Origin of the sequence: Streptomyces sp. NPDC055955, assembly GCF_042270245.1 — a bacterium.
In the GTDB taxonomy this organism is placed as follows: domain Bacteria; phylum Actinomycetota; class Actinomycetes; order Streptomycetales; family Streptomycetaceae; genus Streptomyces.
The window spans coordinates 340,076-397,746 of sequence record NZ_JBHJYS010000004.1 but is presented as its reverse complement, the minus strand read 5'-3'; the positions used below and the strand labels follow the sequence as shown (position 1 = coordinate 397,746).

The 57,671-nt window shown below is 70.8% G+C and carries 41 protein-coding genes (1 of these 41 cut by a window edge); 15 read left to right on the top strand and 26 right to left on the bottom strand.

The annotated features are described in order from the left end of the window. The 3 genes from uca to ACFC96_RS10385 form a co-directional block, all read left to right on the top strand. Nucleotides 1–2,722, top strand: partial view of an urea carboxylase gene (gene uca, locus ACFC96_RS10395; RefSeq protein WP_376611405.1) — the 3' portion only. Its footprint begins 866 nt before the window's first position; the window shows 2,722 of its 3,588 coding nt (coding positions 867–3,588); the start codon falls outside the window, past its left edge; the stop codon is at nt 2,720–2,722. After that, nucleotides 2,719–4,407 (top strand): allophanate hydrolase, encoded by a 1,689-nt coding sequence (gene atzF / locus ACFC96_RS10390; RefSeq protein WP_376611403.1) that lies wholly within the window; start codon nt 2,719–2,721, stop codon nt 4,405–4,407. Before uca ends, atzF begins: the two co-directional genes overlap by 4 nt. Before the next feature lie 379 nt (nt 4,408–4,786). After that, nucleotides 4,787–8,887, top strand: coding sequence for a S8 family serine peptidase (locus ACFC96_RS10385; protein ID WP_376611402.1), 4,101 nt, complete (start codon nt 4,787–4,789; stop codon nt 8,885–8,887). 18 nt (nt 8,888–8,905) lie between these two features. On the opposite strand, the gene ACFC96_RS10380 is transcribed toward ACFC96_RS10385, so the two are convergent. Continuing rightward, entirely contained in the window at nt 8,906–9,763 is an 858-nt protein-coding gene (locus ACFC96_RS10380) for a helix-turn-helix transcriptional regulator (protein WP_376225917.1), read from the bottom strand. A gap of 208 nt (nt 9,764–9,971) precedes the next feature. Between ACFC96_RS10380 and ACFC96_RS10375 the strand changes: the two genes are divergently transcribed. After that, complete coding sequence (locus tag ACFC96_RS10375; RefSeq protein ID WP_376611400.1) at nt 9,972–10,382, top strand: hypothetical protein; 411 nt, start codon at nt 9,972–9,974, stop codon at nt 10,380–10,382. Nucleotides 10,383–10,533: 151 nt separating this feature from the next. Here ACFC96_RS10375 and ACFC96_RS10370 read toward each other — a convergent pair whose 3' ends face one another. The 9 genes from ACFC96_RS10370 to ACFC96_RS10330 form a co-directional block, all read right to left on the bottom strand. Beyond that, nucleotides 10,534–11,307 carry an SDR family oxidoreductase gene (locus tag ACFC96_RS10370; protein ID WP_376611398.1) on the bottom strand — a complete coding sequence of 258 codons (774 nt, stop codon included), beginning with the start codon at nt 11,305–11,307 and terminating at the stop codon, nt 10,534–10,536. After that, on the bottom strand, nt 11,307–12,200 hold the full coding sequence (locus ACFC96_RS10365; protein ID WP_376611396.1) for a dihydrodipicolinate synthase family protein: 894 nt from the start codon (nt 12,198–12,200) through the stop codon (nt 11,307–11,309). Before ACFC96_RS10365 ends, ACFC96_RS10370 begins: the two co-directional genes overlap by 1 nt. A gap of 20 nt (nt 12,201–12,220) precedes the next feature. Next, nucleotides 12,221–13,006, bottom strand: a complete 786-nt coding sequence (locus ACFC96_RS10360) for an enoyl-CoA hydratase-related protein (RefSeq protein ID WP_376611394.1) — start codon at nt 13,004–13,006, stop codon at nt 12,221–12,223. Further along, nucleotides 13,003–14,193, bottom strand: coding sequence for a CoA transferase (locus tag ACFC96_RS10355; RefSeq protein WP_340460682.1), 1,191 nt, complete (start codon nt 14,191–14,193; stop codon nt 13,003–13,005). Before ACFC96_RS10355 ends, ACFC96_RS10360 begins: the two co-directional genes overlap by 4 nt. Further along, nucleotides 14,190–15,563 carry an FAD-dependent oxidoreductase gene (locus ACFC96_RS10350; RefSeq protein ID WP_376611392.1) on the bottom strand — a complete coding sequence of 458 codons (1,374 nt, stop codon included), beginning with the start codon at nt 15,561–15,563 and terminating at the stop codon, nt 14,190–14,192. Before ACFC96_RS10350 ends, ACFC96_RS10355 begins: the two co-directional genes overlap by 4 nt. Before the next feature lie 11 nt (nt 15,564–15,574). Further along, entirely contained in the window at nt 15,575–16,879 is a 1,305-nt protein-coding gene (locus ACFC96_RS10345; RefSeq protein ID WP_376611390.1) for an MFS transporter, read from the bottom strand. A gap of 169 nt (nt 16,880–17,048) precedes the next feature. After that, nucleotides 17,049–17,687, bottom strand: coding sequence for a helix-turn-helix domain-containing protein (locus ACFC96_RS10340; RefSeq protein ID WP_376227409.1), 639 nt, complete (start codon nt 17,685–17,687; stop codon nt 17,049–17,051). 717 nt (nt 17,688–18,404) lie between these two features. Then, the gene (locus ACFC96_RS10335; protein ID WP_376611388.1) at nt 18,405–20,039 is read right to left on the bottom strand and encodes a thiamine pyrophosphate-binding protein; all 1,635 of its coding nucleotides are present in this window, start codon (nt 20,037–20,039) and stop codon (nt 18,405–18,407) included. Then, nucleotides 20,036–20,821 (bottom strand): cyclase family protein, encoded by a 786-nt coding sequence (locus ACFC96_RS10330; protein WP_376611386.1) that lies wholly within the window; start codon nt 20,819–20,821, stop codon nt 20,036–20,038. Before ACFC96_RS10330 ends, ACFC96_RS10335 begins: the two co-directional genes overlap by 4 nt. 327 nt (nt 20,822–21,148) lie before the next feature. On the opposite strand from ACFC96_RS10330, the gene ACFC96_RS10325 reads away from it, so the two are divergent. Beyond that, on the top strand, nt 21,149–22,336 hold the full coding sequence (locus ACFC96_RS10325) for a hypothetical protein (RefSeq protein WP_376611385.1): 1,188 nt from the start codon (nt 21,149–21,151) through the stop codon (nt 22,334–22,336). A 92-nt stretch (nt 22,337–22,428) separates the two neighbouring features. Here ACFC96_RS10325 and rph read toward each other — a convergent pair whose 3' ends face one another. From rph to ACFC96_RS10255, 14 genes are all read right to left on the bottom strand, one after another. Continuing rightward, nucleotides 22,429–25,023, bottom strand: a complete 2,595-nt coding sequence (gene rph / locus ACFC96_RS10320) for a rifamycin-inactivating phosphotransferase (RefSeq protein WP_376611383.1) — start codon at nt 25,021–25,023, stop codon at nt 22,429–22,431. 447 nt (nt 25,024–25,470) lie between these two features. Beyond that, nucleotides 25,471–26,106: a LysE family transporter gene (locus ACFC96_RS10315; protein ID WP_376611381.1), complete on the bottom strand. Its 636-nt coding sequence runs from the start codon at nt 26,104–26,106 to the stop codon at nt 25,471–25,473. Nucleotides 26,107–26,437: 331 nt separating this feature from the next. After that, nucleotides 26,438–27,037, bottom strand: coding sequence for an ATP/GTP-binding protein (locus ACFC96_RS10310; protein ID WP_376611380.1), 600 nt, complete (start codon nt 27,035–27,037; stop codon nt 26,438–26,440). Then, the gene (locus tag ACFC96_RS10305; RefSeq protein WP_340459240.1) at nt 27,018–27,458 is read right to left on the bottom strand and encodes a DUF742 domain-containing protein; all 441 of its coding nucleotides are present in this window, start codon (nt 27,456–27,458) and stop codon (nt 27,018–27,020) included. The genes ACFC96_RS10310 and ACFC96_RS10305 overlap by 20 nt, the downstream gene beginning before the upstream one ends. Then, a complete protein-coding gene (locus ACFC96_RS10300; RefSeq protein WP_376261320.1) occupies nt 27,455–27,928 on the bottom strand; it encodes a roadblock/LC7 domain-containing protein in 474 nt (157 codons plus the stop codon). Before ACFC96_RS10300 ends, ACFC96_RS10305 begins: the two co-directional genes overlap by 4 nt. Next, nucleotides 27,925–30,363 carry a nitrate- and nitrite sensing domain-containing protein gene (locus tag ACFC96_RS10295; RefSeq protein WP_376611378.1) on the bottom strand — a complete coding sequence of 813 codons (2,439 nt, stop codon included), beginning with the start codon at nt 30,361–30,363 and terminating at the stop codon, nt 27,925–27,927. The genes ACFC96_RS10300 and ACFC96_RS10295 overlap by 4 nt, the downstream gene beginning before the upstream one ends. A gap of 134 nt (nt 30,364–30,497) precedes the next feature. Beyond that, nucleotides 30,498–31,280, bottom strand: a complete 783-nt coding sequence (locus ACFC96_RS10290; RefSeq protein ID WP_376611376.1) for an MHYT domain-containing protein — start codon at nt 31,278–31,280, stop codon at nt 30,498–30,500. Nucleotides 31,281–31,713: 433 nt separating this feature from the next. Further along, nucleotides 31,714–33,219, bottom strand: coding sequence for a PHB depolymerase family esterase (locus ACFC96_RS10285; protein ID WP_376611374.1), 1,506 nt, complete (start codon nt 33,217–33,219; stop codon nt 31,714–31,716). A 546-nt stretch (nt 33,220–33,765) separates the two neighbouring features. Further along, nucleotides 33,766–34,593: an ABC transporter ATP-binding protein gene (locus ACFC96_RS10280; protein WP_376611372.1), complete on the bottom strand. Its 828-nt coding sequence runs from the start codon at nt 34,591–34,593 to the stop codon at nt 33,766–33,768. Beyond that, a complete protein-coding gene (locus ACFC96_RS10275) occupies nt 34,590–35,579 on the bottom strand; it encodes an ABC transporter ATP-binding protein (protein ID WP_376611370.1) in 990 nt (329 codons plus the stop codon). The genes ACFC96_RS10280 and ACFC96_RS10275 overlap by 4 nt, the downstream gene beginning before the upstream one ends. A gap of 2 nt (nt 35,580–35,581) precedes the next feature. After that, a complete protein-coding gene (locus ACFC96_RS10270) occupies nt 35,582–36,433 on the bottom strand; it encodes an ABC transporter permease (RefSeq protein WP_376261332.1) in 852 nt (283 codons plus the stop codon). Next, nucleotides 36,430–37,377, bottom strand: coding sequence for an ABC transporter permease (locus ACFC96_RS10265; protein ID WP_376611368.1), 948 nt, complete (start codon nt 37,375–37,377; stop codon nt 36,430–36,432). The genes ACFC96_RS10270 and ACFC96_RS10265 overlap by 4 nt, the downstream gene beginning before the upstream one ends. Nucleotides 37,378–37,383: 6 nt before the next feature. Continuing rightward, a complete protein-coding gene (locus ACFC96_RS10260) occupies nt 37,384–39,042 on the bottom strand; it encodes an ABC transporter substrate-binding protein (RefSeq protein ID WP_376611366.1) in 1,659 nt (552 codons plus the stop codon). A gap of 13 nt (nt 39,043–39,055) precedes the next feature. Then, nucleotides 39,056–40,240 carry a C45 family autoproteolytic acyltransferase/hydolase gene (locus ACFC96_RS10255; protein ID WP_376611364.1) on the bottom strand — a complete coding sequence of 395 codons (1,185 nt, stop codon included), beginning with the start codon at nt 40,238–40,240 and terminating at the stop codon, nt 39,056–39,058. Between the two features lie 137 nt (nt 40,241–40,377). Here ACFC96_RS10255 and ACFC96_RS10250 point away from each other — a divergent pair, with 137 nt between their 5' ends. Next, nucleotides 40,378–41,268: a MurR/RpiR family transcriptional regulator gene (locus tag ACFC96_RS10250; protein WP_376611362.1), complete on the top strand. Its 891-nt coding sequence runs from the start codon at nt 40,378–40,380 to the stop codon at nt 41,266–41,268. Nucleotides 41,269–41,864: 596 nt separating this feature from the next. On the opposite strand, the gene ACFC96_RS10245 is transcribed toward ACFC96_RS10250, so the two are convergent. Together ACFC96_RS10245 and ACFC96_RS10240 are read right to left on the bottom strand one after the other, a co-directional pair. Continuing rightward, complete coding sequence (locus ACFC96_RS10245) at nt 41,865–42,968, bottom strand: Gfo/Idh/MocA family protein (protein WP_376611360.1); 1,104 nt, start codon at nt 42,966–42,968, stop codon at nt 41,865–41,867. Nucleotides 42,969–43,024: 56 nt separating this feature from the next. After that, nucleotides 43,025–45,562 (bottom strand): beta-galactosidase, encoded by a 2,538-nt coding sequence (locus ACFC96_RS10240; RefSeq protein ID WP_376611358.1) that lies wholly within the window; start codon nt 45,560–45,562, stop codon nt 43,025–43,027. A gap of 160 nt (nt 45,563–45,722) precedes the next feature. On the opposite strand from ACFC96_RS10240, the gene ACFC96_RS10235 reads away from it, so the two are divergent. From ACFC96_RS10235 to ACFC96_RS10195, 9 genes are all read left to right on the top strand, one after another. Continuing rightward, nucleotides 45,723–46,736, top strand: a complete 1,014-nt coding sequence (locus tag ACFC96_RS10235) for a LacI family DNA-binding transcriptional regulator (RefSeq protein WP_376611356.1) — start codon at nt 45,723–45,725, stop codon at nt 46,734–46,736. A gap of 57 nt (nt 46,737–46,793) precedes the next feature. After that, nucleotides 46,794–48,467 carry an ABC transporter substrate-binding protein gene (locus tag ACFC96_RS10230; protein WP_376261344.1) on the top strand — a complete coding sequence of 558 codons (1,674 nt, stop codon included), beginning with the start codon at nt 46,794–46,796 and terminating at the stop codon, nt 48,465–48,467. Nucleotides 48,468–48,472: 5 nt separating this feature from the next. Then, entirely contained in the window at nt 48,473–49,468 is a 996-nt protein-coding gene (locus ACFC96_RS10225; RefSeq protein ID WP_340458911.1) for an ABC transporter permease, read from the top strand. Then, nucleotides 49,468–50,406 (top strand): ABC transporter permease, encoded by a 939-nt coding sequence (locus tag ACFC96_RS10220; protein WP_376261346.1) that lies wholly within the window; start codon nt 49,468–49,470, stop codon nt 50,404–50,406. Before ACFC96_RS10225 ends, ACFC96_RS10220 begins: the two co-directional genes overlap by 1 nt. A 1-nt stretch (nt 50,407) precedes the next feature. Next, nucleotides 50,408–52,264 carry an ABC transporter ATP-binding protein gene (locus ACFC96_RS10215; protein WP_376611354.1) on the top strand — a complete coding sequence of 619 codons (1,857 nt, stop codon included), beginning with the start codon at nt 50,408–50,410 and terminating at the stop codon, nt 52,262–52,264. Between the two features lie 66 nt (nt 52,265–52,330). Beyond that, nucleotides 52,331–53,104, top strand: a complete 774-nt coding sequence (locus ACFC96_RS10210) for a phytanoyl-CoA dioxygenase family protein (protein WP_376611353.1) — start codon at nt 52,331–52,333, stop codon at nt 53,102–53,104. A gap of 37 nt (nt 53,105–53,141) precedes the next feature. Continuing rightward, nucleotides 53,142–54,014: a hypothetical protein gene (locus tag ACFC96_RS10205; protein WP_376224351.1), complete on the top strand. Its 873-nt coding sequence runs from the start codon at nt 53,142–53,144 to the stop codon at nt 54,012–54,014. Continuing rightward, the gene (locus ACFC96_RS10200) at nt 54,011–54,949 is read left to right on the top strand and encodes an ROK family protein (protein WP_376611351.1); all 939 of its coding nucleotides are present in this window, start codon (nt 54,011–54,013) and stop codon (nt 54,947–54,949) included. Before ACFC96_RS10205 ends, ACFC96_RS10200 begins: the two co-directional genes overlap by 4 nt. An 83-nt stretch (nt 54,950–55,032) precedes the next feature. Further along, complete coding sequence (locus ACFC96_RS10195; protein WP_376611349.1) at nt 55,033–57,207, top strand: glycoside hydrolase family 3 N-terminal domain-containing protein; 2,175 nt, start codon at nt 55,033–55,035, stop codon at nt 57,205–57,207. Nucleotides 57,208–57,671: the final 464 nt, after the last annotated feature.

The window sequence follows — 57,671 nt, the reverse complement described above, 5'->3', positions numbered from 1 at the left end:
GGTCAACACCCGACTCCAGGTCGAACATCCGGTCACCGAGGAGATCTACGGCGTCGACCTCGTGGAGTGGATGCTGCGCCTCGCGCAGGGAGACACCACCGTCGTCACCGCGCCTTTGACACCGAAGGGCCACGCCGTCGAGGCACGCGTCTACGCCGAGGACCCCTCCCGCGGCCACCGGCCGAGCGCGGGCCTGCTGACCCGCGTCGCCTTCCCCGAGGGCGTCCGCGTCGACACCTGGGTGGAGACCGGCACGGAGGTCACCACCTCCTACGACCCGCTCCTCGCCAAAGTGGTCGCCCACGGCAGCGACCGCGCCGAGGCACTCGACAGGCTGGACACAGCCCTCGCCGCGACCCGCCTCGACGGCATCGAGACCAACCTCGGCCTGGTGCGCGCCGCGCTCCAGGACGCCGGCCTGCGCCGAGCGGCCCACTCCACCGCTTCGCTCGCCACGATCAGCGACCCGACGCCGCGCGTCGAGATCGTCGCTCCCGGCACCTTGACCACCGTGCAGGACTGGCCCGGACGCACCGGCCACTGGCAGGTCGGCGTGCCCCCGTGCGGGCCGATGGACGACCTCTCCTTCCGGCTCGGCAACATCGCGCTCGGCAACACCGAGGGCGCGCCGGGCCTCGAGTGCACCCTGCAGGGGCCCTCGCTCCGTTTCACCCACCCGACGACGGTGTGCGTCACGGGCGCACCCGCATCGGTGACCATCGACGGCATCGCCGTAGCGCAGTGGGAACCGGTCACCGTCGAAGCCGGGCAGACCCTGGCCGTCGGGTCACCCGACGAGCACGGCCTGCGCACCTACGTGCTGTTCGCGGGCGGCCTGGACGTACCGGAGTTCCTCGGCAGCGCGGCCACCTTCACCCTCGGCCGGTTCGGCGGACACGGCGGCCGCGCCCTCCGCGCGGGCGACGTCCTGCACGGCGGCGCGCAGCGCACGGAAACCTCCGTCGTACCCCTGGACCGGCGCCCGGCCTTCGGCGGCGTCTGGCACATCGGCGCCGTCGAAGGCCCGCACGCCGCACCCGAGTTCTTCACCGACGACGACATCCGCGACTTCTACACCGCGGGCTGGAAGGTGCACTTCAACTCGGCGCGCACCGGTGTGCGCCTCGTCGGCCCCAGGCCTCGGTGGGCACGCGCGGACGGCGGCGAGGCGGGCCTGCACCCGTCCAACATCCACGACACGCCCTACTCCGTCGGCGCCGTCGACTACACCGGCGACATGCCCGTCCTGCTCGGCCCCGACGGGCCCTCCCTGGGCGGCTTCGTCTGCCCGGCGACGATCGTGACCGGACAGCGCTGGAAGCTCGGCCAGCTCCGTCCGGGCGACACGGTCCGCTTCGTCCCGGTGACCTCCGAGGCCGCCGCCGGGCTGCGGCGGAACCCGGTCGCGGCACCGCGCGCCGATCGGGAGGCCGTCGTCGACGGCGGCATCCTCTCCCGCCTGCCACGGACCGAGACCCGCCCCTCGGTCACCTACCGGCGCAGCGGCGACGACAACCTCCTCATCGAGTACGGACCGATGCAGCTCGACCTGGCCCTGCGCATGCGGATCCACGCACTCGCGCAGGCGCTGGCCGGGCAGGGGCTCGACGGCGTCGAGGACCTGACTCCGGGCATCCGCTCTCTGCAGGTCCGGACAGATCCCGACGTCCTGCCTCAGGAGAGGCTTCTCGAGATCGCCCGGCGCGTGGAGGAGGAACTCCCCGCCTCCGACGAGCTGGTGGTTCCCAGCCGGATCGTCCACCTGCCGCTGTCCTGGGACGACCCGGCGACCCGCGAGGCCATCGCGCGCTACATGGCGGGCGTGCGCGACGACGCCCCGTGGTGTCCCTGGAACATCGAGTTCATCCGCCGCGTCAACGGCCTGGAGACCGTGGAGGACGTGTACCGCACCGTCTTCGATGCCGAGTACCTGGTGATGGGGCTGGGGGACGTGTACCTGGGCGCGCCGGTCGCCACCCCGCTGGACCCGCGGCACCGGCTGGTCACGACCAAGTACAACCCGGCCCGCACCTGGACCGCGGAGAACTCGGTCGGCATCGGCGGCGCGTACCTGTGCGTCTACGGCATGGAGGGCCCCGGCGGCTACCAGTTCGTCGGTCGCACCACACAGGTCTGGTCGGGCTGGCAGCAGCGCGGCGCCTTCGAGCCGGGCAGACCGTGGCTGCTGCGCTTCTTCGACCGGATCAGGTGGTACCCGGTCGGAGCGGAGGAACTCCTGGAACTGCGCGCGGACATCACGTCCGGCCGCTTCGTGCCGAGGATCGAGGAGGGCTCCTTCTCACTCGCCGAGTACCAGCGGTTCCTCGCCGAGAACGCGGAGTCGATCGCGGGGTTCCGGGCCGGGCAGAACGCGGCGTTCCGCGCGGAGCGCCACGCCTGGGAAGCCGCCGGCGAGTTCACCCGCGAGCAGGCGTCCACCGAGGCCGCCCCGCAGGCCACCGTGGTGGAGGTCCCCGAGGGCGGCCACCTGGTCCAAGCGGAGTTCACGGCCTCCGTCTGGCAGGTCGACGTCGAGGTCGGCGACCATGTTTCGGCCGGACAGCCGCTCCTCGCTCTGGAGGCGATGAAGATGGAGTCCCGGGTCCAGGCGCCCGCCGACGGTATCGTCACAAAGATCCTGACCAGGCCCGGCAGCCAGGTCGAGGCGGGCACCGTCCTCGTCGTCCTCGCTCCCGTCGAAACCGTGGAGGCAGCCGCGTGATCACCGCAGTGGAACGGGTGCGGGCCGCCTACACACGCATCGCGCAGGTGGACCGGCCCGAGGTGTGGATCGGCCTGCGGCCGCAGGCCGACGCGGAGTCGGACGCCGCCGCGGTCGACGCGCAGGTCGCCGCCGGTGACCGGCTGCCGCTGGCCGGGACGGTGCTCGCGGTCAAGGGCAACATCGACGTGGCCGGACTGCCGACCACCGCCGGCTGCCCCGCCTACGCCTACGAGCCGCAGACCGACGCGCCGGCCGTGGCCCGTCTGAAGGATGCGGGCGCCGTGGTCCTCGGCACCACGAACCTCGACCAGTTCGCGACCGGCCTCGTCGGCACCCGCAGCCCGTACGGCGCGGTCCGTAACGCCCTGTCCCCGCGGCACGCATCCGGCGGTTCCTCCTCCGGCTCGGCGGTCGCTGTCGCGCTCGGCATCGCCGACATCGCGCTCGGCACGGACACCGCGGGCTCGGGCCGGATCCCGGCGGCCTTCAACGGCATCGTCGGTCTCAAGCCGACCTACGGGCTGATCCCGACCGAGGGTGTCGTTCCGGCCTGTGCCTCGCTCGACTGCGTCACGGTCTTCGCCAGGACGCTCCCGGAAGCCGAGCGGGCGCTGTCCCTCATGGCAGCGCCGTCCGGGCGGGCACCGTCGGCTCCGGCCCCGCGCCTCCCCGGCCCGTGGCGGATCGCGGTCCCGGAACCCGGACAACTGGGCCGGCTGGACACCGGCTGGACCGAGGCATTCGAAGCGGCGGCACAGCGGCTCACCGACGCGGGCGTCGAGCTCGTGTCCGTCGACCTCACACCGTTCACGCAGGCGGCGGCGATGCTGTACGAAGGTGCCTTCGTCGCCGAGCGTTACACCGCCGTCGGTGCCTTCATCGACGCGCACAAGGACTCCCCGGGCCTCGACCCGACCGTGGCCGGAATCATCTCCCGGGCCAAGGACATCCCCGCCCACCGGCTCTACGCCGACCAGCAGAGGCTTGCGTCTCTCCGCGCCCGGGCCCTTGCCACCCTGGGCGACGCGGACGCACTGCTCCTGCCGACCGCGCCGGGCCACCCGACCATCACCGAGGTCGCGGCCGACCCGCTGGGCGTGAATGCCCGGCTCGGCCGGTTCACCAACTCCACCAACCTCTTCGACCAGGCGGCGGTCGCCGTGCCCGCGGGCGAAGTGAACGGGCTGCCGTTCGGTGTCATGCTGATCGGCCCGGCCTTCACGGACGAGCGGCTCGTGCGCATCGCCGGACTGCTCACCCATCCACCCCAGCGGCTCGCGGTCATCGGCGCGCACCTGTCCGGCCAGCCTCTCAACGGTCAACTCCTTGCCGTGGGCGGGCGACTGGTGCGTACCACCACGACCGCGCAGGCCTATCGGCTGTACGCGCTGAACACCGTGCCGCCGAAGCCGGGACTGGTCCGGGCCGGCGAGAACGCAGGCGGAGGCGAGACCGGAGGAGGAGGAAGCGCGATCGAGGCCGAGGTGTGGCAACTGCCCGCCGAGGGACTGGGCATGTTCCTCGCCGCGCTGCCCCGCCCGATGGCGCTCGGCAGCGTGGAACTCGCGGACGGAAGCTTCGTGACCGGCTTCCTCTGCGAGCCCCAGGCCGTCGAGGGCGCCCGTGAGATCACCTCGTACGGCAGCTGGCGCGCGTACCTGGCGGCTCTCCCCCGCCCCTGAGATCGGCGCTGACCAGGTATCCGCCGATCTGATCGGGGGGGTGAGGTCGGCGGGTCCACAGACCTCACCGGTGTGCGGCGCAAGGGTCTGGTTCCGCCCTCATGGCGGAGGCGGGGCGTCCGCTGCCGGGAGCCGTGCCTCACGACGTCACGAAATATCGGGTGCCCTCATGGGTGCGGCCGCGCCGGGTGTCGACACGTCGCGGCGCGCCCGCCCGCGCCGACGGCTCAACGGCGGCTGTCGTGTTGTCGCCACGTCGTGATCTCGCCACCGGGTTCCCTTTCTCGTTGCTTCGCCGTTCGCCCATGCTCGTGCGGTGTTCACAGCTCGCCGGGAAGCCGCGGCGGCTGCCCTCACGGCCCGGAGTGGAGCAAGGAAGATGGCACAAGTCCCCCGTCCCAGACGCGTTTTCGCGGCGTCCGTGGTCACCGCGCTCGCCACCCTGGTCGCCCCGGCTCCGTCCGCGTCCGCCGCTCCCTCTCCGGCCGGCAGCGCAGTGGCCCGAAGCGTGCTCTCCTCCCTCGACAGCCAGGAACTCCAGGCACTGCACCGGATGGCCACCCTGGATGTGGGTGGCCTGCACGTCACCGACAAGGCCGCGCTGCGCTCCCCCAAGCCCGTCGACGTGATCGTGCAGTTGAGCACACCGCCGGCGCGCACCGCGCGGCTGCTCGCGGCGGCCCGGGGCGGCAGTCTCAGCGACGCGGACGCGAAGGACGCGGTGACCAGGACTCAGGCCAAGTTCCGCAGCACACTGACGGACATGTTCCCCGGCGCCAAGGACAAGGACACGGCCGGGGCCACCGACACCGCCCGTCTGCATCGCAGTTACACGCACAGCTTCGACGGCGTCAGCCTCACCGTGCCCGGCAACCGTGTCGCCGACCTGCTCAAGCACGACGGGGTCACGGCGGTCTGGCCGGACACCGAGGTCGAAGCGTTCGCCGACCACACGGCCGGAACCGCCGTGTCCGGCAGTGCCCAGCAGGGTTCCGCCGACGACGCGGACGCCGTGGCCCGCCTGCACGACGAGGGCATCACCGGCAAGGGCGTCAAGATAGGCGTCATCGACACGGGCATCGACTACCACCACCCGGACCTCAAGGGCGTCTACGCGGGCGGGTACGACTTCGTCGACCACGACGACGATCCGATGGAGACCACCTACGCCGACTGGAAAGCGTCCGGGCAAGCCGAGACCGACCAGGGATCGGCCTACTACACCGAGCACGGCACCCACGTCGCGGGCATCATCGCCGGGCGGGGCGACACCGACAAGGAGCGAGCCGCACACGGCGTCGCCCCTGACGCCGAGGTGTACGCCTATCGGGCGCTCGGCCCCTACGGCCGTGGTACCACCCGCGACATACTCGCCGCGATGGACAAGGCCGCCGACGACGGCATGGACGTCGTCAACATGTCGCTCGGTGCCACCATCAACGACCCTCTCAGCCCGCAGTCCCTCGCCGCGGACAACCTCGTCCTGGCCGGCGTCACCACGGTCATAGCCGCCGGCAACAGCGGCCCCGGCACTGGCACACTCGGCACCCCCGGCGCCGCCGCCCTGCCGCTCACCGTAGGCGCGCACGACGCACCGCTCACGCTGCCGTCGTACACGCTCTCCGTCGGGAGCACGAAGGCCGAGGGCCGTCTGCTCGCCCGGCCCTACGGTGACGCCCTCGACGAACTCGCCACCGGCGACCACGCCGTGACCGACGTCGGCACGGGCACCGCCGCCGGATACACAGGAAAGGACGTCACCGGCCAGGCCGTCCTGATCAAGCGCGGCGGGATCACCCTCGATGAGAAGGTGAAGCGGGCACGGAGCAAGGGGGCCGCCGCAGTCCTCCTCACCAATGACAACGCCGACGAGGGGCACATTCCCGTGTACCTCGGCGAGAGCCCGACCTATGTGCCGACGTTCTCACTGACCGCCGCCGACGGTGCCGCACTCGCCGTCGCGAACGGCCGCGTCGCCTTCACCCCCGCCGGCACCTTCCGCCTCGGCGACGGCTCCCTGGCCGACTTCAGCTCGCGCGGCCCGGTCTACGGCACCGCCACCATCAAGCCGGAAGTCACCGCACCCGGTGTCAGCGTCCTGTCGTCCGTGCCGGCCGACGTCGTCGACCCGACCGGCAGCGACTACACCTACGCGTACGCACGCCTGAGTGGCACCTCCATGGCGACGCCCTACGTCGCCGGCACCGCCGCGCTGATGCTCCAGCACGACCCGAAGCTCACGCCCGACGGCGTCAAGACGGCGATGATGAACACCGCCGACGCGCTGCCAGGTGACGTCAGCGTCTTCGAGGAGGGCGCCGGCGCCGTCGATCCGTACGCCGCCGTGCACACCCTGACCACGGTCGACGTGCCGTCGACGACACCGTACGTCTCCCTCGACGGAACCGAGAACGAACTCCATGAACACACCGGAGCGCTGGACCTCGGCGTCCAGCCGCTCGGTCGCAAGACGCTGGCGGCCCGCACACTGCGCGTCGCCAACGACACCGGCAAGCCGGTCACCTACGAGGTGAAGACCGCCTTCACCCGCGGCTCGGGTTCCTCCGGTGACGCGGCCGCCGCGCACATCACGCTGAGCACCGGCGACAAGGTCTCCGTCGGCGCACACGGCAAGCGGTCGCTGCGCGCCGCGCTGTCCGTCCCGTCCTCCGCCCCCGCCGGATACTACGAGGGGCACCTCACGCTGACTCCCGCGTCCGGAACGTCAGTTGCCGCCTTGCGTGTCCCGTTCGGTCTGCGCGTCGCAAAGTCCGGGTTCGACACCATCGACATGACCAAGTCCGTTCTGTCCACGGGGCGCGCGACGGCCGAGGGCGCCGTCGGCGGCGGAGCGGCGACCTTCAATCTGAAGATGGCCGGGCAGCTGCGCAGCATCGACATCTTCCTCGCCGATGCGCACGGCAAGGACATCGGCTACGTCGGCGGCCTCAACACCACCGGTCTCACCGAAGGCGTGCTCTACGGCCCGGCGACCGTCGGCGCCTGGTACTTCCCGTTCACCGGGGAGAAGGGCACACCGATCGACCCGCGCGGCCGGTGGATGAGCGACGGGCACTACAAGCTGCGCATCATCGGCACCGACGCCCAGGGCGGCGCCGACACCGAACTGCGCGACATCTACGTCGACAACCACGGCCCCGACTACACCGACGCCTACGGCAAGTGGGACCCGTCGCACCCCACGATCGTCGAACGCGACCCGGACGCCGCCTCTCTGCCCCTGAAGGGCACCCTGCGGGACGGTCAGACCGATGCCATCCGCGCCGCGGGGATCGACATCGGGCAGGACGACAACGTCCTCTACTACGGGCTCTACAGCCTCAACGCCCCTACCGGGCACACGCAACCCGACGCCACCGGCACGGTGGACGGCGCCGTCCCGATGAGCGCCGTCCCGACGACCGCCGCGGTGAAGCTGTGGCCCACGGATGCCGCCGGAAACATCGGTGACATCCGCCTGATCAACGTGGTCAAGAAAGGCACCCCCTACTGGCAGGGCGACGCCGACACCGCGTCCGCGCGGGCCGGGGACCGGGTCACGTACACGCTGACCGCGCACGAGCTCAAGCACTGGAAGTCGTTCAGCACGCAGATCCGCTACAACAACGGCAACGTGAAGATCGTGGACGTCCGGCCGAGCGCCGAACTCGCCTCCCACGCCCCGTCCGCGATCCGGCGCACGGATGTGGCCGCGGGTACGTCGTCGTACAGCACCTTCGCCTTCGATGTCGGCGACACCGACGGTCTGAGCGGCGACTCGATGCCGCTGCTCAAGGTCACCTACGAGGTCACCGGCGACACCTACACGACCAGCGCGGGCCTGAACACCGGCACGACCTTCGCGACCGACACCGCCGACGCCAGGACCGTGCTGAACATCCAGTTCTTCGGCGCGGTGCAGATGCTGAACGGCACCTCCACCTTCAGCGCCCGGCCCGCCGCCCAGGCGCTGCTCACCGAGACCTCCTCCTACGACGCGAAGCGTGACTACGGGGCGGACGGTTTCAAGGCCACGCTCACCGCGCCCGACGGGACCTCCCGGAACCTGACGGCCGACCAGGCCGCGCGGATGTCCGCGTCGGGGCTGGAGCCCACCGCCAAGCCCTACCGCTTCCAGATCAAGGTTCCGGGACACTTCGCCTGGACCGAGGACGTCGACATGGCGCTGCACGGCGACTGGGGCGTCGCGGGCACCTTCGCCTCGTCGCAGGCGACGCTCGTCGCCGGTGATGTGAACGGCGACGACGTCATCGACGTCCGGGACGCGGCCGCCGTCCTCACGGCACGCGGCACCACCGACCGCGCCGCCGACATCGACCACGACGGCACGGTCGACGCCGCGGACATGAACTGGGTGGTACAGAACTACCTGATGCAGAACTCCATGGCCGACCACTACACGGATCCGGTCAAGCGGCTGCAGGGCAAGACGTTGGAGGACTATGTGAAACGGATGTGAGGCGCGCCGGCCGCCGTGTCACACCCAGTTGTTGCGCATCGCGTACCAGCCGAGCTGCATGCGCGAGGACACGGCGGCCGTATCCATCAGCGCGCGCAGGCGCCGTTGCACGGTGCGCGGCGACATCCCGAGCTGGTGGGCCGTCGCCGCGTCGGTCAGCCCGGACAGCATCAACTGCAGGATGCGCCGGTCCGTCGAACTGAGGTCGCCGTCCTCGCGCAGATACGGGCGCGAGCGGCGCCACACCGCCTCGAACAGTTCCGTGGCCAGCAACACCAGCGGCGGCCGCAACTCCATGGACCGGCCCTGCTCCAGCTGCACCAGTGCCCGTTCGCCGTCCGCGACGACCAGCTTGACGAGGGGCTGATCGACGACGCGGACCTGGTGGCCGCGCTCCAGCCGGAGATCGAGGGCACGCAGGGCGGCCGGCTCGTACAGGAAGGCGCGGTCCACGACGACGCGATAGGCGGCGTGCGGATTCCCGTCCTTGCGCATCGGCTCGTCCGGCGGGCTGCCCTCTGCTGCCTGAGCCGGGGCATCCAGAGTGTCCGGAGTGTCCGGCAGCGTCGTCGGAACGGGCGCGACCGTGTTGGCCCCCGACTGGAACACCAACAGCGAGGTACGCGCCCCGTACTCCAATTCGTGGATGCGACGGGCCTGTTCCGCCCGCTCCTCCAGGACCGTGACGTAGAGATCACCGTCCTGGCCCGGTGGCCAATCACCGAGCAGCCTGGACAGCGAGGCGTCGACTCTTCGCAAGTCCCCCTGCAGTGCGGCGAGGTGGGACTGGAGGCCGGCGGGGTCGGCGGGGTGGGCCGACGGCGGAACGGCGGGGGCGGCGGTCTGCCGGAGGGACATTCCAAGATCGGACGACATGCCTCCAGTGTCACCGCGGAAGCGCCGGACGCACCATCCCCCTGGGCAAGCAGCGGTCCTCGACTCCGAAGCTGTCGGGATGACGCCATGGCGCCCTCTCGCCGGCCTCATCGGGCCCACAACGCGCGGGAATTGGCGAGTCTGCTGCTCACCGGCGACCTCGACCACCGGTCACTCCTGCTACTCATGGCAGCGTCCGGCCTCGGCCATGGACCGTGTCGGCCTCGCGTACACCGGCGAGTGGACGTTCCCGTCGAGCGCCGCCACCCAGGGCGCGCAGCGTCTCCTGGTCCCGGTCCTCGACGTCCCGTCCGACCTGCGCAACGCGCGCCCGGCGGGTGAGGCGACGACGATCGGTCTGCGCGCCGTCGTGGACGGCACGAACGGCGCCGTCAGGCTGGACGACGTGCGCCTGGAGTACGCGTACGGCGCCGCGACCACGACCGACGCGATCACCGACTGGCACACGGCGTCAGTGACGCGTTCCCACGATGCGTGGCGGGCGACGCTGCCCACCACCGCCCCGTCGGGCACGTTCGTGCACCTGCGCGTCACCATGGCCGACAACCCCGGGGCGAAGGCGAGCCAGACCATGGTCCGGGCGTACGAGGTCCTCTGAGGTACCGGACGTCCGGTCGGCCCGGTTCCGCCTCCGCGGGGCCGGGCCGTCTCCGTCCGTGGCCGAGCTGACGTAACTGGCCGAGCGCAGAGGGAACTTGAAGAAGAAGGGCCGGAAACGGCTGAGTACGGTCCAGGCCCCGCCTATCGGTTCACAGGCTGCGGACCAGGCCGCCGTCACAGCGCAGTGCGGTCCCGGTGATGTACGAGGCAGGGGCGCCGCACAGGAACGCGGCGGACGCTCCGAATTCGGCAGGGGTGCCGTACCGGCGTGCGGGGATCGTGGCCTTGGAGGCGGCCTCGACCTCGGTGACGGGGCGTTGCTCCCGTTCGGCACGTGCGGCGTCCAGCGCCGCCACCCGGTCGGTGGCGATCCGTCCCGGCAGCAGCAGGTTGACGGTGACTCCGTCCGCGGCCACCTCGGTGGCGAGGGTCTTCAGGTACGCGGCGAGGGCGGCGCGTCCGGCGTTGGAGAGGGCGAGCCCGGGCAGTGGCGCGGCGATCCCGCTGGAGCCGATCGCCAGGATGCGGCCCCAGCCTCGGCGCCGCATCGCGGGCAAGGTCAGTGCCACCAGCCGCTGTTGCGCCAGGAGCAGCGAGTCCACGGCCGTGGCGAGGTCGCCGGTGTCCAGCTCTGCGGCGGTGCCCGGCCGGGGGCCGGGTCCGTTGAGGACCAGGATGTCCGGGTCGCCGTAGGCTTCTCGGGCCGCCTCGACCAGCGCCTGCAGTCCGCCCGGGGCGGACAGGTCGGCCTGGACTGCGACCGCCTCGGGCAACCGGGCGGCGATCTCCTCGGCGAGCTCACCACGTCGTCCGGCCACCACGACCGAGGCGCCTTCGGCGGCCAGCGCTTCGGCGACCGCCCGGCCCAGGCCGCCGGTGGAGGCGGCGACCAGTGCCACACGGCCGCGGATTCCGAGATCCATCAGTGCACCTCCTTGGGCAGCGCGGCGAGGTGCCGCTCCAGCTGCGGGACCAGGGCCTCGGGCAGCCGAGGGGCCGGCGGCCGCACCCCCGACTCCGTGATCAGGCCGCGCCGCCGGATGGCCTCCTTGCGCAGCGCGAGGCCGATCCCGGCCTGGGCCTCGAAGTTGACCAGCGGCAGATACGGCAGGTAGGCCTCCCGGGCCGTGTCGTGTCCGCCGCTGCGCCAGGCCTCGACGCAGGCGATCAGGCCCTCGGGGCAGGAGAAGCCGGTCATCGCCCCGGCGGCACCGGCCGCCAGTTCGTCGAGGAGGCCGAGGCCGCCCAGGCCGCCGAAGACCGGCACGTCGAGTTCGGCGGTGAGGCCGGCGACGGACGCCGGGGTGGGCGGCGCCTCGGCCTTCACCGCCACCGCCGAGGGGACCGCGTGGACGGCGCGGACCAGGTCTGCGGTGCGGATGGCGACCCGGCTGGTCTCCGGGTAGTCCTGGACCACGATCCCGGCGCCGGTGGCGTCGTGGACCGCGTTGAGGTGGGCCGCGACCACCTTCGGATCGGGGGAGTTGACCTGCACCATCAGTCCGGCGAGGCGGTCTCCGACCACCTCGTGGACCAGTCGGGCCTCCTCCAGCACCGGTGCGGTGGCGAGTCCGGTGACACCGACCACCAGCGGTAGGCCGACCGCGTCGACCACCGTCTCCAGCACCGTGCGGCGCTCCCCGGCGGAGAGCCGGGCGGCCTCGCCGAAGACTCCGAGCACGGTCAGACCGGTGGTGCCGATCTGCTCGTAGTGCTCCACCAGCCGGGTCAGGCTCGGCTCGTCCACCTCGAGGGCGGCGCCGTGGAAGGGTGTGGCGACCACACCCCACACACCGGGTGCGAGTTTCTCGGGCATCAGTGCGCTCCCCGCTCCCGTCATCGTCCCGGCCAGACCGGTGGCCGCTTCTGCTGGAAGGCGAGCACGCCCTCCTTGCCGTCCTCGCTGTCGAGCGCCGCCATCAGCGCCGGGGTACGCAGCTTGTGGGCGTCCTGCGCCGAGAGCCCGCTCCCCCGCTGGACCATCTGCTTGATGGCACGCAGCGAAGTGGGGGCGCAGGCGAGGATGTCGGCCACCCAGCGGTCGACGGCCGCGTCCAACTCCTGTGCCGGGACCACCTCGTTGACCAGGCCCATCCGCTGCATCTCTGCGGCGGAGGCGCGACGGCCGGTGAGCAGCAGCCCCATCGCCTGGGTGTGCGGCAGCCGGCGGACCAGCTGGAAGACCCCGCCGTCCAGCGGGATCCGGCCGACCCTCGGCTCGGTGAGGCCGAACCGGGCGTGGTCGGCGGCGATGACGATGTCGCAGCCGAGGACCATCTCCATGCCGCCGCCCAGGGCATAGCCGTTGACGCGGGCGATCACCGGGACGTCGAGGGTGGTGCGCAGGCCGAGACCGCCGAAGCCGTTGGGGTCGAGGCCGGCCCAGTACTCCAGACCGGTCTTGTCCACCGCGTCGGCGGACATGTCGGCGCCCACGCAGAACGACCGCTCCCCGGCACCGGTGACGACGACCACCCGGACCTCGGGGTCGGCCTCGATCTCGGCCCAGATCTCGCCCAGGCGGGTGTTGGTCTTGATGTCCACCGCGTTGAGGACGGCGGGACGGTCGATGGTGACCCGGGCGATGTGCCCGTCTCGGATGTAGCGGACCTCGTCGGTCATCGCAGCACCTTCTTCTGGCGGAGCAGTTCGATCTGCTCGGCGGTGTAGCCGAGTTCGCCGAGCACCTCGGCGCCGTGCTCACCGAGCCGGGGCGGGACGCGGCGGACTGTGGCGGGGGCGGCGGAGAGGTGGAGCGGGGCGTTGAGGGCGCGGATACGGCCGGCGACCGGGTGGTCCATCTCGACGATCATGTTGTTGACCGCGGTCTGCTCGTCGTCGAGGGTCTCTTCGAGGCTGCGCACGGGGGCGCAGAGGATGTCCTCGTCCTCGAGCCGCTTGACCCAGTGGCCGGTGGTGTTGCCGGCCACGGCCTCGGCGAAGATGCGCTGCAGCTCGGGGCGGTGGGCGAACTGCAGGTCGAGGGTGGCGAACTCGGGGCGTTCGCCCAGGTCCTCGTCGAGTTCGAGGGCGCGGCTGATGTGGTGCAGCGGGTTGGCCTTGAATCCACCCACCATGATCAGTGCGCCGTCCGTGGTGGGGAACACCCCCGTCAGCGGCATCGCGGCCCAGTTGATCTCGGAGCCCCGGTTGAGCTGCTGGCAGGCCTCCTGCATCTGCATGTGGAGCATCGAGTCGTACATCGACACCTCCACCTTCTGCCCCTCGCCGGTGCGGTCGCGGTGCAGCAGGGCCAGCAGGATGCCCTGGAGCAGATGCATCCCTGTGGTGTAGTCGCAGAGCGTGGTCGGGTACAGGGTGACCGGGTCGTCCTCGGACACCCGGCGCCACATCACTCCGCTGTACGCCTGGGCGATCGCGTCCTGCCCGCCTTTGTGGGCGTACGGGCCCTCGGTGCCGAAGCCGGTGCCGGAGGCCCAGATGATCGCGGGATTGACCGCACGCAATGCCTCGTAGCCCAGGCCGAGGCGTTCCATCACGCCCGCCCGGAAATTGCTCACCACGACGTCGGCGGAGCGCACCAGCTCCTGCACGGCCCGGCGGCCCTCCTCGGTGCGGGTGTCGATGGCGATGCTGCGCTTGTTGCGGTTGATCGACAGGAAGATGGGGTTGTCCAGGCCGGCCTCGTCGGGGATCGAGGTCCGTGAGATGTCGCCGGTGCCGGGGCGCTCCACCTTGATGACGTCGGCGCCGTAGTCGCCGAGCATCTGGGTGCAGGACGGGCCCATGAAGACCTGGGTGAAGTCGATGACGGTGATGCCGCTCAGCGGCTGTGCGGCGGCGGTCATGCCACGGCCTCCTCGGTCTGGTCGACCGTCGTGTTCTCGTCGAGGGTCGCGTTCTGCGCGGGTACGTCACCGGGGTCGGCGCCCTGATCGCGCATCCGGCGCTGGATGACGGCCGGGTCCACGTCCCGGACCAGGACGCCCTGCTCCACCGCGGTGGCTGCGGCGATGCCGGCCGCCTGGCCCATGGCCATGCAGGGCGGTATCTCCCGGGACATCCGCTGTGCCTCGGGCGTGGCCGAGTAGTGCCGTCCGGCGACCAGCAGCTGGTCGACGTCGCGCGGCAGCAGGGCGCGGTAGGGGGTGTAGTAGTCGCGGCCGCGGGAGACGCTGTCCGTGAAGTGGCGGCGGGAGGTGACATCGTCCTTGGTGACGACGTACTCGCCCTGCAGAAGCCGGGTCTGACGCACACCCATCTGCTCGGCGACGTCGAGCAGATAGGCGTTCTCGAAGCCGGGGAGGTCGGTCTTGATGGAGTCGAGGACCGCGCCGATCCGGGCCCGGGCCTCGAACTCGGCCTCGGTGAGCGAGACCGGGTCGGTGCCGTCGAAGCCGGTCAGGTGCGGCGCGTTGCACCACACCACACCGGGTACGGGCGTCTTGAGCCACCACAGCTCCCAGGCACCGCCGAGCAGCCGCTTGATCTTGCGGTTGATGGCGCGGGCCTCGCGCGGGTTCTCCTGCTCGAAGCGCTCGGCCGTCGCGGTGTCCACTCCGCCGAGCCGGAAGACGAGGGTGACGAGGTAGTTGTCCTGGGCGTAGGAGGCGCCCACCCGGGAGGCCACGTCGATGTCGCCGGTGGTGTCGATGACCACGTCGCCCATGACCGCCTGCGGGCCGGACTTGGTCTCGCAGACGACGCCCTTGACCGCGCCGTCCTGGACCACCGGCCGGGAGAACCAGCTGTGCAGGCGCAGATTGACGCCGCTCTCGCGGACCAGGTCGTTGGAGACCCGCTTCCAGCCATCGGGGTCGAAGGCGACGGCGTAGCAGATCGGCTTGGGGTTGGTGTGGGAGTGGAAGTTGAAGGCGCCCCAGCGCCCCCACTTGGCCCACATCTCGGGTGAGGAGTAGCGCTCTTCGGGCGGCGGGTAGACGGCGAGGCCGAGCTTGGCCATCCGCTCGACGTACTCGTCGACGATGCCGGTGACGGTGATCTCGTTGCCGTTGATCATGTCGTCGAGGACCAGCACCATGCCGCCGGAGGCCAGGCCCCCGAGGGCCGAGTAGCGCTCCAGCAGGGTCACGTCGGCCCCGGTGCGGGCGGCGGCCACGGCCGCGCTGACGCCAGCCGGTCCGCCGCCGACCACGATCACGTCGGACCGCTGGACCACGGGTGCCTCGACAGCGTCGAGAGAGACGGTCTGGGGCATCTGACTTCCTTTCAGTTTCCGACGCGGACGGAGCCGCGGCGCCGGACGAGCGAGTAGAGAAGGACGCTGAGCAGGCACAGGACCGCGCCGTAGACGGGGAACGCCCAGCCGGCGCCGAGGTCTTGGAGCCACAGCAGGAGGTAGGGGGCGGTGCCGCCGAAGCCGGCCACGCCGATCGCGTAGCCGAGGCCGACGCCGGTGACCCGGCAGCTGGTCGGCATCAAGGTGGCGGCGACGGTGTTGTAGAGGCCCATGGTGAAGGCCAGCACCGGAGAGCCGACGAGCATCACCACGGTGAACATCGCCATGCCGGGCCGCTGGTAGGCGAGCACGATGAAGATGACCGGCACCACGGCGAGCCGCGATGCGATGAAGGTGCGGGAGATCCGCTTGTTGTCGGCGAGTCGGCCGACCAGCGGATAGAGCACGGCGACGAGGATCCCGGCGAGGGTGGAGACCAGGAAGACGTGGTCCGAGTTCTCGTGGTGGGCCGAGCGTGCCAGGTTGGGCAGTCCGGTGGTCCAGGTGTACTGGATCGCCTGGGCGCCGGCCACGACGAAGACGATCGCCAGGAGCGCCAGCCGGTGCTGCCAGACCTCGGCCCAGACCTGGCCCACCCGGGCCGGCTCGGCCTGCGCGTCATCGACGGTGTGCAGGGTCTCCGGCAGGGCGCGGCGCAGCCAGAGGAAGACCAGGCCGCCGACGGCGCCGACCGCGAACGGGACGCGCCAGCCCCAGGCGGCCATGGCGTCGGGCGCGATCACCGAACTGGTCAGGAAGCAGACCAACGACGCGCCGACGATGCCGACTTGGACGTAGATGCTGATGGTGGTGCCGAACCGGGCGGTCCTGCCCTCGGGCGCCAGTTCCACGATGTACGCGGAGTTGAGCGGCGCCTCGATGCCGGTGGACAGTCCCTGCAGAATGCGGCTGGCCAGCAGGATGACGCCGGCCCAGACGCCGATGCTCGCATGGCTGGGAAGCAGCGCGATGACCAGGCTGGACATCACCATGGAGCCGATGGAGAAGAGCATGACCGCGCGCCGGCCGATGCGGTCGGCCAGGGTGCCGAAGACGATCGCGCCGAGCGGCCGGGCGGCGAAACCGACCGCGAAGACGGCCAGGGCGGACATGGTCTCGGACACGGAGCTGCCGGACGGGAAGTAGAGCGGACCTATGTAGGAGGCCAGCAGCCCGTAGACCATCCAGTCGTACCACTCGACGGCGTTGCCGCCGCCGAGAGCCAGCAGAGCGCGACGGTGGGAGAGGGAGGAGTTTCCGGTGGCGACAGGGGTTCTGCCGATGAGCGATGCCATAGCGGGGCACCTCATGGGGAAGGCGCACGGATCGAGGCCGTGCGGTACCGGCACCCGGGCCTGCGGCCGGGGCGTTGGAGGAGACGCACGGGATGAGGCGTGCGGTACCGGCGCCCGGGCCGGGGGCCGGGGCGTTGGAGGAGGGGACGGGAGTGAGTGAGGCCCGTGCCTACCAGCTGGGCGGAGTGATCACCCAGATCGAAGTGGCGGGCTCGTCACCGGGGTTGACGTACCAGTGGGGTGTGCTGCAGGAGTAGGTGATGGAGTCGCCCGCTTCGAGCCGGTGCCGGACGCCGTCGAGATAGACGTCCTTCACGCCCGAGAGCACGATGCCGAACTCCTCACCGTTGTGCCGGAAGGGGGTGGCGCTGGTGTCGTGGCCCGGCTGGGTGACCACCCACAACACCTCCAGCGCACCGTTGAGCGTGGGGCTGAGCAGTTCGAAGCGGTCGCCGTCCGCCGCGTCCGAGCCATGGAAGTCAAGGCTGCGGCGCTCATGCGCACGGACCACCGGGCTGACCTGCTCGGCGAGATGGAACAACCGCCCGATCGCGACGTCCAGGCCGTGCGCGATCTGCACCAGACTGGCGAAGGAGGGATTGCCCTTCCCCCGCTCGACCTGACTGATCAGACCGGTACTGATACCGGACCGGCGGCTGAGCTCGTCCAGGGTCAGACCGGCCTGCTTGCGCAGGGCCTTGATCTGCAGACCGACCGTCGCGGCCATCACATCGAGATCCGGCCGGCCGCCCGGCATCGGTGCGTCGGTGTCGTGCACGGTTTCCGCCTGTCCCTGGGGGATGCTCACCTGCGACATATTGAAGACCTTCACGATGGTGAAAACAAGCCCTCAGGTCCAAACTTCGATGCCGGGCCGACATCCCACTGAGAACCAGCAGCACAGGTCCACTTGACGACGATGTGGGGCACGCCCTGTCGAGCCGCGCGTGATCCCCCGCATCCGCGGCCTTCAGCCCGGGCACGCAGGATCACGTCGCGCGTACAGGCGCTGAGTGCCGCCCTGGTAGACACGCGGTCGGCGTGCGGTCAGAGGCTGTCGGCGTCTGTGACGCCTTCTGCGCCGCCCCACCCGGCGTGCAGACGTGCGGGCGCTGCTGCCGGTGAAAGGGACGATGCGTCACAGGGCACGCGTCACCTCCGCTCGTCACCGGTTCCGCCGGATCGACGGTGACGGGGCCCGGTGCGGTGACCGTCCTCGTCCTCGTACCAGACGAAGCGTTGCCACTCCTGGTCGGTCAGGAGCACGGCCGTCCCGTCGTGCCGTGGGCCGTCGACTGCGGCCGCACACCCCCTCCGACCACCGTCGGCGAGCAGGGTGACCGGGTCTCGATGGCCTGTGTCGACGGCACCGTCGCCGGGGGTACGTGCCGCAGCGGTGGCTCCGGCCGTGCGCAGGGTGGCGAGCCTCACCGGGCGGCGGGCAGGGGGACGGAGGCTTCGACGGGCCATGCGATGTCCGGTCGACCGCCGGAAGGAACGCGGTGAGGGGGCTTCTGACCGTCTGTCAGTGGCCCTTGAACGCCTCCTCCAGCCACCAGGACCCGTGATCGGCGGTGACTTTGGCATCGATGAGCAGGGGCGTTGAGCGTGGCCCGGCCGCCCAGTCCCGGACGGGTTCGAGGTCCGCGAGGGTGCGGACGGTGACCGCTTCGAAGCCGTAGCCCCGGGCGATGGCGGCGATGTCGGTGGGCGGGAACACGACCGTGTCCAGGGGGAATTCGCCCGGGGCGAAGTGATGGACCTCTGCCCCATAGGCGTCGTCGTTGTAGACGACCACCACCATCGGCAGGCCCAGGCGGCGGACCGTGTCCAGTTCTGCGGCGCTCATCAGCGCGCCGCCGTCGCCGAGGGCGGCGACGGGCAGCCGGTCGGGCCGGGCCAGCGCCGCTCCGATCGCCGTCGAAAGGCCCAGGCCGATGGATTGGAAGGCCTGAGTGAAGCACAGGCTGTCGTGGTCGGGCACGGACAGGAACATGGAGGGGTAGCCCATGAAGTTCCCGGAGTCCACGCCGATCACGCGCTCGGCGGGCAGCAGGTCGTCCAGCGCGATGCTCAGGGTGCGTGGGTCGATGCGCTCAGGGCCGCCCTCGTCCTCGTAGGGCACGTCCCGCCAGCGCACGCGTGTGGCGATGGCCTCTCCGACGGCGGGGCTGCGGTAGCCGGGGCGCTGCCGTCCGCTCGTTTCGAGGGCGCGCCGTGCGGTGCGTTCGACATCTCCGGTGATGCCGAGGTGGACGGTGCGATGCCTGCCCAGGGCGGCGGGGTCGTCGTCGACCTGGACGACGGTGGCCTGCGGGCCGATCAGTCGGCCGTGCCGCATCGTCCACATGTTCAGCGCGCAGCCCCAGCCCACGATCACATCCGCGCCCCGCACCAGCTCCGCCGTCACGGGCGAGGAGAAGCCGCCGGACACGTCGATCGACCACGGGTTGTCGTGGAACAGCCCGCGGGCGACGGCAGAGGTGGCCAGGAGCGCGCCGTGCCGCTCGGCCAGCGCCGTCAAGGCGTCGCGACCGCGGGGCGTGCGCGCTCCCCGGCCCGCGACGAAGACGGGGCGCTCCGCGCGTTCGAGCGCCTGCACCAGCGCGGCGACGGCGTCCGGCTCGGGCTCGACCGGGGGCCGTTCGGGAGGCGGGGAGACCGATGTGCCGTCAGGGGCCTCCAAGGCCTGGATCTCCAGCGGGAGATTGAGCAGCACCGTACGGCGCTCGTGCAGGGCCCGGCGCACGGCGGCGCAAGCCTGCTCGACCGCGTCCTCGGCCGAGGTCACCCGCGTGCTGACCGCGCCCACCGCGTGGGCCAGCGCTTCCTGGTCGACGTAGAAGTTCGAGGTGGTCTCGGAGGTCTCCGCAGCGAGGACGAGCAGCGGGGTGCGGCTCTTCGCCGCCTCGCCGATGCCGGTCAGCGCATTGGTCAGTCCGCATCCCTGATGCACCGACAGCGCCGCCACCTTGCCGCTCATACGGGCATAGGCATCGGCCATGGTGGCCGCCCCGCCTTCATGGCGGGCCGCGACGAACCGGGCACCGGCCGCGACCAAGGCGTTGGTCAGATGGAAGTTGCCCGAGCCGACCACGCCGAAGACGTGGTCGACGCCGGCCGCTGCCAGGGCCCGGCCGACCGCTTCCGCTACCTTCATCCGTGCTCCACCAGTGCGAGCACGCGGGCGGGGGCGCCTGATCCGGTGACGATCGGCAGCGGTCCCGCCAGGACGACGGCACCGGTCGGTGGCAGCGCGGCGAGGTTCTGCAACTGCGTCAGGCCGTACTTTCCGCTGCCCATCAGGAAGGTATGACACGGGAAGGCCGGATCGAAGCCCGGTGCCTGACCGGCGTCGGTGCCCACCGTCTCGACCCCGAGGCCCATCACGGGCGACTCCTCGGCGACCCAGCGGGCACACTTCGCCGAGAGCCCCGGAGTGTGCGGGCCGTTCTCATCGGCGTTGAGGAACTCCTGCTGAGCCTGCGAGCGGTCGTCCCACCCCGTGCGCAACAGCATCCAGCCCCCGTCGGGCAGCGGCCCGTACTGAGCTTCCCATGCCTTGATGTGGTCGATCTCGACCAGGAAATCGGGGTTCGCGGCCGCCTCGGCGGAGAAGTCCAACACGGCTGCCGGGGCGACCAGTTGCTGCGCCGGTACGGATGCCACGTCGGCGAGGCCCTGCCCGGTGATCCAGTGATTGGGCGCGTCGAAGTGTGTGCCCGTGTGCTCGCCGCTGCGGAAGTTGTTCCAGTACCAGGCAGGTCCGCGGTCGTCGTAGCGGCTGATCTCCTCCAGTTCGAAGACCGCGGTCTGGCCGAACTGGGCGGGCAGTTGGAGCACCGGCGTGGACGACGACAACGGCGCCGTGAGGTCGACGACCTCGATCGAGCCACTGCGCAACGCGGACGTCAGCGCGGCGAGAACAGAGGGGTGGGACATCATGGCCTCCTGCGGATGGGGGCTGATCCGCGACGATCATAGTGCCGGCGCACGCGACAGAGAGGGCGGCACCAGAGGTACGACCGTCTTCAAGTGCAGCTTTCTGTTGTCCGTCCGAGGCAGGAAGGGATTCCGACAGCCACCGACGAATGGCCGGAGTCCGGTCTCGTGCGGTGGCGGGCGGCCACGAGAGGTCCTGGCTGGGCGAGAAAGTCCGCGCGGCGTTGGAGGATCCTGCTGGAGAACCGCTCCGGGGGGAGCGAGGAGAGGTGCGATATGCGCAGAGCGCCAGACATCAGGCACAGAGGCAGAGGCAGAGGCAGAGGCATGGTGACCGTCACCGTGCTGGCCACCCTGCTCACCGGCGCGGGTTGCGCCGCGGGCTCCGGGGGCACGGCGGACTCCCGCGACGAAGACGCCCCGCCGAAGACTTCTGCCGGCTCCCTCACCTGGGAGTTCGAGCACATCGCGGACTTCAGCGGGAAGATCACCGATGTCGCCGCCCTGGCCGAAGACGACGTCTGGGCGGTGGCCACCGAGAACGACGGTGAGTCCAGTGCCCACCTCCTGCACTACGACGGTACGCGGTGGAAACGCGAGCCCCTGCCCGAAGCCCTCGGGTCCAGCCTCTACCCGCCCGCCCTCGAAGAGATCGGTACGAAGACGCTGTGGCTGCGGCCTCACACCGCTGACGGCGCGTCCGGCGTGAACCGCTGGGCCCAGTGGGACGGGACGCGCTGGTCGTCGGTGCCGAGCCCTCCGCCCGGCAGTGCCGATGACTTCGAGGCCACGGGCCCGGACGACATCTGGACGCTCGACGCCGGCGAGCAGACCGCCCACCACTGGAACGGCACCCGCTGGACCGCTGGCCGCCTCCCCTACGGAGCCGCCGACCTGGCGATCGCCGGACCGGCCGACGTCTGGGCGGTCGGCAGCCGCTCCACGGGTCCAGGCACCGACATGGGCACCGGCGAGGGCTACAGCCAGCCCGCCTCGATGCACTGGGACGGTACGTCCTGGAAACCGGTGGACACCCCGCAGGCCCACTTCGACGACCCCGTCCCACCGGAACCCGGTGCGGTCCTCAGTCAGGTCTTCGTCCTCGACGGCGGTGAGATCCGCGCGTACGGCATCAACACCTTCAACCACGGCGAGGTCGACGACGAACCCGCGGACCAGTTCCTCAGGCTGCGCCGGGACGGCTCCACGTGGGTCGAGCAGGAGCCCGCGCCGGGCGGTTGCGCTCAGCGCACGCCGGTCGCCCAGGACGACAAGGGCCTTTTCCTGGACGGCAATTGGTACCTCACGGACGACGGCACATGCGTGAAGATCCAGCGCCACCGTCTCCCCCTGTCCACCGGAGCCCGCAAAGCATCGAGCCAGTCACTGTGGCTCGAGGAGATCCACCGGGTGCCCGACACCGGCGAGTGGCTCGGTGCCGGACACGTCCAGGTCAACCAGTCAGGTGACCCCTTCGGCGCCCCCGTCGTCGTACGCCTGAAACGGGGCGGCTGACCTCCACCTCCTCGACCACCTGACGCCGGCGGACGTCGGCGTCGGGCTTCACCAGGGCCGTTGTCGGGCGCTGTCCGGTAGGTGATCGCCCGTCAATCAAGGATCTCGACGTACCCGTCGGTTCCGTGCACGCGGATCCGCTGCCCGTCCCTGATCAGCCGGGTGGCCTGCTCCACGCCCACGACGGCCGGCAAGCCGTACTCCCGGGCGATCACCGCGCCATGCGTCATCAGGCCGCCCACCTCCGTCACCAGGCCCGCGATCCCGACGAACAGCGGCGACCAACTGGGGTCCGTGAACGCCGTGACCAGGATGTCGCCCGCTTCGAGATCGGCCTCCGCCATGTCGAGAATGACGCGGGCCCTCCCCTCGACGGTCCCGGCGGAAACCGGTACGCCGACCAGGGCACCGGCCGGTACGTCGTCACGCCGGTACGCCCCGGTGAGGGCCTCACCGTCCGAGGTGAGCACCCGGGGCGGCGTGAGCGCGTGGTAGGACCGGAACGCCTCCTTGCGCTGCTGGATGAGCTGGTCGTCCCTCTGGTGCGAGCGCACCATGTCACGGAGTTCCTGGAAGGTGAGGTAGAAGGCGTCCTCCTTCTCAGGAAGCACGTCGGCCTGCACCAGACGCTCGGCCTCCGCCAGCAGGGCCTGCTTGTAGACGAAGTAGCGGCTGATGATGCCGTACTTGGGGTACTCGCGGTACCCGATGAAGGTTCTGACCCGGTCGATCATCCCCTTGACCTCGTCGGCCTTCCGCTCCCCGTCCGACAGGGCGCGCAAGCGCGACAGCACGTCCTCTTCCTTCTGCTGCGCCTTCTGCCGGCCTTGCTCGAAGCGCCTCCCGGCGGCGCCCGGCTCGAAGTTCCTGACGTTGTCGAGGATCACGGGCACCAGCGTGCCGGGGCGCTCGCGCCAGCGTGGCCTCGTGATGTCGATCTCGCCGACGCAGCGCATGCCGTACCGGTCGAGGTAGGCCTCGATCGCGTCGCGCGCCTCGGTCCCGCCCGCGAGCTTCGCCAGGTCGTCAAGGAAGTCATCGCCGTCGACGCCCTGCAGGAACGCCACCACCTCCGGCTGCGGGCGGATCACGTCCGCGACGTCGAGCAGCGCCAGGCCCATCTCCGACGTGATGTTGTCGGGGGCGGACAGCGTCAGCGTGTCAGCCACGTTCTTCTCGCCGAGCCACTCCTGCAGCGTGTCGTTGAGCCACCACGTGGCCTCCATCCCCGCCATGATCGCCTGAATGCTCAGCGGATCACTGAGCACCCGCTTGTGCTCCTCGAAGGCCTCCAGCAGGAAGTCGAACAGGGCCGGTCCGGTCTTCGTGCGGATGTCGCCCTCCAGAGCGGCGACGGACGCGCGGCTGCGCTCGATGAGCTCGGCGACGACGGCCGGATCGGTCTCGATCGGGGCGGGCGCGGCGCCCGCCGACCTGCCGCCGGGGCCCGCGTCCGGGAGCGACGGGACGAAACCGTCGCGGTCGAGGACGGTCTCCAGAGCGTGCCGGATCAGCGGATCGCCCTTCCCCATGGCCTCCAGGAGGCCGGCGCGGCTCGCGGGCGCGGCCAGGCGCCGGGTGACGTCGACGAACAGCCTCCCGCCCGCCTCGTGCATCGGCACCATCGCCGTCAGCTGCCACATGGAGAATCCCAGGGGCTTCATGGGGTCGGTCATCATCTGCCCATGCCCGACGGAGACGTAGACGTGGTTCTCCTGGTCGTCCGCCTGTGGAATGGGGAACAGCGTCGTGATCGGCCGGCTCTGCACGATCTGGAAGCCGTCATCGACCAGGCACCATTCGATGTCCTGCGGACGGCCGAAGTGCGCTTCGATCCGCCGCCCGAGCCGCACCAGCCGCACGGCCTGCGCATTCGTCAGCGCCGGCTGTCCCTGCCGCTGCGCCTCGATGGCCACTTCCTGCGTCCCGCCGGCCGGCAGGGCGTGCACGGCACGCTGCTTGGCGGCGATCGCCTTGTCCACGACTTCGCCGTCCCGCACCTTGAAGACGTCCGGGTTCACCAGGCCGGAGACCAGGGCCTCGCCGAGGCCGAAGCCGGCGTCCACGGTGGCGACCCTCCGGTTGCCCGTGACGGGGTCGGCCGTGAACAGGATGCCGGACGCGTGCGGGAAGACCATCCGCTGTACCACCACGGCCATGTGGACCGTACGGTGGTCGATGCCGTTCCGCCGGCGGTAGGCCACGGCCCGCTCGGTGAACAGCGAGGCCCAGCACCGGCTGACGTGCTGGAGAATCGCCGTCGGCCCCACGACGTTCAGGTACGTGTCCTGCTGGCCGGCGAAGGAGGCCGTCGGCAGGTCCTCCGCCGTCGCGCTGGACCGGACGGCGTAGGCGGCCTGCTCGCCGTGCCGGGCGAGCGCGCGGGTGATCGCCGCCGCGAGATCGCCCGGCACGGCGACCGCTTCGATGGTCCGGCGGATCTGCGCACTGAGCGTGCGGATCGCCTCCCGGTCGTCGGGGTTCAGGCGCGACAACCGGTCGAGCTGATCGTCGATGGACGGCGTTTCCGCCATGATCCGCCGGAATGCCTCCGTCGTCACGCAGAAGCCACCCGGCACGCGGATGCCTTCGATCCTCGACAGCGCGCCCAGGTGCGCGCCCTTGCCGCCGACGACCGCGACCTGCGTCCCGTCGATGTCTTGAAGATCCAACACGTACTGCTCCATCACTGCGTAACCTCCGAGGCAGCCGTGCTGCGTTGCGCTGCGGTGGCCGGTCGGGTGACCGGCACCTCCCACTCCGTCGAATCTCTTGTCAGGGGCGTTCTCGTCCCGGGCCGCCCTCCCTCTGACACGTCGGCCGACAGCCCCGCCCGGGCGAGCGGCGCGCACCCCCCTACCACCGTCCTGAGCGCCGGCGGCCGCACTGCCACGCCCACCACTGATTCGACGTCACCGCGTCCCCCATACGTCGACACCACACGCACGCCGTGCTCCTCTTTCCCCAGGTTGTGACCTCGGCCGACGATTGTGCGCCACCACCAGGGCCTTGCCGCAAGCCCCCCAGTGCGCTATACGTTGAGAGTGGCGGGGAGAGTGACCTCCCTGCCTTTGTCTTTGCTCGCGGTCGCCGCCTCGTGGACATCGCGGCTCAGGGCAGCTCTTGGCTCCGCATCAGGTCGATGAGGCCAGGAGGCGGAACGCAAGGATCGTGATCAGAAAGCTGGACGCCAGGGCGGTGACGAGCTGCCCGCGAACACCGGTCAGGGCTCTGCCGAGCAGTGCACCGCCACCGGCGAGGAGCAGTTGCCAGCTGGCGGACGCGGCGAAGGCGGCAAGGACGAACACGGCTTGCTCAAGGTGGCTCGGAGCCGACGAGGCTTGGCCGCCCAGGACCAGCGCCACGAAGTAGATCACTGTCAGTGGGTTCATCATCGTGATCCCACAGAGCCCCAGATAGGCGCGGGCCGCGCTGACCGGCACCCCCTCGTCCGCCGGGGAGGGCGCGTGGCGTCTGCGGTACTTCCTCACCGCCGCGGCACCGCTCCGGGCCGCGAGGGCGACGAGCACCAACGCCGATGCCCAGCGCAACGGCAGCAGTACCGGCTGGATCGTGTGGGCGAGCGCTGAACCCCCGACCTCCGCGATCAGGGCGTACAGGCCGTCTGCGGTGGCGACCCCGAGTGCGGCACAAGCGCCGATCTTCCATGCCGTCCGCGCGGTGAGAGCCACCAGATATGTCGCGACAGCTCCTACCGGCATGGCGATGCCATAACCGGCAAGGAGCCCCGCGACGAGCGCGGCGATCACGACCGCACGGGAATCGGCCTCCGCGTTCGCTGGGGCTGCTGCTGAACCCGCCCGCGTCGAGCGGAGGGAGCCGGCGGCAGAGAAGCGTCGATTGCGGTCATGAACGGATACTGCGAGTCGCGCCCCCTCCCGTGCAACTCAATTCCCCGTCCTCGGTCCCGCCCGAGAATCCTTGCCCGCCGAGTGAGGAGGTTTCGGTGGGCGGAAGACCTCGGCCGAAGGCGCAGGTCACGGAAGGCCGGACGATACTTTCGAGTGCCACGGCCGCGCCCTGCAAATGCTTGCTCCTCGGGATGCGCGAGGCACGTGGGCAAGTGCCTCGCACCAATGGTCAGTCGGTGGTCGACTCCAGGGCCAGGACGTGCTCGAGCAGGGAGATCAGGACCTCCTTGCCGGACTCCCGGTCACGCACGTCGCACAGCATCACCGGGGTGTCGGTGGTGGTCAGGTCGAGGGCGCGCGCCACCGCGCCTTGGCTGTGCGTCCGGATGCCGTCGAAGCAGTTCACGGCGACGATGAAGGGAATGCCGCGGCTCTCGAAGTAGTCGATGGCGGGGAAGCAGTCCGCGAGACGCCGGGTGTCGGCGAGGACGACCGCGCCCAGGCAGCCCGTGGCCAACTCGTCCCAGACGAACCAGAAGCGGTCCTGGCCCGGGGTGCCGAAGAGGTAGAGGGCCAGGGTGTCGCGCAGGGTGATGCGGCCGAAGTCCATGGCGACCGTCGTCGTGGTCTTCGTGGCCACCCCCTCCAGGCTGTCCACCGGGCGTGAGGCCTCGGTGAGGGGTTCCTCGGTGAGCAGCGGGCGGATCTCGCTGACCGACTCCACCAGCGTCGTCTTCCCCACGCCGAAGCCGCCGGCGATCAGGAGCTTGAGAGCGGTGAAGTCGGCGGGCGCCGCGTGCGCGGCGCGGTCAGAGTGCACGGAGGCCATCGATCACTTCTCGCAGGAGGTGGGCGGAGGGAGGTTCTTTCCCGGCGGCGGTGGTCTCGGGCGGGGTGATGCGGATCAGCCCCTGGGCGGTGAGGTCGCCGAGCAGGACGCGTACGACGCCGAGCGGCAGGCCCGAGTCCGACGCCAAGTCCGCTACGGGGCACGGCCCTTGGGCGCACTGCGCCAGCAGGCGGCGCTGCTCGGGCGGGATCGGGCCGCGCGGGGTGGCGGACGTGGCGCGGACGATCGCCATCAGGTCGAGGCGTTCCGCTCCGTTGTCCGTGCGCGCGCGGCCCGCCGTCATCGCGTACAGGCGGACCAGCGGGCCGGCCTCGTCGTCGTAGCGGTCGGCCCAGGGGTCGGGGTCCCGGTCGGACGCCTCGGGCGTCGGCCGGCGGCGGCCGGGTGGCAGGTCGGTCACGGCGTCCCGCCGTCCGGCGTCGGGGCGCCGTCCGTCCGCACGGGTACGGCGAGGTGCTCCCGCACGCGCTCGACCAGCAGAGCCATCTCGTACGCCACGAGGCCGATGTCGGCGTGCCCGTCGGTGAACACCGCGATGCAGGACCCGTCGCCCGCGGCGACCACGAAGAGGAAACCGCCGTGGAGCTCGACCATCGTCTGGACGACGCCGCCCGCGTCGAAGTGACGGCCCGCGCCCTTGGCGAGGGAGTGGAAACCGGAGGCGATGGCGGCGAACCGCTCGGAGTCGTCACGCCCCAGGCCGCGGGAGGCTCCGACGCACAGGCCGTCGGTGGAGAGCATGACCACGGACCGGACCTCCGCGACACGCTCGACGAGGTCGTCGAGGAGCCAGTCGACACCGCCCGCGCCGCCCGTGCCGTGGTCGTCTGCGTGGTCACCCAGGTTCGTGACGTCGAAGGTCGGGGTCATCGGTTGCGGGATCCTTCTTCGGTCGCGTGATGGGGGTGGGGCGCGGCATGCGAGGCGCCGGACGTGCCTGCGGGGCCGGGCGGTGTGCCCGGCTCGCCCTGAGCCGCGGACGCGCGGCGCCGGCCGGAGCGCAGGGATGCCATCGTGGCGCGCGCGGCCTCCGGGGACCGGACGGCCGGGGCCTGGTCCGGACGTGAAGCAGTGCTCGTGTTCTCGTCGTCGCGCAGTTCGGGGGCGAGGCTGGCCTGGCGCACCCGGCGCGGCAGACCGTCGTCGGAGTCGGGGCCCGAGGGGGCTTCCGTCGAGCGGGCGGGCAAGGGTGGCGCCGACCGGGGGGCCGCGTGGCGGGCATGAGTGGGCTCTTGGCGGGGGGTGGTGCGGACGAGCGGCGGCTCGGGCTCACCCTCCGGTCGGGGCACCGGTTGCTGTTCGGGGTGCTGCGATGCCGGCACGGGAACGGCGAACGGAGCAGGGGCCGGTTCGTGACCGGACTCCAGCGCCGGCGGCTCCGGCAGGGGCCGCAGGCCCGGGTGCGGTGCCTCCAGGAGCTGCTGCGGAACGAAGACGACGGCGGTCACACCGCCGTAGACGGAGCGGCGCAGGGTGACGTCCACCTGCTGGCGCTCGGCGAGGCGGTTGACCACGAACAGGCCGAGCCGGCGTGAGTCGAGGAGGTCGATGTCCGTGGCCCGGATCTTCTCGTTGGCCGCGGCGAGCGCCTCGTCTCCCATACCGAGGCCGCGGTCCTCGATCTCCAGGACGGCACCGGCCCCGACCTCCTCGCCGCGCACCACCACGGGGGTGTGCGGCGGGGAGAACGCGGCGGCGTTCTCCGTGAGTTCGGCGATCAGGTGGATCAGGTCGGCCACCGCCGTGCCGGCCAGACGCAGGTCGGGTATGTCGTGCAGCTGGACGCGGTCCATGTCGGCTGTCTCCGCGATGCCCGCCCGTACGGCGTCGATCAGCGGGACGGGGTTGCGCCAGGCACGGCCGGGAGCGGAGCCGGACAGGATGAGCAGGGACTCGGCGTGGCGGCGCATCCTGGTCGTCAAGTGGTCCAGACGGAACAGGTCTTCCAGGTCCGAGGGGTTCTCGGTGCGGCGTTCCATGGCGTCGAGGAGCTCCAACTGGCGGTGGAGCAGCACCTGGCTGCGGCGGGCGAGGCTGACGTAGACGCCGGAGACTCCGGTGAGGACGGCGGCGCGTCCCGCGACGGCCCGCAGCGCGGCTCGCTGCACGGTGGTCAGCGCGGCGCCGACCTGGCCGATCTCGTCCCGGATGGGGGTGCGGGCGAGCGGGGCCTCGGCTTCGAGGTCGAGGTCGTCACCACTGTGGATGCGGCGGATCGCGGCGGGCAGCCGGGTGGCGGCGAGTTCCAGAGCGGAGTTCCGCAGTCCCGTGAGGTCGTCGACGAGGCCGCGCCCGATGCGTACGGAGAGCAGCAGCGAGACGACGACACCGAGCAGGCCGAGGGCGACGGCGAGGCCCGAGCTGCCCAGGGTCGCAAGGGAGTACGGCTTCGTGTCGGCACCCGTGTCGATGGCGGCCCGCTCCGCCGCGGCGAGTCCGGCCAGGGTGTGTCCCACGTCGGTGTGCCACTCCCCTGCCGGTACGGCGGAGACGGCCCCTCCCTGACCGGCGTCGAGGACGGCGTCCTGAGCGGCGGCGAGTGCGGTGGCGCTGCGGGACGCGAGGACGGCGCGGTAGCGTGCGGCGCCCTCGGCCCGGAGGTCGGGCACCGCGGCCTTGGTGAGCCCGCGCTGCTGGGCGACGTCGCCGATGAACACGCGGTACTGGGCGGCCGACATGGTGCCGCGCGCCTGCGCGGCTCCGAGCACGGCGTCCTGGCGGCTCAACGCCTCGCGCGCACGGGCCAGTTCGAGGACGGTGCGGGTGTGGGAGGCGCGGTCGGGGCGGTCCGCGGCCGCCAGCCCCGCGCGCACGACGAAGGCCCGGTCGACGGCCGTGCCGTAGCCGGAGAACACAGCGGCGGAGTCGTGATGCGTCCCGCGCTGCGCGGGGAGGGACCCCGCGCTCTTGAGCAGAGCGCTGATCCGGTCGGGCAGCTGGCTGTCGAGGGCCGCGAGATCGGTGCTGCTGGAGCGGATGCCCGCGCGCAGGGCCGTGACGGCCCTGTCCGTGCGGGACCGGGCGGCGTCGAAGGCGCGGCGGGCGGACGGGCCGGGAGCGGCCCGGTATTTCAGGGCGGCGGCACGCTCGTCCTGGACCGCGGTGGTGAAGTCCGCGACCGGTTTCACCAGGGCCGAGTTGATCTGCCGCAGCTGCTCGGTGGACGAGACCTGCGACGCGGTGGTGACGGCGGCGTGCCCCCACAGGGCCATCAGGGAGAGGACCGGCACCGTCAGCAGGGTGACGACCTTCGCTCGGATCGACTTGGGGCGCCACCGTTCGGGCAGCGGAAAGCGTGCGGGCATGACAGGGATCTCCTTGGCGGTGCAGGAGTGTTGAGGGCGCGCGCGGTGGCGTTCGGCCCGGGGAACGGCGGCGGCGAAGGCGCGAGGCGGGACGTGCGCCGCGGTGACGCGGAGGGCTGCTCGGGGAGTCCGGGTCAGGCGACCGGAAGCTCGACCTCGTGCAGCGGTCGGGCCGCGGCCTCGCCCTCGGCGCGCTCCTGCGCCGTCGGGGACAGGGCCACGAAGGCGCAGGTGAGGAAGAGGAAGGAACCGAGGACCACGGCGAGCGGCAGGATGAACGCGGTGGCGCTCGCGCCCGGCAGAGGTGCGCTGCTCGCGTGCACGTCCACGGTGACCGCGGCCATGCCGGTGTAGTGCATGCTGCTCACCGCGAGTCCCATCACGAGGGCGGCGACGGCGGCGACGGCGGGACCCCGCACGGAGAGCGCGGCCCACAGCGCCGCGGAGGCCGCGGCGATCGCGATGGCGACGGAAGCCGTGACGACAGCCGGGTCGTACGAGATCGTGCCGTTGAGCTGTACGGCGGCCATGCCGATGTAGTGCATCGCGGCCACCCCGAGTCCGGTGCCGACGCCACCGAACAGGATGCAGCGCACGCGGGACGTGCCGTATCCGGCGGTGAAGACTCCGGCGCCGACGACGGCGATGGCGACCAGCAGGCTGAGAAGGGTGAGCGGGATGTCGTAGCGGATCGCGGTGCCGTCGACGGTGTAGCCGAGCATCGCGATGAAGTGCATGGTCCAGATTCCGGCACCGATCGCGATCGACGCGCTGACCAGCCAGTTCCTCTTGGAGCGTCCCCCGGTTGTCACGGCACGCACGGTGCAGCGCAACCCCAGCGCGGATCCGACGACTGCCATGACATACGACAGGACCGGCGTCGCCCAGCCTCCGGCCATGTGATGCATGTGACCCACGGGTTTCCTCTCACTGTTCTGTGTCGGCCCCCCGGCGACCGGGACGCTAGCACGCAGTGGATCTCTGTCCATGGGCCGCGGAATTCGCCCGCAGGCGGGTTACTGGGCGGTAAGGCCCTGGTTCAACGGCCTTTCGGGCATCGGCCCTTCACTCCTCGCTCACATCGGTGCGACTCTTGTCACGTCGCACACCGAAGCTCTTCAGACACCCTGGACGAGACACCCAGGTCCGGACGTCCAGGACATACCCGTTCAACTGCAGGCGGGGCCGGTGGCGCTGGAGCCGGGAGCGGCCGACTCGGCTGGTGCGGAGGGCGACCGGAGTCGCGTGCCTGCCCAGCACGCCGCAATTCGCCCCCCATCACAGGACAAACGATGACGCACGGCGGCGGCCTCACCCGGTGAAGGTGAAGCCGCCTCAGCGGATGGTACGTCAGGACGGACAGCCGGAATCGGCGATCACGAAGCTGCCGGGCGAGGTCTCTTCCAGGGTGTGGGTGACGTAGAGGTTGTACAGGCCCATGTTCTGGTTGGAGCCGTTGGCATAGACGTAGCCGAGGCTCTGGTGGGCACGTCCGGCGGCGACCTGGTTGTAGTTGTTGTCGGTGTAGCAGTGGTGGGTGGCACCGGTCGTGGTCGCCTGTGCCCCGGTGGAGGACGCGCCTACGGCCCCGGAACCGTCCACGGCGGCCACGGTGTAGCTGTACGTCGTGCCGGGGGCGAGCCCTGTGTCGGTGAACGACGTCGAGGAAGGCGAGCCGACCTGGGTGCCGCCGCGGTAGACACGGTAGGCGGCCGCACCGTCGACGGCGTTCCAGGACAGGGAGGCCGAGGTGTCGGTCGTGGCGGTGACGGTGAGCCCGGACGGGGCGGGCAGGGAGCCGCCGCCGTCGGTGGCGTCGAGACCCCAGGAGTGTCCGATCCAGTACGAGGCACAGATGTTCATGTCCGGCAGGTACTGGCTGGCCGTGCCGCACTGGGTGGCCCCGGCGCCGGGGTCGACCGGCTGGCCGTGGGACATGCCCGTGATGCTGTACGACTCGACGACGGCGCGGCCCGAAGCGTCCTGGTAGACCTTGTGCGGGAAACCCTGCACCGTGTCGCTCACGTCGGCCGTGGTGTCGGTGCCGTGGACGTTGGTCCACTGCTCCACGAGCTCGGTCATGTTCATCGGCGCGACCGTGGTGTCCTGGGAGCCCTGCCACACCGCCACCGTCGGGTAGGGGCCGCTGTAGCCGGGGTCGGCCGCGCGCACTTTGTCGCCCCACTGCTGCGGGGTGAGGTTGCTGCCGGGGTTCATACAGCTCAGAGCGTCGGTGACGGAACGGGCGCAGTCGAAGGGAAGGCCGGCGGCCACCGCCGCGCCGGAGAAGACGTCCGGGTAGGAGGCCGCCATGACCGCGGTCATCGCCCCGCCCGCGGACAGGCCGGTGACGTAGACACGTGAGGGATCGGTCCCGTAGTCGGCCGCCGTCTTGTCGACCATCTGCTTGATGGACAAGGCCTCGCCCTGACCGCGCGAGAAGTCGGACGACTGGAACCAGTTGAAGCACGAGTTGGCGTTGTTGGCGCTCTTCTGCTGGGGCAGCACCAGCGCGAAGCCCCAGGCATCGGCCCACTTGGTCCAGCCGGTCTCGTCGTCGAACGCCGAAGCCGACTGGGTGCAGCCGTGCATGGCGACCACGAGGGGGCGCCCGGACGGCAACCCGTCGGGAACATAGCGGAACATCTGCAGGCTGCCGGGGTTGGAGCCGAAGCCCGTCACCTCCTGCAGGGAGGCGGCCTGCGCGGGCGCCGGGGACAGCAGCCCGAGGATCAGGGCGACCGCGGACAGCACCAGCGCGACCGCGGACGCGGAGCGCGACCGCCGTCCGCGGTCGGCAGGCCGCAGCACGCGTCGGAAGCCGCGCCGCGAGGAGTGGGGGGAAGCAGGATGCATCGTGCCACCAGGTGATCGCGAGGGACGGGGGGACGGACAACCCCCGGCCCTGGCCGCCCGGCACCGGACAGCGTTACGTGCCCCAGGAGTTACAGGGAAGTTACGTCCGGCCGGTCGGCGTCAGTAATGGTGACGCGCCCCACCTCCAAGAGGTGTGGGCTGTGGGCCGTCACCGTTGCGCCTCACGGAAGGGCCACGACGGCGGATGGTGTGCCTGGTGCCTGTCTCACGCCGCTGCTGTGACGGCCGGCGCTTCTGCACCCCGGCGAGTGCGCAACTCCACGTCGCACACGCACAGTTCACCGACAGTTCGTGAGGGGCTTTGTCGTCCGCTGCGCGGATCCGGGATGTGTGGGTGGAGCCTGCCTGACGCGGCTGCTTCTCATGGCACTCTGCCGACGGTCCGGTTCTCCGCGCCGTCGGCAGAGTGGCGCCCACCGGTACAGAGACCGCACGCACGGTCCCCGTCCATACTTGACACCTCGTCAGTCCATGAGCGCCATGAGACGTGGCCCTCGCAGCCCGAGCTTCAGCCGCTCAGGGCGTTCACACTGTGGCCGCCCGCGCCCTCACCGCGTCCGCCGGATCCCAGCCCGCGCGCGGCACCGAGGCGAGCAGAAGCCGCGTGTACGGGTCCTGCGGGGCGGCCAGGACATCTGCTGTCGGGCCCTGTTCGACCACGGTGCCCCGGCGCATGACCACGACCTTGTCCGTGATGTGCTGGACGACCGCCAGGTCGTGGCTGACGAACACGAGAGCGACCCCGGTGTCGCGGCGGATCTCTTCGAGCAGGTGCAGGATCTGTGCCTGGATCGACACGTCGAGCGCGGCCACCGCCTCGTCGAGGACCAGCACCTTGGGGTCGACGGCCAGGGCCCGCGCGATGGCGAGCCGCTGGCGCTGGCCGCCGGACAGGCCGTGCGGCCGGGCCCCCGACTCACGTGTGCCGAGGCCCACTTGTTCCAGGAGTCCATCGGCGAGTGACTCGTCCCGGCCGTGCAGGCGCAGGGCCGTGGTCAGGCACTGGCGGGACGTGAGCCGGGGGTCCAGGGACACGTACGGGTCCTGGAACACCATCTGGATCTCGCGAGCCCGCGCGAGGCGTGCCCGGCTGCCGCGCGGGGTGCGTGGTGTGCGGGTCCGGCCCGAGACGGAGACGGTGCCGGCGTCCGGCCGTACGAGACCCACGAGCATGCGCGCGACGGTCGTCTTGCCGGATCCGGACTCGCCGACGATGCCGAGCGAGCCGCCCGCCGGGACGGTGAAGGTGACGCTGTCCGCTGCGGTGAGACGCCCTCCGCCGGGCAGACCGTACGTCTTGCGCAGCCCTTCCACCGCCAACAGCGGTGCGTCCTGCGGCACTTCGGCGGTCATCGAACGCTCCTTTTCAGTGGAGTCGGGCCCGGGCCCGCGAGTTCGGGCAGTCGGCGGCAGGTCGCGCTGCCCTCGCCCGGCAGGGGCGAAGGCTCCGGCGACCAGGTCGAGCACGCCGGCTCCGCGTCGGCACAGCGGTCCGCGAACTCGCAGCCGCCGAACCTGTCCGCGAGGGACGGTGGGCGTCCGGGGATCGGGCGAAGCTCCCGCCGCCCCTCTCCCAGCGTCGGCGAGCAGGCCAGCAGGCCCTTCGTATAGGGGTGGCGTGGCCGGTCGAAGAGCTGGGTGGCGGGCTGTTGCTCGACAACCCGGCCCGCGTACATGACGTACACGCGATCGCAGTACGCGGCGGCGAGGTGGAGGTCGTGCGTGATGAACAGGAGTCCGAGGCTCCGGTCGGCGCGCAGGGTGCGCAGGAGCGAGAGGATTTCCGCCTGGGTGGTGACGTCCAGCGCACTGGTCGCCTCGTCGGCGAGCAGCAGTCTGGGGTCGGCGGCGAGGGCGCCGGCGATGACGACGCGCTGGAGCATGCCTCCGGACAGTTCGTGCGGGCGCTGGCGGGCCCGGCGTTCGGGGTCGGAGAGGCCTACGGTGTCGAGGAGTTCGACGGCCCGGGTGCGGGCCGTCTTGTGGTCGAGGCCGGTTCCCGTCAGCCGTTCGACGAGGAAGTCACCGACCCGGCGGACCGGGTTGAGGGCAGAACGCGGGTCCTGGTGGACCATGGCGACCGTACGGGAGCGGTGGCGGCGCAGGTCGTCACCCGTCAGTGCGAGGACGTCCGTACCGTCGACACGTACGGATCCGGACATGGCCGTTCCGTCGGGCAGCGTGCGCAGGGCCGCCTTGGCGGTGGTCGACTTGCCCGAGCCGGACTCGCCCACCAGGCCGACCACTTCGCCGCTCGCCACCTGGAGGGAGACGCCGTTGAGGACGGGCCGGGCGGTGCCGGGCAGTTGGAGGGTGAGGCTGTCGATGTCGAGGAGCATGGCTACTTCCTGCTGCCGAGTCGGTCGGCGGCCCAGACGCCGACGACGTTGAAGGACACCACGACGAGGGCGATGGCGAAGCCCGGCACCAGTGCGGGCAGGAGCGCGCCCTGGACGACGGCGGCCTGCCCCTCCTGGACCATCAGTCCCCAGTCGGAGCTGGGCGGCTGGGCGCCGAAGCCCAGGTAGGAGAGCGTGGCCAGGGACATCAGGGCCTCGCCGAAGAGGACCACGAGATAGCCGACGACGGACCGGCCGAGGTTGGGGACGAGGAAACGGGCGCAGATCCGTGCGCCGCCCATGCCCAGGACCCGGTAGGCGTCGATGTACGGCTTGCGGCGCTCGGCGAGCGCCACCGACCGGGTGTACTTGGCGACGGTCGGGGTGTACGCGAGTCCGAGCGCCAGCACGGACGTCGTCATGCCGGAGCCGAAGACAGCGATGATCAGGACGGTGAACAGGAGCCCGGGGAACGCGTACATGACATCGGTGAGGCGGGAGACGAGGGTGTCCACCCAGCCGCCGCGCCAGGCGGCGAGCGTGCCGAGGGTGACGCCGAGGAGTGCCGCGATGGCCAGCAGCAGGATCGGGGCGATGAGGCTGGTGCGGGCTCCGTACAGGACTCGGGAGAGCAGGTCCTGCCCGGAGGAGTCGGTCCCGAGGATGTGGTCGCCGCTCGTGCCGACGAGGGAGGCCGAGAGGTCGATGGTGTCGGGTGCGTACGGGGCGAGCAGGGGGGCGAGGACGGCGGCGAGTACGACGAGGGTCATCACGCCGCCCGCGACGACGACGCCGAAGGGGCGCCGTTCCTTCGCGGCTTCCAAGCCGATGGGGGCGAGGGTCCGGGCGCTCATGCGGCGGCCTCCTTCACTCGCGGGTCGAGCAGCGGGTGGACCAGGTCGACGAGGGTGGTGACCACGATGTAGCCGGTGACCATGAGGAGGAGTACGGCCTGTGCGACCGGGAAGTCGTGGGTGTTGATCGCGCCGACGAGCAGCGATCCGACACCGCTGATGCCGAACGCCGTCTCGACGACGACGGTGCCGGCGAGCATGCCCGCCATGACGAGGCCGCACATGGTGACGATCGGGCCGAGCGCGTTGCGCAGGATGTGCCGGAGCACGATCTCGCGTTCGGGGATGCCGGAGGCACGGGCGGCCTCCACATGGTCGGCGGCACCCGCGTCGACCATCGACTGCCGGGTGACGCGGCTGATCAGGGCGAGCGCGCCCAGCGCCAGCGAGAGGGCGGGCAGGGTCAGATGGTGCAGGCCGCCGGCGAAGCCCTCGCCGCTGCCCGACACCGGGAACCAGCCCAACTGCACGCCGAACAGGGCGACCAGGGCGATCGCCGAGACGAACGAGGGCACCGACGCGGCGAGTGTCGTGCCGCCGACGACCGCCGAGTCGATCCAGGTGCCGCGGCGCACGGCGGCGAGGATCCCCGCGCCGACGCCGAGGACGACGAAGAGCACGGTCGCGTAGGCGACGAGGGCGAGTGTCGTCGGGAAGCGGGCGGCGACCAGGTCGGCGACCTGGTCGCCGTACTTGAAGGAGCGGCCGAGGTCGAAGTGGAGACAGTCGCCGAGCCAGCGCCCGTACTGCACGACGAGCGGCTCGTCGAGGTGGTACTGCGCGCGCACCAGGTCGAGCTTTTCGGGGGTGAGCTTGTCGCGGCCGCCGGCCAGGAAGACGGCGGGGTCGCCGGGTGCCGCGTACACGGCGGCGAAGATGACGAAGGAGGCGGCGCCGAGGGTGGCGAGCAGTCCGGCCAGGCGCCGGGAGATCCGGGCAAGCATCGGTGGTCAGCCCTTCTTCGCGCCGAGTTCGGCGGCCCACGGGTAGTAGAGGTAGGCCATGGAGGCGGGCGGTCCGGTGAGCTTGGCGTTGAGGACGAGGACAGAGGGGACCTGGGCGACGGAGATCCACACGGCGGCGTCGGTGAACTTCTTCTGGACGTCGACCGCGAGCTCGGCCCGCTGTGCGTCGTCGAGGGTGGCGAGTGCCTTCTTCACCTCGGTGTCGTACGCCGTGTCCTTGTAGCCGACCCAGTTGTTCGAGGAGTCGGACAGGGCGTTGTCGTAGAAGCCCATCGGGTCGGCCTTGGAGATGTACCAGTCGCCGGCCAGGACGTCGATGTCGGCGCGGGCCTGCGGGTCGCTGTAGAACTGCTCGAACTGCGAGGTCGGGACCGTCTTGATCTGCCCCTTGAGTCCGATCCGCTGGAGGGCCGCGCGCACCGCGTTGGCGATGACGGTGCGGCCCTGGCTGGCGTCCGTACCGATCACGATCGGGGTGGTGGCATCGGCCCCGGACTCCTTCACCAGTTGCTTGGCGCTGGCGAGATCGTCGGCCGAGGGGCTGGCGGGGGCGTAGTCGACGGCTTTCTGGGCGGTTTCGAAGACCGGCTTCTCGTAGCCCCACGCGCCTGAGCCGACCGGGGTTCCCCAGGGCTGGACCATGCCGCCGTAGCCGGACGCGGCGATGCCCTTGCGGTCCAGCGCGAGGGACAGCGCCCGGCGGACCTTGGCGTCCTTCAGTCCGCCGCGCTCGGTGGGGATGAGGACGAGCGACGCGGTGGAGGGGCCGTAGTGCTGTTCGAGGCCCTTCTTGCCCTGGAGGGCGGCGGCGGTGTTGGGCGATTCGGCGTACGCGCCGTCGGCCGCGCCGGTCGTCAGGGCGTTGACGAGGGCGCTGTCGGCGGCCCAGCGGAAGGTGACCTGCTTCGTCAGTGGCTTCCTGCCCCAGTAGGAGTCGTAGCGGCGGATGGTGATGGAGTCGCCGGACTTCCAACTGCTCAGCTCGTACGGACCGGTGCAGGCGTCGGGCTGTCCGGGTGTGCCGAAGTCCTTGCCGGCCTTCTCGACCTGCTCCTTGTTCCATACGATCCCCGCGTCGCCCGCGAGTGCCTTGAAGAACATGGCGTCCGGCGCCTTGAAGGTGATCGTGACCTGGCGGGCGCCGGTCTTCTTCATCGCGGCGATGTTGCCGAACTCGTCGCCCTGTTCCATGTCGGGGTCGGCGTGCCGCTTCAGGCTCCACAGCACGTCGTCGGCGGTCATCGGGGTGCCGTCGTGGAAGGTGACGCCGGAACGCAGGGTGAGGACGAGGGTCTTGTCGTCCGGCGTCTGTGCCTTCTCGGCGAGGAGGGGCTTCGTCGACATGTCGGGCTGCAGTTGGTAGAGGCGTTCGCAGACGTTGGTGAGGACGACGCGGCCGGCGCTGGTGCCCTGGGTGTCCAGGTCGAGCGAGTCCGGTTCGTCCTCCAGGAGCCAGTCGGCGTTGGCCAGTTCACCCTTCGCGGCGGTGGTCGTGGGGGTGAGGGTGAGCTTGGCGGCGTCGGCGGTCGCGGAGCCGCCCGCGGTGTTCCGGGTGGCTCCGCTGCAGCCCGCGGCCGCGGCGATCGTCGCGGCGACGAGGCCTGCGGCCACGGCCTTTCTTCTTCTGGAACTGGTGTGGGTCATCGCTGATTTCCTGTCAGTTCTGGCCGTACGGGCCGTCGTAGAGGTTCCAGGGGAGGTGCTGGTACTCGCGGTCGCAGGGGGTTCCGGCGGTGACGTGGTAGTCGCCGGTGGTCAGGTCGGCCAGGGAGGAGACGAGCGTCATCCAGTGCTTGACGGCCGGCTGCCGGGGGTCCGGGTGGGTGCACAGGGACTCGGGGAGACCGAGGTGATCCGACATGGCGTGGCGGATGATCTTGCGGGACTCGTCGGGACCCGTGGAGCCGCGCAACGCCCTCAGTCCCTGCTCGGCACGTGGCACACGGACCAGCGAGTCGGACGACATGGGCCGGTAGCCGGCGGTCGCCAACTGGGCGGGGACGCCTGCCTGGTAGTGATTGCCGTGCACCAGCAGGCCGTCGGTCGGATACATCCAGCCGTGTCCCGCCGGGGTGGTCTCCAGGTCGATGGCGAAACCCTCTCGGCACGTCAGCAGGGCGTTGCTCGCGATGTGGGCGCGGGTGCGGCAGAGCACGTCGAGGGCGTCGGTGATGTTGCTCTGGTCGAGGACGCTGCGGCGCACGACGGTCTGGGGCAGGCCGATCGCGTCGTCGAAGCGACCACCGAGGCCGTTGGCGTTGAAGGCGATCCCGGCGGAGTTGGCGCCCTGGCGGCCGATCTGGCCGGCCTCGACCTGCATGATCACCGTGGGCTTGGGGGGCTGGACGATCCGGATCATGACGACGGTGTCCGCGACCCCGGCGCGCCAGTCCCAGTTCTGCCCGGCGTAGACGTGCCCGTCGCCGCTGGCCTCGCCGTAGGCGGCGAAGGAGGTGCAGCCCTCGGCGGGCTCCTCCTCGGATGTCCCGCCGTCGGCCTCCATCTGCGCGAAGGACTTGTCGTAGAGGACCTCACCCCGCGCGTTCAGGGCGAGGACGTCGAGCAGGTCGACTCCCGCGCCGTCCGCGACGCCCCGCATCTCGTCGACGAGATGGGGTGCGTAGTCGCGTACGGGTTCCAGCCAGCGGGCGGCGCGGGCGGTGACTCGGTCCCAGGTCAGCCCGGCCGACTGGCCGAAGGCCTCCTCGTAGTAGGCGAGGGCGGCGTGCAGTCGGGGCCGCACGGCCTCGCCGTACTGCCGGCCCCGCTCGAGCGGGCTGCCGGAGATCTCGATGACCGGAAGGACCCGGGTGGGGGCGGTTTCCGTGGGACGGGGTGTCATTGTTCTCCTCGCGACGGAGCGCTCCCGAACGACGGCGGAGGACCGGAGGATCCTGTAACGTCGATTTCAGAAACAGCTCCACTTGGAACGTTCTGCCCAGGACAGTAACGCCAGTCACACGAAAGTCAATGGTCGTAATGGAAATTACAGAGGACGGGACCGGCGCGACGCACCTCCGGGCAGCGATTCGCGACCAATGGGAGGAACTGTCCACCTCCGAGCGCGCCGTGGCGCAGTACCTGGCCGGCGCACCCGTCGAGCAGCTGCTCTTCGCCAGCGCGCAGGAGCTGGGTACGGCGAGCTCCACCAGTAACGCCACCGTCGTGCGGGCACTCCAGCGCCTCGGCTACGCGGGCCTGCCCGCCCTCAAGCGCGAACTGGCCAACGACTTCACCTCCGCCGTCGCCCCCGAGGTCCGCCTCAAGCAGCGCATCGCGCATGTGGGCCGGGACCTCGCCTCCATCTGGAGCGACGTCTTCGACGAGGCCCGCGAGCGCATCGACCAGACCCGGCGCCTCACCGAACCGGACGCCCTCAAGCGCGCGGTGACCGCTCTCGCCGAAGCGCACGAAGTGTTCTGCTACGGAGTCGCCGCCTCGGAACCGGGCGCCCGCCACCTGGCCCTCGCGCTCGGCCGCATCGGCCGCCGGGCCCGATTCGTCTCCGAGACCGGCTTCGCCCTCGCCGACCAGCTCCTCGCCCTCGGGCAGGGCGACGCGGTGGTCATCTTCCAGCCCGGCCGCCAACTCGTCGAACTCACCGTGATGATGGAGCGGGCCCGCGCGGTCGGCGCCAAGGTCGTCCTGGTGACGGACGAACTGGGCGAGGCTTACGAGGACCAGGTCGAGGCGGTCCTGACGGCGCCGCACACCCCCACCGGCATCACAGCGGAGTCACTGACCGGCCTCCTCGTGGCCGACGCACTCCTGCTCGCACTCGCCACCCTCGACGAGTCCCGCGCGGTGGACTCCTCCCACCAGCTCACGGCCCTGCGGGAACAACTGCTACGACCGAAACGGCGGGGGTGACGGGGTACGTTCCCCCTGACCGACGCCTCTTCGGCCAAGTTCGGCCCGTGCAGGCCCGCGCCGTTGGGCGCCCACAAGCCGACCAGGCGCGGCAGCGGAGGCACGACCACGCTGCCGCTGAAGATCAGGCTTGACCTCGGATACGGGGCACGCCGATCGGCAGGCGAGATCAACACGACTCCCGCCGAGACCTCGCGCGCAGCCCGAACGCGCCCCGGGCGCCCATGAGGTCGAGGCCGGGGCACTGCGAGATCTGCGGCCCGGCGTGCGCCACGGTCCCCACCGCACTCCGGCCGGCCGCACGGTGATCACGGCAGGGCGGGCGGTGGGCAGGTGAACGCGTCACAGCTGCGTCCGGGAGTCTGCCCCAGCAGACTGGCCCACGTCCGTCACACGTGGGGAACGATCCGGGACGAGCCGCGGGGCTCCGGTGAGGCCTGCGCGACGGTGCTCACCGTCACCGCGCTCCTCCCCGGTTCCCTGGTGGCCACTTCATCCGGGGCATGCTCTCCGGAGGCGTCCGCGCAGGAGAGCGCATGGCAACTGCCCCGGCCGGACCGTCACAGCGGCCAGGCCAGGGCATCTGCCGTCGCGGGTCAGGACGAGCGTGGGTCGTGCTTGCCCCGGCCGTCCCGCGCCGCCTGCTCCGCGCCGTCGTACGTGAAGTCGGGGAAGGAGCTGCGGATCTCCACGACCCGTCCCTCCTCCGCCGACCTCTTGGCGGCCAGCATCACTTCGAGCGCGTGGTAGGCGTGCTCGGGCCGGGTGAGCGTGCGGGTGCCGTTCTCCACGCAGTCGACGAGATGGCGCAGACCGTTGGTCCAGGGCCAGTTGGGGTCGGACTCGCCGACGAGCTCCCAGGAGCCGCGCGCATTGGTCCACTGCTCGAAGCCCTCGGGCGCCCAGTCGTCACCCAGCATCTGCAGCGTCCCGGCGCTGCCGTACAGCTCCACGGCCGGCGAACGGTACTTCTGCAGCGTGAAGCCGGTGGCGATGGACGCGAACCGGGCGTCCCCGAAGTCCAGGACGATGTGCGCGTTGTCGTCGGAGCGCACGGTGACCTGCTCGCCCTCCGCCTCGCGCTTGGGAACGGCGACGCCGACCATCGCGGTCACCCGCCGCACCGAGCCGAGGAATCCGCACAAGCTGGTGAGGTTGTAGACCCCGAGGTCGAAGAGCGAGCCGCCGCCCTGTTCGTAGAACCAGCGCCCCCACCAGGGCCCCGACCAGCCGTAGCGGGCCCTGGCCAGATGGAGCTCGCCGATCTCCCCGTCGCGCACCCGTCGGTGCATCTCGCGATACGTCGGGGACAACGCGACGTGCGGGGCGCAGACCAGCTGTCCGCGGGCTCCGGCGGCCGCTTCGAGGAGCTCGCCGGCCTCCTCCAGCGAGGTCGCCATCGGCTTCTCGACGAGAACGTGCTTACCGGCCTCAAGGGCCGCACGCGCCAGCGATCCGTGCTCGTTCATGCTGGTCAGGACGAGGACGATGTCGAGGTCCGCACGGTCGATCAGCGCTTGGCCGTCCGCGAACGAGGTGTCCGCCCCGAACCGCTCGGCGGTCATCTCCCGCTTGGCCGGGTCCGGGTCGTACCCCGCCACCAGCTCGACGCGCCCTTCGTGCTGGAGCTTGGTGATCAGGGAGGAGTAGGGGCCCTGGAACACGCTGCCCAGGCCCAGCACTCCGATCTTGAGTGTCATCGCACCGGTCTCCTTCTGTCGATCGGGTCGGGTTACAGGTCGTGCGGTGGAACCGCTCACGCGAGCCGGACGACCAGTCGCTCGCCGTCCGCGCCACCCGGCCACGTCACCAGGACGCCGCCTTCGGTGCGTTCCGTACGGACCCCGGCTTCGACGACGACCGTCCGGCCCGTGTCGAGAAGTGCGCAGCCGGGCCCCGCCCCCCTGCGCAGCGACAGCGTCGGTCCGTCTCCCGGTCCGTCGAGTTCGGCTGTCGCCCAGCGCAGCACCGCTCCGTCGAGACGGACGTCGAGCGGCAGCATCAGGCCCGCGCGGGCGGGCAGTTCGAGTACGGTGCCACCGGCGTACAGCTCTCCCGCCACGGTCAGCGTGAAGCGCTGCGGCTGCACGGAGACATTGATCAGGTGGACGAGCTTCTGCCCCCTGGCGTCCGCCGTGACCGTGGTCACGAGTCCGGGCGTCGCTCCGTCGGCGACGGTTTGCGCGCGTACGCCGAGACGCCCGAGCAGCATGCGCCAGAACTCCAGGTGGCAGGGGTAGTCGCAGGCCACGACGACCGCCCGTCCGCCTCCTTCGAGGGTGACGTCCATCGCGGCGGGCGAGCCGTCGGCCACGTCCAGGGCGAGCGCTTCGGCCTTGGTCGCCCCCGTGCCGGTGGTCCGCAGCCGCTCCAGGAAGCCGACCCGGACCTCGGGCCGGTGTCCGGCCCAGCCGGTGGCCCGTACGGACGGGAAGTAGCCGCTCGTTCCGTCCACGGTCTCCTCGACGGCGAGACCGAGCGCGTCGGCGAGCACCGTGCAGGGCGTGCCGTCGTCGTCTAGGACGGGAAGCCGACCGTGAAGCAGCAGCCGGCCGCCCGCGCGCAGAAATGCCGCGAGCCGCTCCTGCACCGCGCGCCCCAGCGTGGCGGGCGTGGCGAGCGCGAGCACCGGACCGGCCGGATCGAGCGCGCTGCGGTACGACGTCGGCGCCGCAGAGAGGTCGCGCGCCGCGAAGGAGTGGCCTCCGAGGACGAGGGCGCGGGCCAGGATGTCGCGCGGCCCCATACCCCGCGAGCGTTCGATGTCGCGGCGTTGTTCGCGCCGGGCGTCGGAGGCGGGGTGGGCGAACTCGGTCAGATAGTGGTCGGGGACGTAGCCGAGCACGATGTCGTCGTGCGTCTCGTCCATGTCGGCCAGCAGGTGCTCGCTGCCGCGCACCGCGCGCACCGCGTCCCGGATCGCGGTGTAGGCCTCGCTGAGCCCGCCCTCGGGGTCGACGGGCGCGGCGAAGCCGTGGCGTTCACCGGTGAAGGCGATCCGGTCGTTGCCGTCGCCGGCGGGCTCGTCCAGGGGCGGATTGTGGCCGCCGCTGAACAGGTAGTAATTGATCAGCCGGTTTCCCTGGGCGACGCACAGGCGGGTCTTGAGGCCGGTGGCCTCGGGCGCGGCCTGACGGCTCAGGTCCTCGCCGTAGTCGCCGGTGCCCGCCTCGAACTCCAGTGAGGTGAGCGGCTGGTGGGCGTCGTGGACGGCGGCCATGAAGGCGTTCATCACATACAGGTCGGGGGTGTTCTCGACGGTCGCGTCGTACAGGTAGTGGTCCGAGCCGGAGGTCATCCGTGGGATGCCGGCGTACGCGCGCGACAGCTGGCTGATGCCGATCGGGAAGGTGCGGCCGCGGGCGGCGTCGGTGCCGTGCAGGTTGACCAGCATCGGGACCTCGATGCCGTGTTCCAGGGCCACGTCGCGCAGTCGCAGGAGATACGCGGCGTACCGGTCACGGTGGTGGTCGGCGAGGTCGTGATGGAGCGTCAGCTGCTGGGGCACGGTGCCGCTCCGCGTTCCGCCGGAGCGCCACTGGTCCGCCCATGCCGCGAGGTCCGTGGGGTCGGCGCCGTAGCGGTGTACGGACTCCTCCCGGCCCCATCGCTCAAGGGACTGCGACGCCAGAGCGGCCACGGTGCGGTCGGTGAGCTCGGGGGCGCCGCTGACCCAGGTCAGCATGCCGACCTCGTTGTCGAGCTGGAGGGCCGCGACCGGGCCGCCTCGGGTGATCTGATGCTCGGCGAGCACGGACGTGACGGCCGCGAACCAGCGTTCGGCCTGGGAGAGATAGCCGGGGTCCAGGTAGTCGAGCGTGCGAGTCGGCACCGGCTCGCCGTCCCAGCCGCGCGGCACCGCCTCGGGGTGGTCGCGGTAGATCCGGAAGGGCACGCCCTCGTTCTTGAGCTCGGCCATGACGAAGGGGCCGGGACGCGCAATCACCAACAGGTCGCGTTCGGCGGCGAGTTCGAGGAAGTGGACGAGGTCGCGGTATTCGCTGGTGGCCCCTGTCAGGTCCACCTCGCCGTCCGGGGTCTCGTGCACCAGCCATGGCATGTAGCTGGCGACGCCGGTGCAGCCCGCCGCCACGAGCTTGTCGAGCCGGTCGGCCCAGACCTCGCGGCGCAGCCGGAAGTAGTGCACCTCCCCGGACATGAAGATCCTCGGCACTCCGCCCACGAGCAGCCGCCTCCGCTCGAAGTCGACGGTTCTGTAAGCCTGTTCCCCGGAAGCCGGGCCCTGCGCCTGCGCCCCGCGTGTCACGCCGTCCGAACCTTGCGAAGTACTCACGAAACAGTCCCCATCAGGTGATCGTCGGACTTTCTGAGATCTGAACTCTGGTTCCTGACGGGGGTATTGCCATCCCCGCCGGGACCGGACTACGTTCCTGAAATCGCCGTGAAACCGGTTTCCGGAAACCGGTTTCCCGAACATATCGGGGGCCGTCAGGATGAGCAATAGCCGTGTATCGCTGCGCTGGGTGGCACAGCAGGCGGGTGTTTCGCCCGCCACGGTCTCGCGTGTCTCGCGTGGATCGACCACGGTCTCACCGGAGTTGCGCGAGAAGGTCCTGCGCATCATCGAGGAGTCCGGCTACCGCCCCAACCACCTGGGCCGCGCCCTTGCCGAGACCCGGCACGGAGCGCTCGGGCTGGTCTTCCCGGGCCTGTCGGGCCCGTACTTCTCCGAGTTGCTCCAGGGTTTCGAGCAGGAGGTGCAGGACTCGGGCGACAGCATGTTCCTGCTCGCCTCCCACTCCCACTCGGGGACCGACACCCGGGTGATCGATCTCGCCAACCGCGTCGACGGCCTGGCCATCCTCGCCGGCACCGTCTCCGACGCGGCCCTCGAACAGGTGGCAAGCCAGGTGCGGCTGGTGGTGATGTGCGCCCGGGAGCGAGGCGCGCACTCGACCGTGACCATGGACAACACCACGTTCGGGACGCTGGCCCGGCATCTGCTCGTCGAACACGGCTACCGCCGTCTCGCGTTCGTCGGCAAGCCGGAGGGCTCCCCCGATGTGACGTCCCGCTGGGAGGCGTTCCTCGCCGCGCACCGGGACGCGGGCGTGGTTCCACCCGCCGAGCCCGTACGGGTCGGACTCCAGCAGTCCGACGGGATCATCGCCGCCCAGCAGATCCTGGACGGCGGACAGCGGCCCGACGCGGTGATGTGCGCCAACGACGAGACCGCGCTCGGGCTGGTGCTCAGCGCACTCGGCCGCGGCCTGCGCGTGCCCCACGACCTCGCGGTCACAGGATTCGACGACATGGAGATGGCGGCCATGGTGCGGCCGGGACTGACCACGGTCCGTCAGCCCATCCGCGAACTCGCCACCACCACGGCCCGTCTCCTGGCCGACCGGGAGTCACGAGCCACCCGGCACATCACCCTGCCGACCCGGCTCGTCCTGCGCGAATCGTGCGGCTGCCGCCCAGCGGTCGCAAGCCCCTTGGACGACTGAACACCGACCACCGGACACCGAACAGACGCCACACCCGCAGACGACGGAGGTACCTCAATGACGAGACGGCCACGCTTCACCACCGCGTTCGTAGCCGGCCTGGCGAGCTCGAGCCTGCTGCTCGCAGGATGCACGGGCACCGAGGACACCGCCGACAGCGTCAATTCGGGCGGAATGATCAGCCACATCACGTACGCGGGCATCGGCGGGGGCAACGCGCCCCAGGCCAACTACAACCCGTTCCTGGACGCGTCGAAGCTGGCGGCCTCGAACTTCGTCTACGAGCCCCTGTACGTGATCGAGCAGAACAGCTGCAAGCAGGTCCCCTGGCTGGCGAAGTCGTACCACTGGCAGAACCCGAAGACACTCGTCTTCGACATCCGCGACGGCGTGCAGTGGAACGACGGCAAGCCCTTCACCGCGAAGGATGTCGCCTTCACCTTCAACATGATCAAGAAGTACGACGTCCTGGACACCAAGGGGTCCTGGCCACTGCTCGACTCGGTGCGGGCCACCAGCGCGAAGCAGGTCACCTTCACCTTCAAGGAGCCCGGCGCGTCCGGCTTCCCCGTCATCAGTGCCGTGCCCATCGTCCCCGAGCACATCTGGTCGACGGTGCAGGACCCGACGAAGTTCACCGACGCCAAGGACCCGGTGGGCACGGGACCGATGAAGGTGAAGTCCTTCAACCCCCAGCAGGTGGTCACCGAGCGCAACCCGCGCTACTGGCAGGCCGACAAGGTCAAGGTCAAGGAGGTCCGGTTCAAGCAGAACAACGGCTCCCCCGAGATCGAGCAGCTGAAGATGGGCCGCGGCGAGTACGACACCAACGGCATGTTCATCCCGGACGTCCAGAAGTCGTACGTCGACAAGGATCCGAAGCACCATCACTACTGGTACGCCCCGGGCATGGTCATGAGCGTCTACATGAACCTCACCGAGGCTCCCTTCGGCGACGTCGCCTTCCGCCGCGCGCTCACCAGCGCCTTCGACCGCGACACCGTGGCGCGCAAGGCCCAGCTCGGTTACGTGAAGACCGCCAGCCAGACCAGTCTGGTACTGCCCGGCCAGCAGGACTGGCTGCCCAAGGACATCAAGAACGGGGGACGCATCCCGTTCGACCCGAAGGCCGCCGACGCGGCGCTCACGAGGGCCGGTTACCGCAAGGACGCCGAGGGCCGGCGGCTCGGCAAGGACGGAAAGCCGATCTCGTTCGCGTTCAAGGTGCCCACGGAGTACACCGACTGGGTCGCTGCCGCCGAGATCCTCGTCAAGAACCTCAAGGCCCTCGGCCTCCAGGTCGAGTTGGACCGCACCACGTCCGAGGTCCACGACCAGGACCGTGCCATGGGCCGCTACGACATGATGTTCGGCGCGCACGGCGGCGACTGCAACATGTCCACGGGCTTCGGCCACCCGCTCGGCAGCGCCGGCACCGCCCCCATCGGGAAGCGCGCCTTCAGCAACGAGGTGCGCTGGAAGGACGCGAAGACCGACGCGCTCCTGGACGATCTGCGGACCGCCTCCACCGAGAAGGCCCAGAAGAAGGCCGTCGCGGGCCTCTCCGAGATCATGATGAACGACGTACCGATGATCCCGATCTGGTACGGCGCCAAGTGGTTCCAGTACGACACCACGCGCGCCGTGGGCTGGCCGAACGCGAAGAACCCGTACGCGGCCGGCGGCGACAACCTCATCATCCTCACGCATCTGCGCCCGGCCCAGGGCTGACCGGGATGACGTACTTCCTCCGCCGCGCCGGGTTCTTCCTGGCCACCTTGTGGGCCGCGGTGACACTGAACTTCCTGATCCCCCGGCTCCAGCCGGGTGATCCGGCCCAGGCGATCCTCTCGCGACTGTCCGGCAAGACCGGGGTGGTCTCCCCCGAACAGCTCGCGGCCGTCCGCAAGATGCTCGGCGCGCCCGACGGCAATCTGTTCACCCAGTACTGGGACTACCTCGGAGCCCTGGCCCACGGGCAGTTGGGGCTCTCCTACACGTACTACCCCTACAGCGTCAGTCATGTCGTGATGCAGGCCGTGCCCTGGACGCTCGTCCTGGTCGGGGTCACCCAGATCCTGTCGTTCATCGTGGGCACCCTGCTCGGGGCCTGGGCCGCGTACCGGCGCAACAGCCGGGTCGACACGGTGATCACGCTCGGTTCGACGTTCGTGGGCACGCTTCCGTTCTTCTGGATCGCACTGCTCCTGGTGTTCGTGTTCGCGATCACCCTGAACTGGTTTCCCGAGGGCGGCGGTTACGGCGGCGGCAGCTCTCCGGGCTGGACCTGGCTGTTCTTCTCCGACGCGTTCCAGCACAGCGTGCTGCCCGCCGTCGCGCTGCTCGTCACCGGGCCGATCGGATGGATCATCGGCATGCGCAACAACATGGTGCAGACCCTTGGAGAGGACTACGCACGCCTCGCCCGCGCCAAGGGACTGCCACGCCGCCGGATCGCCCTGACGTACGGGGCGCGGATCGCGATTCTGCCGAACGTCACCGGATTCGCCATCGCGCTCGGCGGCATCCTCGGCGGCACCGTGCTCGTGGAGAGCATCTTCAGCTATCCCGGACTCGGCCGCCTCCTCCTCGAGGCGGTGAGCAACAAGGACTTCCCGTTGATGCAGGCCCTGTTCCTGTTCACCACCGTCGGGGTCCTGATCGCCAACTTCCTCGCCGACATCGCGTACGGATTCCTGGATCCGCGGGTCCGCAGGACGGAGGCAGCCTGATGACGATCGCCAACAACCCGAGCGCCGTGGCCGTGCCGCACGCCGGGGACACCGAGGGTGTCCAGCTCGCCGCGATCACCGCGGGCCGCTCGACGCGAGTGCCTGGCTGGTTCCTCATCCTGTGGCGCAACGGAAAGTGCCGCGCGGGACTGCTGCTGCTCGCCGGCTTCGTCCTGGTCGCGGTCCTCGCCCCGGTCATCGCTCCGTACTCCCCACGCGCCGACACCTTCGGGCTGTCCCAGGGGCCGAGCGGCGCGCACTGGCTGGGCACCACGGCACGGGGCGAGGACGTGTTCTCGCAGGTGATCCACGGGACCCGGACCTCGCTGATCGTGGGCGTGGTGGCGGGCACCCTGTCCACCCTGATCGCGGTCGCCGTCGGACTCACCGCCGGCTATCTGCAGGGCCCGGTCGACGAGGTCCTGTCCTTCTTCATCAACCTCGGCCTCGTCGTGCCCGTCCTTCCGCTGATGATCACGCTGGCGGCGTACGCGCCGGTCAAGGGCCTCTGGCTGGTCATCATCGTCATCACGGTCACCGGCTGGGCGTTCGGCGCCCGCGTCAAACGTGCCCAGATCGCCACGCTGCGCACCCGCGACTACGTGACAGCCGCCAAGTTCGCGGGAGACAGCACGCCGCGCATCATCGTGTACGAGATCGCGCCCAACATGATCTCGCTGATCGTCGTGGACTTCATGGGAGCGTCGCTCGGTGCGATCGGCGCCGAGGCAGGCCTGTCGTTCCTGGGTCTCGGTGACCCGCACACGACGAGCTGGGGAACGATGCTCAACCAGGCGAGCATGGGCGGTGCGATGACCACAGGACAGTGGGCCTGGCTGATCGCGCCGGGCCTGGCCCTCGCCTTCCTCGTCACTTCCTTCTCGCTCATCAACTTCGGCGTCGACGCACTGAGCAACCCGCACCTGAGGGAGGACTGAGATGGCCCTGCTCGAAGTCACGGATCTGACCGTGACCTACAGCCCGCGCGGCGCCGACGCCGTACGGGCCGTCCACCGGGTCGGACTCGAGGTCGCCGAGGGCGAGTTCGTCGGGCTCCTCGGCGAGTCGGGATGCGGCAAGTCGACGCTCGGCAACGCGATCCTGCGGCTCCTGGAGAAGCCCGCCGCGATCACCGAGGGCAGCGTCGTCTTCGACGGCCGCGACATCACACACGCCGGTGAGGACGAGCTGCGGGCACTGCGCTGGGCCGATCTGTCGACCGTGTTCCAGTCGAGCATGAACTCGCTCAATCCGGTGATCACCGTGCGGGAGCAGTTCGCCGACACCTACGCCGCGCACCCCGAGGCGTCGGGCAGGGATGTCGATGTGGACGCGCGGGCCGGCGAACTCCTGGAGCTTGTCTCCCTCGACCGGGACGTGCTGCGGCGCTATCCGCACGAGCTGTCCGGCGGTATGAAACAGCGCGTCGCCCTTGCTCTCGCGCTCGCCCTGCGGCCGAAGTTCGTGCTTCTCGACGAGCCGACGACCGGCCTGGACGTCGTGGTGCAGCGGGACATCCTCGACCGGCTGCGCGAGCTCCAGCGCACACTCGGGTTCGCGGTCCTGTTCATCAGCCACGACCTCGGCACCGTCATGGAGATGGCCGACCGGGTGCTCGTCATGTACGCGGGCGAGATCGTCGAGAGTCGGCGGGCCGCCGACATGGTCGCCGAACAGCTTCACCCGTACAGCACCGGCCTCCTCGGTTCGTACGCCGACCCGCGCGACGAGGTCGTCCGGGTCGCCTTCATCCCTGGGCGGCCGCCGAATCTGGCGCGCACACACCAGGGCTGTCTCTTCGAGCCTCGCTGCCCCGTGGCCGTGGACGCCTGCCGCACCCGCCATCCCGAATTGCTGCCCGTCGAGCGCGGGGCGGCCCGGTGCCTCCTCGTGGAGGAGTCCGGGGGCGCGCGGCCCGCGGGTGCGCGCCCCGCCTCGGTGTTCTCCGCCGTGGGCGGCGCACGGAACAGGGATACGCCCGACACCGAGCCGGTGCTCGTCGTGACGGATGTCGGCAAGGAGTACCGCACCAGGCGCGGGTTTCGCACGACGACCGTACGAGCCGTGGACGAGGTGTCGTTCTCGCTCCGGCCGGGCCGGGTCGGAGCGCTCGTCGGCCAGAGCGGCTCGGGCAAGACCACCATCGCCCGGATGATCACGGGGGTGGAGCGGCCCACCAGCGGCACGATCCGCTTCAAGGGCGAACGTGTGGACACGCTGGGCCGCCGAGCCCTGCGCCGCTACCGGCGCCATGTCCAACTGGTGTTCCAGGACCCGTTCGCGGCGCTCAACCCCACCCGCACCGTCGGCTACGCACTGGGGCGCCCGCTCCGCAATCACCTGGGCCTGAACGCCGAGCAGGCCTGTACCCGCGCGGCCGAGCTCCTGGAGACCGTCGGCCTCAGCCCGGCCGAGCAGTACCTCGACAAGCTGCCGGGCCAGCTCTCGGGCGGCCAGCGGCAGCGCGTCGTCATCGCCCGCGCCCTGGCGCCGGAGCCCGACGTCCTCGTCGCGGACGAGCCGATCTCGATGCTCGACGTCTCCATCCGCGCGGAGATCGTCGAACTCCTCGACCGCCTGGTCCGCGACCGCTCCATCGCCATGCTCTACATCACCCACGACCTGCTCAGCGCGCGGCTCCTGGCCGACGAGGTCCTGGTCCTGAACCAGGGGGCCCTGGTCGAACAGGGCCCCACCCTCGACGTGATCGGTAACGCCCGCGACCCGTACACCCGCAAGCTGCTCGCGGCCATCCCCCGTCCTGACGGGGGGCGCGCGGTTCCGGCCGACGCCTGACGGTCCCGCGTCCCGCGACAGCACTCCACTCATGGCACTTCGTCCCGCACGGCCCAGGAGGCATTCATGGCAACGAACGGCACTCTCGGTGAACTCATCACGCCCGCGCTGCGCGAACAGTACGAGAACGAGGGCTACTTCGTCCTCGAGAACGCCCTCAGTGAAGAACAGCTGGACCTGCTGCGCGGCGGAGCGCAGTACTCCATCGACCGGCTCGACGCGGAGATGGACGCGGCCGGTGTCGACACGATCGGCATCAACCACCGCGGCAAGCGCTACTTCTCCAACATGATCTACCAGCACCGCTCCGAGCTGCGGACCTTCCTGTTCAGTGAGCTGACCGCGGAGATCTGCCGGGCCACGATCGGCGATCAGGCCTATCTGTTCTGGGAGCAGTACGTCATCAAGGCGGGCGATCCGGACACCGCGTTCTCCTGGCACCAGGACTCCGGTTACGTGCACGAGGACCACGAGCCGTACGTAACGGTGTGGATCGCGCTGGACGACGTGACCATGGACAACGGCCCGGTGCATCTGCTGCCGTACTCGCGCTCGGGAGTGAAGTCGTACGTGAAGCACATCACCGATCCCGTCTCCAACGACCGTGTCTGCTACTTCGGTTCGGACCCCGGCATGCCGATGACGGCGCCGGCGGGTTCGATCGTGGTGTTCTCCAGCGTCGTGATGCACCGCAGCGGTCCGAACCTGACCGACCGCAACCGGCGGGTGTACATCGCGCAGTACTCGAAGGACGTCATCACGCTCAAGGACGCGCCGGGCACCCCGCAGGGCGCCACGGACCGGTTCTTGTCGGACGGGAAGATCGTGGCGGAGTTCTGAGGACGCTGGAGACGGAAGGAGAGAGGAGAGGCATCCGGTGACCGAAGGCGTACGGCGTCCGACACCCCGTCCCACCTACGAGCACCCCACCGTCGTCCGGCAGGAGGCAGCGGTACGGCATCTGTGGGGCGACGAGGACGGTTCGGGGCACGTCAGCGATCGGGTGTACGTGTCGTCGAGCGATCTGCACGTCCTTCAGTTCACGCTTCCCCCACGCGGACGGTACGTACATTCGGCCATGAACCCGACCGTGTTCGCGGCCGACGTGGCCTACACGGTCCTGGAGGGCGAACTGATCCTGATCGACCCGGAGCACGGCGAGGTGCGTCCGCTGGCCGCCGGTGACATCGGCTTCTTCCGGCGTGACACCTGGACGCACGCGGTCAATCCACGCCACGAGCCCGTACGGGTACTGGAGTTCTTCTCGCCGCCGCCGTCGCACGACACGGCGTCACCGTACGCGCGAAGTCAACCGTTGCTCGGCGAGACGCGGTACCGGGACATGCGCTGGAGCGGCCGATGGCCGGCGGCGCGCGCGGAGCGGGAGGCAGCCTCGCGCATCCACGTCGTACGGGAGGACGGTCATCTGCACTGGTTGCCGGAGGACGACGGAGGACATCTGGCAGGGACCGCGGTGGACACCGAGTATCTGACGGTCACACGTGGGCGGCTGACACCCGGCCACCGCGGCCAGGAACACGTCGTGGCCGACGAGACCGTCCTGTACGTCACCGAGGGCACCGTCCATCTGCACCTGCCCGGCTTCGCGGGCCCGGCGTGGCACCGCGTCGCACCGCACGACGCCGCGTATCTGCCGGCGGGCACCCGATACCAGCTCATGGACTTCGACGGCGCGGGCGCCGCGTACTGGGCCGGTGCCGGGCGTGTTCCCGAAGGCTGGCGGCCATGAATGCGGCACCTGGCGCCGGCGCACGGGTGGCGGTCGCCCTCGACATCGGCGGCACCACCCTGTCCGGCGGGCTCGTCACGGAGGACGGCGCGGTGCTGTACGAGGCCGGGCGTCCCGCGGTGCGGGACGGCGGCCGCGATCCGGGGCTGCACGGCACGGTGGCGCTGGCACGTCAACTGACCGTCAAGGCAGGGGACATGGGCGCGGCGGTCGTCGGGATCGGCGCCGGGTTTCCCGAGTACGTGTCGGGGGCCGGTGCTCTCACCAGCCGCGACGTCATCAACTGGGACGAGCAGCCGGCCGGTCTCCTCGCCCCGCTGGTCCCGGGACGGCCGGTGGTCGTCGAGTCGGACGTTCGCTGCGGCGCCCTCGCCGAGGCACGGACCGGCAGCGGCCGCGGGCTCGGCTCGTTCTTGTACGTGTCTGTGGGCACGGGCCTTTCCGGCGCGTTCGTGCAGGACGGGCGCGTGTGGACCGGGCAGCGCGGGGAGGCGTTGGGGCTCGGCACGTGGCCGGTGCGCGGCGGTCCCGCGCCGGACCTGGAGGCTTACGCCTCGGGGGCCGGGATCGCCGCGCGCTACTCGGCGGTGACCGGGTCGGCCGTGACCGGAGCCCGCGCGGTGGTGGCCCGCGCACAGGCCGGTGACGCCGCGGCCTTCGACGTACTCAGCACGGCAGGAGGTGCTCTCGGCACGGCACTTGCCTGGGCGGTGGCACTGCTCGACCCCGCCGCGATCGTCGTCGGCGGTGGACTCGGCGCCGCCGGCGGACTGTTCGACGAGTCGATACGGACCGCCTACGCCGCGCACGCCGGGCGCCGCGGCCGGCCGCCCGTCCGCCGTGCGGAACTCGGGGCCCGCTCCGGGCTCGTCGGCGCGGCCCTCGCCGCCTGGGAGCACCCGGCCGACGCCCTGGACACACATCGCGTCGCGTGACATCACGGCTTGTCCCCCTCCCTTCCCCCTTCTCTTCCGCCGCCCTGCCACGCGGCTCCCACACTTCCCCTGGAGGTACGCCCATGCCCCTGCCCGGACCGTACGAAGACAAGATCAAGGAACTCCTCGGCAGGATGACGCCCGAGGAGAAGCTGGGCCAGCTCCAGCAGCTGTCATGGAACGGGGACACCGGACCGGGCGGCGGCCAGACCGCTCAGGCGGAGGCCGCGGCACGCGCCGGGCTGCTCGGGTCGGTCCTCAACATCCACGGCGCTGCGCACACCAACGCGTTGCAGCGCATCGCCGTCGAGGAGTCCCGGCTCGGAATCCCGCTCCTCTTCGGCCTCGACGTGATCCACGGCTACTGGACGACGTTCCCGATCCCGCTGGCGCAGGCCGCGAGCTTCGACCCGGAGACGGCGCGGCGCGACGCCGAGGTGTCGGCGAAGGAAGCCCGCTCGCAGGGCGTGCGCTGGACGTTCTCCCCGATGATGGACGTCTCCCACGAACCACGCTGGGGCCGTGTCGCCGAGGGCAACGGCGAGGACCCCTATCTGACATCCGCCTTCGCGGCCGCCAAAGTGCGCGGCTACCAGGGTCCGGCGGACGGCGGCGAGCTGGCCGACGACGGCCGCATCGCGGCCTGCGCCAAGCACTTCGTGGCGTACGGAGGAGCGGAGGGCGGCCGCGACTACAACACGGTCGACGTGTCCGAGCAGCGCCTGCGCAACCTCTATCTGCCGCCGTTCCGGGCAGCCGTGGAGGCCGGGGTGGCCACCGTGATGGCCTCGTTCAACACGGTGGCCGGCGTCCCGGCCCACGGCAATCCGCACACCATGAACGATGTCCTCAAGACGGAGTGGGGCTTCGACGGCTTCGTGGTCAGCGATTACACCGGCGTCGCGGAACTCATCGCCCACGGCTACGCGGAGGACGGCGCGGACGCGGCACGCCTCGCCCTCAATGCGGGTCTGGACATGGAGATGGTCTCCACCCATGTCGTCGACCACGGCACGGAACTACTCGCACAGGGCCGCATCACCATGGACCGGGTGGACGACGCGGTGGCGCGCATCCTTCAACTGAAGTTCGCACTGGGGCTGTTCGAGAACCCCTATGCCGACGAGTCCGCGGAGATCACCGAGCCTGCGCGCGAGGCGCGGGCGGCGTCGCGGGCCGTGGCGGCTCGCTCGATGGTGCTTCTCAGGAACGAAGGGGGGCTGCTGCCGCTCCGCCCTGCGGGCACGGGCCCGGTGGCAGTGGTCGGCCCGCTCGCCGACTCGGCCGATCTGCACGGCACGTGGGGCGGTCCGGGCGCACACCGGTTTCCGTCGGTGAGCGTGCTGGACGGCGTACGGGCGGCGGCCCCCGACCGTACGGTCACGCACGCGGGCGGGGACATCGACGAGGCGGTGGCCGCGGCGTCGGCCGCGGACCTCACGGTGATCGTGGCCGGTGAGGAGTCCCGGCTGAGTGGCGAGGCCTGTTCGCGCAGCGACATCGGCCTCCCGGCCGGCCAAGAGGAACTCATCGAGGCGGTCGCCGCGACCGGAAAGCCGTACGCCGTGGTCCTGTTCAACGGACGGCCCCTCGCACTCGGCGCCTGGCTGGACACGGCACCGGCCGTCCTCGAGGCATGGCACCCGGGCATCGAGGCCGGCCACGCGGTCGCCGACGTGCTCTTCGGCCGGGTGAACCCCGGCGGCAAGCTCCCGGTGACCTTCCCGCGCTCGGTGGGTCAGGTCCCGATCTACTACAACCACGAGAGCACCGGACGCCCCTACGACCCGCAGACGCCGGACGAACACTTCCGCTCGCGCTACCTGGACCTGCCTCAGGGCCCGCGCCTTCCCTTCGGGTACGGCCTGAGCTACACGTCCTTCACCGTCTCCGAGCCCCGCCTGAGCCGGGAGGCCATCAGCACGACCGCTCTCCTGGACGAGGGCGTGACGGCCGAGATCACGGTCACTCTCACCAACACCGGCGACCGCGTCGGCGACGAGGTCGTCCAGCTGTACGTCCACGACGTCGCGGCCTGCATCACCCAGCCGGTCCGCAAGCTGCGCGGCTTCGAACGCGTCACCCTCGCCCCCGGCGCCTCCACCACGGTCACCTTCCACCTCGGCGCCGACGACCTGGGCTTCTGGACGAACGAGCAGACCGGAACCTTCACCGTCGAACCCGGCCGTTTCGACCTCTACACGGGCACGAGCTCGGAGACGGAGGACCGCGCCACACTGCGGGTGGTGCCGGACTGACCCCCTAGGACCTGACGGTGGCCCGCCCCCCCCTGGGCCACCGCCGCTTCCCGTGTCCGCGTGTGTGCCCGTCGCGTCTCCGTGTCCCCGTGTCTCCGCGTCTCCGCGTCTCCGCGTCTCCGCGCAAACAGCTTCGGGGGCCGAATCAACCGCCTGGGCGCGGGACCCTCATCAGGCGCTCGGTGCCGGGCTGGTGTGCGAGAGGGCTGAGCAGCCCTCGCTCCTCAACAGAGCGTGGCGTCCGCGGCCAGCAGACGAGTGTTCCCTGGCTGCTTCCTGTTCGGCGTCCCTTGGACCGGTTGGCTCAGGCAGCCCGGCGCGCCTCGGCCGCCTCGGCGGAGGTCGGTGGAGGATCGATGGCGCGGCGGCCCAGGAACGGTCGCCCGGCACTGCCGTTCCACCGACGAAGAGGCCCGGCCATGAAACCGCTCGACGACCCGCCGTTCCAGCCCTTCGCCGACCGG

Coding starts and splice junctions, on each gene's coding strand:
- ACFC96_RS10270 (WP_376261332.1), bottom strand. CDS start 36,433: ATGAGCGCCCGGACCCTCGCCCCCATCGGCTTGGAAGCCGCGAAGGAA.
- ACFC96_RS10360 (WP_376611394.1), bottom strand. CDS start 13,006: ATGACCGACGAGGTCCGCTACATCCGAGACGGGCACATCGCCCGGGTC.
- ACFC96_RS10265 (WP_376611368.1), bottom strand. CDS start 37,377: ATGCTTGCCCGGATCTCCCGGCGCCTGGCCGGACTGCTCGCCACCCTC.
- ACFC96_RS10385 (WP_376611402.1), top strand. CDS start 4,787: ATGGCACAAGTCCCCCGTCCCAGACGCGTTTTCGCGGCGTCCGTGGTC.
- ACFC96_RS10335 (WP_376611388.1), bottom strand. CDS start 20,039: ATGAAGGTAGCGGAAGCGGTCGGCCGGGCCCTGGCAGCGGCCGGCGTC.
- ACFC96_RS10225 (WP_340458911.1), top strand. CDS start 48,473: ATGACGTACTTCCTCCGCCGCGCCGGGTTCTTCCTGGCCACCTTGTGG.
- ACFC96_RS10235 (WP_376611356.1), top strand. CDS start 45,723: ATGAGCAATAGCCGTGTATCGCTGCGCTGGGTGGCACAGCAGGCGGGT.
- ACFC96_RS10295 (WP_376611378.1), bottom strand. CDS start 30,363: ATGCCCGCACGCTTTCCGCTGCCCGAACGGTGGCGCCCCAAGTCGATC.
- ACFC96_RS10215 (WP_376611354.1), top strand. CDS start 50,408: ATGGCCCTGCTCGAAGTCACGGATCTGACCGTGACCTACAGCCCGCGC.
- ACFC96_RS10260 (WP_376611366.1), bottom strand. CDS start 39,042: ATGACCCACACCAGTTCCAGAAGAAGAAAGGCCGTGGCCGCAGGCCTC.
- ACFC96_RS10375 (WP_376611400.1), top strand. CDS start 9,972: ATGGACCGTGTCGGCCTCGCGTACACCGGCGAGTGGACGTTCCCGTCG.
- ACFC96_RS10355 (WP_340460682.1), bottom strand. CDS start 14,193: ATGACCGCCGCCGCACAGCCGCTGAGCGGCATCACCGTCATCGACTTC.
- ACFC96_RS10230 (WP_376261344.1), top strand. CDS start 46,794: ATGACGAGACGGCCACGCTTCACCACCGCGTTCGTAGCCGGCCTGGCG.
- ACFC96_RS10255 (WP_376611364.1), bottom strand. CDS start 40,240: ATGACACCCCGTCCCACGGAAACCGCCCCCACCCGGGTCCTTCCGGTC.
- ACFC96_RS10330 (WP_376611386.1), bottom strand. CDS start 20,821: ATGTCCCACCCCTCTGTTCTCGCCGCGCTGACGTCCGCGTTGCGCAGT.
- ACFC96_RS10345 (WP_376611390.1), bottom strand. CDS start 16,879: ATGGCATCGCTCATCGGCAGAACCCCTGTCGCCACCGGAAACTCCTCC.
- ACFC96_RS10200 (WP_376611351.1), top strand. CDS start 54,011: ATGAATGCGGCACCTGGCGCCGGCGCACGGGTGGCGGTCGCCCTCGAC.
- ACFC96_RS10250 (WP_376611362.1), top strand. CDS start 40,378: ATGGAAATTACAGAGGACGGGACCGGCGCGACGCACCTCCGGGCAGCG.
- ACFC96_RS10285 (WP_376611374.1), bottom strand. CDS start 33,219: ATGCATCCTGCTTCCCCCCACTCCTCGCGGCGCGGCTTCCGACGCGTG.
- ACFC96_RS10245 (WP_376611360.1), bottom strand. CDS start 42,968: ATGACACTCAAGATCGGAGTGCTGGGCCTGGGCAGCGTGTTCCAGGGC.
- ACFC96_RS10310 (WP_376611380.1), bottom strand. CDS start 27,037: ATGGCCTCCGTGCACTCTGACCGCGCCGCGCACGCGGCGCCCGCCGAC.
- ACFC96_RS10220 (WP_376261346.1), top strand. CDS start 49,468: ATGACGATCGCCAACAACCCGAGCGCCGTGGCCGTGCCGCACGCCGGG.
- ACFC96_RS10300 (WP_376261320.1), bottom strand. CDS start 27,928: ATGACCCCGACCTTCGACGTCACGAACCTGGGTGACCACGCAGACGAC.
- ACFC96_RS10350 (WP_376611392.1), bottom strand. CDS start 15,563: ATGCCCCAGACCGTCTCTCTCGACGCTGTCGAGGCACCCGTGGTCCAG.
- ACFC96_RS10380 (WP_376225917.1), bottom strand. CDS start 9,763: ATGTCGTCCGATCTTGGAATGTCCCTCCGGCAGACCGCCGCCCCCGCC.
- ACFC96_RS10280 (WP_376611372.1), bottom strand. CDS start 34,593: ATGACCGCCGAAGTGCCGCAGGACGCACCGCTGTTGGCGGTGGAAGGG.
- ACFC96_RS10370 (WP_376611398.1), bottom strand. CDS start 11,307: ATGGATCTCGGAATCCGCGGCCGTGTGGCACTGGTCGCCGCCTCCACC.
- ACFC96_RS10365 (WP_376611396.1), bottom strand. CDS start 12,200: ATGCCCGAGAAACTCGCACCCGGTGTGTGGGGTGTGGTCGCCACACCC.
- ACFC96_RS10195 (WP_376611349.1), top strand. CDS start 55,033: ATGCCCCTGCCCGGACCGTACGAAGACAAGATCAAGGAACTCCTCGGC.
- ACFC96_RS10210 (WP_376611353.1), top strand. CDS start 52,331: ATGGCAACGAACGGCACTCTCGGTGAACTCATCACGCCCGCGCTGCGC.
- rph (WP_376611383.1), bottom strand. CDS start 25,023: ATGGAGCAGTACGTGTTGGATCTTCAAGACATCGACGGGACGCAGGTC.
- ACFC96_RS10325 (WP_376611385.1), top strand. CDS start 21,149: ATGGTGACCGTCACCGTGCTGGCCACCCTGCTCACCGGCGCGGGTTGC.
- ACFC96_RS10275 (WP_376611370.1), bottom strand. CDS start 35,579: ATGCTCCTCGACATCGACAGCCTCACCCTCCAACTGCCCGGCACCGCC.